This window comes from Actinokineospora spheciospongiae (assembly GCF_000564855.1).
GTDB lineage: Bacteria > Actinomycetota > Actinomycetes > Mycobacteriales > Pseudonocardiaceae > Actinokineospora > Actinokineospora spheciospongiae.
This window is the reverse complement of sequence record NZ_AYXG01000123.1, coordinates 1-52481: the sequence shown is the minus strand read 5'-3', so window position 1 is coordinate 52481 and position 52481 is coordinate 1. Positions and strand designations below refer to the sequence as shown.

The window sequence follows — 52481 nt, the reverse complement described above, 5'->3', positions numbered from 1 at the left end:
CACCCACACCCCACCGCACCCACACCCCACCGCACCCACACCCCACCGCACCCAGGGGGCCGTGCCCAGGTCCATTCTACCGGCGCGAGGTGTCGGACAGAGAGATGTGGATCTTGCCTGTGGACAACTCGGCAAACTGTGGACAACTCGGATCGGCCGTGGGTGGGAGCATGCCGGGCCAGGTCGTCGCAGGTCAGGCGGGTACCCAGTACCGGTAGCGGTGCGACTCCACGTACCCGAGCCCCCGGTAGAGCGCCAATGCCCCCTCGTTGTGCGTCGCCACCTGCAACACCCGCCGCCGCGCCCCGTGCGCCGTCGCCCACGCGTCCAACCCGGCCAGCAACCGCCGCGCGCACCCGCGCCGCCGGTGCCCGCTCCGCACCTCCAGCACCGCGATGTGCAGGTGGTCGTCGACGACGCACCCGCGCGCCACCCCGACCACCGCACCGCCCTCCCGCAGGCAGGCGAACCCCACGCGCGGCCCGGAGGTCAGCACGGCCCGCTGCGCCGCCGACGGCTCCCCGCCCACGGCCAACTCGAACCACCCCGGGGGAGGGGACCCGACCACCTCCACACCCGATCCGCTCACGCCCAACCCCTCCGCACCTGGCCTGGCCACCCCCGGCGCCCCCACGCCCGACCCCTCCACGCCTGGCCCGCCCACCCCCGGCGTGCCCACGCCCGCGCCGCCCACCTCCACACCCGTCCCGCCAACGGGCGCCCGCCCCGGTCCCGAACCCAGCACCGAGGTCAGGACGGCGGACTCAGCGCCTTTCGGGTGCGCCAGGTTCACCTCCCACCCCAACCCGGGCAGGGCCGCCTCCACCTCGTCGCCCACCACCGCCTGCACGTACGGCCGAATCCCGTGCTCCGCGGAGAACGAGACCACCGCCCGCAGCGCGGCGGGCAGCGGCACCCCGGGTGGGCCCACGGCCAGCGCGCTGTTCGCCCGCCCCGTGTACCCGCCCGACGCCCGCAGCAGCCACCGCCCGAGCGGTCGGGTCACCACGGCGGGCCAGGCCCGCGCGCACACGTCTTCGAGTTCGCCCACCGCACGCACCCGGGAAGTGTCGCCGGGCCGTGTGAGCTAGACGGCACCGGGTGCGTGCCCGGTCGGCCCGGAGGAGATACTGTCGGTCGTCGCGCATCCTCCCGAGTGCGCGCGCTACACCACGAAGGAGCAGGAGAGCGCAGTGACCTACGTGATCGCCGAGCCCTGCGTCGACATCCTCGACAAGGCGTGCATCGAGGAGTGCCCGGTCGACTGCATCTACGAGGGCGACCGGATGCTCTACATCCACCCCGACGAGTGCGTTGACTGCGGTGCCTGCGAGCCGGTCTGCCCGGTGGAGGCCATCTACTACGAGGACGACGTCCCCGACCAGTGGACGAACTACACCAAGGCCAACGTCGACTTCTTCAACGACCTCGGTTCCCCGGGCGGTGCCTCCAAGGCGGGCAAGACCTCCGCCGACCCGGACTGGATCAAGGCGTTGGACCCGCGGGGCGAGTGAACTTCCCCGACCTCCCGGACTTCCCCTGGGACACCCTGGCCGACCACGCCGCACGGGCACGGACGCACCCGGACGGCGTGGTCGACCTGTCAGTGGGCACCCCGGTGGACCCGGTCCCGGACCTGGTCCAGGCCGCCCTCGGCGCGGCCTCGGAGCTGCCGGGCTACCCCACGACGCACGGCCTGCCGGAGTTGCGGCAGGCCGCGGTGGACGCGCTGGCCCGCCGCCACGGCGTGCTCGGCGTGGACCCGGCGGCGGTGCTGCCCACCATCGGCTCCAAGGAGCTGGTGGCGTGGTTGCCGACGCTGCTGGGCGCGCGCGGCCGGGCGGTCGTGGTGCCGGAGCTGGCGTACCCCACCTACGACGTCGGTGCCCGGCTGGCCGGTGCCAGGGTGGTCCGCTCGGACGGCCTGACGGCGCTGGGCCCGGAGGCCCCGGCGATGGTCTGGCTGAACTCCCCGTCCAACCCCACCGGCCGGGTCCTGCCGGTGGAGCACCTGCGCAAGGTCGTGTCCTGGGCCCGGGAGCGCGGCACGGTCGTCGTCTCCGACGAGTGCTACCTGGCCCTGGGCTGGGAAGCCGAACCCGTCTCCCTGCTGCACCCCTCGGTCTGCGACGGCGACTTCACCGGCCTGCTGTCGGTGCACTCCCTGTCGAAGACCTCCAGCCTGGCCGGTTACCGGGCGGGTTTCGTCACCGGTGACCCCGCCCTGGTCAAGGGCCTGCTGGAGGTCCGCAAGCACGCGGGCATGATCGTCCCCCGCCCGGTGCAGTCCGCCATGACCGCCGCCCTCGCCGACGACGCCCACCTGGTCGCCCAGAAGGCCCGCTTCGCCGCCCGCCGCGCGGTCCTCAAGCCCGCCCTGGAGCGCGCGGGCTTCACCGTCGAGCACTCCGAGGCCGGTCTCTACCTGTGGTCCACCCGGGCCGAGTCCGCCTGGGACACCGTCTCCTGGCTGGCCGACCGGGGCATCCTGGTCGCCCCCGGCACCTTCTACGGCCCCACCGGCGACCGCCACGTCCGCATCGCCCTCACCGCCACGGACGAACGCATGGCCGCCGCCGCCGACCGCTTGGCGGCCTAGCCCCAATGACACGACGAGGCCCGCCCCGGTCGGGGGCGGGCCTCGTCGTGTCAGTGCCTCAGTTGGCGTGCAGGGCCGCGTTCAGTTCCACGCCGCCGCCGTCGCGCTTGACGACCTCGACCGCGCCCGTGGTGGAGTTGCGGCGGAACAGCAGGCCGGATTCGCCGGAGAGGTCCCTGGCCTTGACCGTGGTGCCGTCCGGCAGGGCGACCTTGGTGCCCGCGGTGACGTAGAGGCCCGCCTCGACCACGCAGTCGTCGCCGAGGGAGATGCCGATGCCCGCGTTGGCGCCGAGGAGGCAGCGCTCGCCCAGGGTGATGGTCTCCTTGCCGCCGCCGGAGAGGGTGCCCATGATGGAGGCGCCGCCGCCGACGTCGGAGCCGTCGCCGACGCTGACGCCCGCGGAGATGCGGCCCTCGACCATGGAGGCGCCGAGGGTGCCCGCGTTGTAGTTGACGAAGCCCTCGTGCATGACCGTGGTGCCGGTGGCCAGGTGGGCGCCGAGGCGGACGCGGTCGGCGTCGGCGACGCGGACGCCGCCGGGCAGGACGTAGTCGACCATGCGGGGGAACTTGTCGACGCTGTGCACCGTCACCTGGCCGCGGGCGCGCAGGGCGAGCCTGGTCTGCTCGAAGCCCTCGACCGCGCACGGCCCGTGGTTGGTCCACACGACGTTGCTGAGCAGGCCGAAGACGCCGTCGAGGTTCTGCCCGTGCGGGCGGACCAGGCGGTGCGAGAGCAGGTGCAGCCGCAGGTAGACGTCGTGCGCGTCGGCGGGCGGGGCGTCGAGGTCGTCGATGCCGGTGCGGACCGCGATGACCTCGACGCCGCGGGCGGGGTCGGGGCCCAGGAGGGCGGAGACGCCCGCGCCGAGGGCCTCGACGGCCTCGTGCTCGGACAGCCGCAGGGTGCCGGGGGTGGGGGCCCGGCCCAGCTTGGGGTTCGGGAACCACGTGTCGAGCACGGTCCCGCCGGTGGTCACGGTCGCCAGGCCGACGCCGTGGGCGGCCCTGTTGTCGATCGACTCTGCGCTGCTCACGGGCGCAACGGTAGCCAATGCCGGACCCCGGTAGCGTGGCCACCCGTGACCCCCGTGCTCGATCTCACCGCAGACCCCGTCGACCTCACCGCCGCGCTGGTGGACGTGCCCAGCGAGTCGGGGCGGGAGGGGGTGCTCGCCGACGCCGTGGAGGCCGCGCTGCGGGCGCAGGCCCCGCACCTGGAGCTGGTGCGCTCGGGCAACACCGTGCTGGCCAGGACCACCCTGGGCCGCCCGACGCGGGTGGTGTTCGCCGGGCACCTCGACACGGTGCCGGAGAACCGGAACCTGCCCTCGCGCCGGGAGGGCGGGGTGCTGCACGGGTTGGGCACCGTGGACATGAAGGGCGGCGACGCGGTGATGCTGCACCTGGCCGCCACCGTCGCCGAGCCGGTGCACGACCTGACGTTCCTGTTCTACGACTGCGAGGAGGTCGCCGCCGACCGCAACGGCCTCGGCCGGGTCGAGCGGGACCTGCCGGAGTGGATGCGCGGTGACCTGGTCGTGGTGTGCGAGCCGTCGAACGCGGTGATCGAGGCCGGGTGCCAGGGCACCATGCGGGTCGTGCTGCGCACCACCGGTGCCCGGGCGCACACCGCGCGGGGGTGGATGGGCGTCAACGCCGTGCACGCCCTCGGCGGCGCGCTGCGGACCCTGGCGGAGTACGAGGCGCGCGTGGTCGACATCGACGGGTGCACCTACCGCGAGGGCCTGCAGGCGGTGCACGTGTCCGGTGGGGTGGCGGGCAACGTGGTGCCGGACGAGGCGGTGCTCAAGGTGAACTTCCGGTTCGCCCCGGACCGGTCGCCGGAGCGGGCCGAGGCGCACGTGCGGGAGGTCTTCGCCGGGTACGACCTGACCGTGGAGGACATGTCGCCGGGTGCGCTGCCCGGATTGACCGCGCCCGCGGCCCAGGAGCTGATCGCGGCGGCGGGCGGGCGGCCGGTGGCCAAGCTGGGGTGGACCGACGTGTCCCGGTTCTCCGCCCTGGGCATCCCGGCGGTGAACTTCGGGCCGGGCGACCCGACGCTGGCCCACACCCAGCAGGAGAACGTGCCGGTGGAGCACATCAGCCGGTGCCTGGAGGTGCTGCGGCGGTTCGTCGCGGGCTGAAAGTCGGGAATTGTACCGAAATACCGCCGGGTAACCCAGAGCGGCTTTTGCTCACGCCCATCCAAGGCCGCCGGAATTTCCGTGCCGCGTATTGCCCTCGATCTGGGAACAGTAGTATTTCTCAAGGTATGAAACTCGTTCGGGCACTCGGCGGCATCGCGGCCGCCGCCGTCCTGGTGCTCACGCTGACCCCCGCGGGCGAGGCGGCGCCGCAGGCGGTGGCGTGCGCGCCGCTGCACGTCTACGCGGTGCGCGGCAGCGAGGAGGTGGGCCCGTTCGGCAACCAGATCGGCCCCGTCGTCGACGAGCTGGACCGGCTGCGGCCGGGCGGGGTCAGCGCCCAGGGCAACAGCTACCCGGCGGTGATCTGGGAGCTGAGCTGGGGCCGCCCCGACCTCGTGCACACCTACGCGGAGAGCGTCCGCGACGGCGTGCGCCGGATGCAGTCGGACCTGGCCGCGCTGCGCGCGAACTGCCCGGGCAGCGACGTCGCCGTCATCGGCTACTCCCAGGGCTCCGACGTCATCCGCCGCACCCTGGCGAGCCAGAAACCCGATCCGCGAATTCGGGTGCACCTGCTCGCCGACCCCAATTTCGACAGCGAAGATCCATTCCTGCCGATGGTCAACGACATCCGGGAAGCGATCACCAGCCGCACCGGCATCTCGCTGGGCATCAACCACTTCTTCTTCGACGACATTCCGGAGAACCCGTTCGCGCTCGGCCCGATCCCGCTGTTCCCGCCCGGGTGGAACGCGATCTCGCTGTGCTGGCGCAAGGACCCGGCCTGCGGCGGCGGCCTCGGCGGTCTGCCGTTCCGCTGGGGCGACGACGGGGCGCACGTGGACTACCACCTGATGGCCCCGCAGCTCGCCCGGGAGATCCTCGCCTGGTCGGACTCCCGCCACTGACGGCCACGCGGACCGGCTACCGGCGCTCCAGCACCTCGGCCATCGGCGGGCGGTCCGCGACCAGCACCGGCACCCGGTCGGGCACCCACTCCCCGCCCACCTGCACGAACTGGGTCAGGTCCGCGTCCGCCGCGGGCAGGCCGCAGCGGGAAAGGGCGGTGCCGAGGATCTGCCGGGACATGACCCCCAGTTGCAGCAGCGACCGGTTGCGGTGCTTGCGCACCCCCAGGTTCACCTGCGCCAGCCCCGCCAGCCCGTAGCGGGCGTGCGCGTCGAGCAGCAGCCCGATCTCCACCCCGTACCCGGCCGCGAACGGCACCGACGCCAGGAACTCGCGGGTCCCCGCGTACTCCCCGCCCAGCGGCTGGATGACCCCGGCCAGTTCCGGGCGCAGGGCCGAGAGCACCGGCCGGGCCAGCAGCTCGGTCACCCGCCCGCCGCCGGTGCTCTCCAGCCGCAGCGGGCGCCGGTAGAAGCCCTTCACCAGGTGGATGTCCGACAGGGTGAGCAGCGGTCCCAGCAGTGCCGGGACGAACGCGGGGTCTGGGTCGACCAGGTCGGAGTCCAGGAACACCAGCAGGTCGCCGGTGGTGGCGGCCAGGGAGCGCCACAGCACCTCGCCCTTGCCGGGGCGCGCGGGCAGCTCCGGTATCACCCGGTCGCGGTGGACCACCCGGGCGCCCGCGGCGGCGGCGACCTCGGCGGTGCGGTCGGTGGAGGCGGAGTCCAGCACCACCAGCTCGTCGACCAGGGTGCCCAGCAGGGGGCGGACGGACTCCACGACCGCGCCGACCGTGGCCTCCTCGTCCAGTGCGGGCAGCACCACGCTCACCGTGCGGGTGCCCTTAGCCCGGACCAGCGCCGAGACCGACCACTCCGGGCTCTGCCAGGTGCGGTCGGCCAGCATCCGCTCGACCGGGTTCACGCCAGCGCCCGCAGCGCGCGGCGCGGCGGGCGGGTGCCCGCGATCGCGGCCACCATGTCCACCACCCGGCGGGTCGCCCGGACCTGGTGGGCGCGGAACACCCGGGCGCCCGCCCCGGCGGCCAGCGCGGTCGCGGCCAGGGTGCCCTCGACCCGCTCCTCCACGCCCACGCCCAGGGTCTCGCCGATGAAGTCCTTGTTGGACAGCGCCATCAGCACCGGCCACCCGGTGCCGACCAGCTCGTCGAGCCTGCGCAGCAGCTCCAGGCCGTGCCAGGTGTTCTTGCCGAAGTCGTGCGTCGGGTCGATCAGCACCCCCGCCCTCGGCACCCCCAGGGCCACCATCCGCTCCGCGCGCCCGACCAGCTCCGCGGCGACCTCGGCGACCACGTCGGTGTAGCGGACCCGGTGCGGGTCGGTGCGCGGGGCGGCGCCGCCGGTGTGCGAGCAGACGATGCCCACGCCGAACTCGGCCGCCACCTCGGCCAGCGCCGGGTCCGCCCCCGCCCAGGTGTCGTTGATCAGGTCCGCGCCCGCCGCGCACACCGCCCGGCCGACCCGGGAGCGCCAGGTGTCCACGCTGATCACCAGGTCCGGGTGCCGCTCGCGGACCGCGGCCACGAACGGCACCACCCGCCGCGCCTCCTCGGCGGCGTCCACGGCCTCCCCGTGCGAGCCCGCCCGCACCCCGCCGATGTCGACGATGTCGGCGCCCTCGGTGACCGCCCGGTCGACCGCGGCCAGCGCGGCGGACTCGGCGAAGGTGGCGCCGCCGTCGTAGAACGAGTCCCTCGTCCGGTTCACGATCGCCATGACCAGCGCCCGGTCGCGCGGGACCGGGCGGGAACCGAACCGCAGTGCTGTGGTCACGACCCCCGATCGTGCCATGCGGTCGGTCACCCGGGTCGGTGACCGGCGTCTCCGGGCGCGGGGGCGGGACTACAGTGGGGTCGACCTAGGAGGGTTCGCCGTGTTCTACCGCGCGCTGCGTTCGGTGTTGTCGTTCCTCGCCAAGCTGTTCTTCCGCCCCACCGTCGTGGGCGCGAACCTGGTTCCGACGAAGGGGCCGGTGATCCTGGCCATCAACCACCTCGCGGTCATCGACAGCTTCGTGGTGCCGCTGATGCTCTCGCGCAAGGTGGCGTTCCTGGCCAAGGCCGAGTACTTCACCGCGACCTCGCTGCGCGGGCGGCTGGTGGGCACCCTGTTCCGCGCCCTGGGCGCGATCCCGGTCCAGCGCGACAACAGCCGGGCCGCCCTGCAGTCGCTGGAGGTCGCGGGCGCCGTCCTCGACCGCGGCGACGCGTTCGCCATCCACCCGGAGGGCACCCGCTCCCTCGACGGCAAGCTGCACCGCGGCCGCACCGGGGTGGCGCAGCTCGCCCTGGAGCACGGGGCGCCGGTGGTGCCGGTGGCCCTGGTCGGCACGGACCGGGTGCAGCCCGCGGGCACCCGCCTGCCCCGGCCGCGCCGGATCAAGGTGGTCTTCGGCGAGCCGCTGGACTTCTCCCGCTACGCGGGCCTGGGCAACTCGCTGCCGATCCGCCGCGCGGTGACCGACGAGGTCATGTACGCGCTGATGGAGCTGTCCGGCCAGGAGTACGTCGACAGCTACCACAAGCGCCCCGACGCCGCCTGAGCTACCGCGGCGCGACCGCGTCCAGGGCCTCGTCGACCGTCCTGGTCACCACCAGGAAGTCCAGGGACGCGGGGGAGACGAACCCCTTCGCGGCCAGCCCGCGGGTCCACTCCAGCAGCCCCGCGTAGTGGTCGTCCGGGTCCAGCACGACCACCGGTTTGCGGTGCATCCCCAGGTAGCCCGCGGTCCACACCTCGAACAGCTCCTCCAGCGTGCCCAGCCCGCCGGGCAGGGCCAGGAACGCGTCGGCGCGGTCGTCCATGATCCGCTTGCGCTCGCGCATGGTGTCCACCACGACCAGTTCGTCGGCCTCCGGGTCGGCCACCTCCAGGTCCACCAGGCCCTGCGGGATCACCCCCAGGGTGTGCCCGCCGCCGCGGCGGACCGCGCGGGCCACCGCGCCCATCATGGCCGCGCTGGACCCGCCCCAGACCAGCGACCAGCCTCGGTCGGCGATGCCCGCGCCCACCTCGTCGGCGAGGTCGAGGTGACCGCGGGGGACGTTCGAGTTCGACGCGCAGTAGACGCACACCCCGTGCCCGGCCATCAGTGCGCGTCGCTCCAGGCCTGGTAGGCGTTCTCCACGACCTGCACGGCGTCGTCGACGTCGTCGGTGAGGTGCAGCAGCGCCATGTCCTTCTCGCCGATCTTGCCGCTCTTGAGGACCGAGTCCCGCAGCCAGTCGTAGAGCCCGCCCCAGTACTCGGTTCCGAAGAGGACCACCGGGAACTTGGTGACCTTCTTGGTCTGCACCAGGGTCAGCGCCTCGAACAGCTCGTCGAGCGTGCCGAAGCCGCCGGGCAGGCAGATGAAGGCCTGCGAGTACTTGATGAACATGGTCTTGCGGGCGAAGAAGTAGCGGAAGTTCACGCCCAGGTCGACCCACTCGTTGAGGCCCTGCTCGAACGGCAGCTCGATGCCCAGGCCCACGGAGAACCCGCCGGCGTCGGACGCGCCGCGGTTGACCGCCTCCATCACCCCCGGCCCACCGCCGGTGATCGCGGCGAACCCGGCCTCGGCCAGCGCCGCGCCGATCCGCTGGCCCAGCTTGTACTCTTCGTGGTCGCGCGCGGTGCGCGCCGACCCGAACACGGTGACCGCCCGCGGCACCTCGGCCAGCGCGCCGAAGCCCTCGACGAACTCGGCCTGGATGCGCAGCACCCGCCACGGGTCGGTGTGCACCCAGTCGCTGGGCCCGCGCGAGTCCAGCAGCCGCTGGTCGGTGGTGGTCGCCTCGTCGCTGCGGTCGCGCCGCAGCGTCACCGGTCCGCGCTGGCGCTCGCGCGGCGGCTCGTCCTTCTTCGGCTCGCTTGTCACGGCCGCGAGTCTAGGGTGATCACCCCATGTCCGGCGGTCGGAAAACGCCCGCCCCGGCAAACAGCGGGCGAACGGGCCGGACCGACCGCCGGGTGATCACCGGGCGGGCCCGGGGACGGGGAGCGCGAGTTCGACCTCGAGCTGGTCCCGGTGGGCCGGGTTCGGCTCGCCGCGACCGGTGGGCGCGAAGCCGAGGCGGTCGTAGAAGCGGTGGGCCCGCGCGTTGTGCTCCCACACCCAGGCGGTGACCGTGTCGACGCCCAGCTCCCCGGCCCGCCCGACGACCGCCGCGACCAGTCCGTCGGCGAGCCCGCCGCCGCGGTGGCCGGGGGCCAGCCACAGGGAGACCAGTTCCAGCCCGGCCGGGTCCGGCGCACCCGCCGCCAACCCGACCGGGGTGCCGTCGACCAGGGCGGCGAACACGGCGTGCCGGGACGGCCAGGACCGCCAGTCGGCCTCGGTGAACGCCGTCTCCCTGGCCAGGGTGGAGGCGAAGGCGTGCGGGCTGTCGACGAGGGCGGCGAGGCGCACGGCCCGCAGGGCGGACCAGTCCTGCGGGGTGAGGCGGGTGACCTCGGGCATGGGGACATCGTCGGGGCGGGGTCGTGGTGTCGGCAACCGGGTTTCCGCCGGGCGTGACACGATCCCCCCGTGACCACCGCACTGATCTACCTCGTCGTCATGGTGCTCGTGGCGGGCGTGGTGTTCCTGCTGGCCTCGGTCGTGTTCGGCCGGGGCGAGGAGCTGCCGCCGCTGGCCCCCGGCGCGTCGCCCACCCGCCTGCCCGCCACCGACATCACCGGCGCCGACCTGGAGTCCGTCCGGTTCCAGCTCACCCTGCGCGGCTACAAGATGTCCGAGGTCGACTGGGTGCTGCGCAGGCTCGGCACCGAGATCGACACCCTGCGGGCCAGGGTGGCCGAGCTGGAGCGCGCCAGGGAGGCGGCTGAATGATCGAGGTCACCGAGCGGGTCCCGGTGGCCGCCCCCGCCGACACCACCTGGGCCGCGCTGACCGACTGGGCGCGCCAGGGCGAGTGGATGCTGGGCACGAAGGTCCGGATCACCGAGGGCGACGGGCGCGGTGTCGGGTCCGGCCTGTCGGCGTTCACCGGGGTGCTCGGGGTGGGGTTCACCGACACCATGCGCATCACCACCTGGGAGGCGCCCAAGCGCGTCGAGGTCCTGCACACCGGCGGGGTGGTGCGCGGCACCGGCCTGTTCCAGGTGCAGCCGCGCGGCGGCGGCGCGTCCACCTTCGTCTGGCACGAGCGGCTGGAACTGCCGCTGGGCCGGGCGGGCGAACTGGGCTGGCGCGTCGTCGGCCCCGGGTTCCGGTTGGGGGTCCGGTACTCGCTGCGCCGCTTCGCCCGCTTCGCGGAGACCTACCGGTGAACCGGGTCCGCTGCGCCTGGGGCGACTCCGCCCCCGACTACGCCGACTACCACGACACCGAGTGGGGCGTCCCCCTCCACGGCCGCGACGCCCTGTTCGAGCGGATCAGCCTGGAGGCGTTCCAGTCCGGGCTGTCCTGGATCACCATCCTGCGCAAGCGGGAGAACTTCCGCCGCGCCTTCGCCGGTTTCGTCCCGGACGCGGTCGCCGCCTTCGACACGACCGACGTCGAACGCCTGATGGCCGACACGGGCATCGTCCGCAACCGCGCCAAGGTCACCGCCACCATCACCAACGCCAGGGCCGTGCTCGCCATGGACACCGACCTCGACGACCTGCTGTGGTCGTTCGCCCCCGGGGTCAAGCCCGCCCGCCCGAAGACGATGGCCGACGTCCCCGCGATCACCCCCGAGTCCACGGCGATGTCGAAGGCGCTGAAGAAGCGCGGCTTCGCCTTCGTCGGCCCCACCACCTGCTACGCCCTCATGCAGGCCACCGGCATGGTCGACGACCACGTGCGGACCTGCTGGCGCGCGACCCCCGAGAACCCGGCCTAGCGGCCCTCGAACACCGGCTCCCGCTTCGCCACGAACGCCTCCACGGCCGCGCGGTGGTCAGCCGTCGCACCCGCCCTGGCCTGCGTCTCGCCCTCGGCGACCAGGCCATCGGCCAGCGGGGCGCCCGCCGAGCGCAGCATGGCCTCCTTGATCATCGCGTAGGCCGTGGTCGGGCCCGCCGCCATCCTGGTCGCCAGCGCCTGCGCGGCGGGGAGCACTTCCGCGGCCGGGAGCACCTGGCCGACCATGCCCAGCCGCAGCGCCTCCTCGGCGCTCACCGGCTTGGCCAGCAGCATCATCTCCATCGCCCGGCCGTAGCCGATGAGCCGCGGCAGCGTCCAGGCCGCGCCCGAGTCGGCGGTGAGGCCGACGTTGGCGAAGGCCATCAGGAACTTCGCCGAGTCGGCGGCGATGCGCAGGTCGCAGGCGTAGGCGAAGGAGGCGCCCGCGCCCGCGGCCATGCCGTTCACCGCGGCGATGATCGGTTTGGGCATCCCGGTGATGGCGGTGACGATCGGGTTGTAGTGCCTCTCCACCGTCGACAGAGGTGCCGGGTCGTCCGCGCGCAGCAGTTCGACGTGCTCCTTGAGGTCCTGGCCCGCGCAGAACGCCTTCCCGGCGCCGGTCAGCACCACCGCGCGCACCGACGCGTCGGCCGCGGCGGCGGTCAGCGCGTCGAGCAGGGCCTCCTTGAGCGCCACCGTGAGCGAGTTGTACGCCTCCGGCCGGTTCAGGGTCAGCGTGCGCACGCCGTCGCGGTCCTCGGTCAGCAGTGCCGTGTCGGACATCGGGCTCCCTTTCACGCGGTGTACCCCTGCTTACCACCCGGGCACCCCGCCAGGAAGCGGGCCGCCGCCGTGTGTCCACCGACACCACAGCGCGGCCGGGGCCGTCCCTCGGGGGCGCGGGCGGCGCACCATTTTGGACACCGCGGTCCGGATGGCGGGAATGCCGAGGTCGGCTCGGGAAGGCGGCGGCGACCCCGCCCCGGGTGCGCGGGTGTCCGCCGTGGGCGCGGAGGGGGTGCGGCGGAGCCGGGTCGGGAGGCCGCCGGGGGCGGGCCGCCCGCCCATCGTGGCCGGTCACCCGACACGCGATGATCGGTTCGATTTCACCCGCCGCGACCGGATGGGGGAGAATGTCATTCGACCCGGCCGTCCGACGCGTGCGGAGGCCAGCGCCGGGTGGGCAGGCTATGACGGAGGGAGCACGCTATGGCGGCCATGAAGCCCCGGACCGGTGACGGTCCCCTCGAAGTGACTAAGGAGGGCCGGGGCATCGTGATGCGCGTCCCGCTCGAGGGCGGTGGACGCCTCGTCGTGGAGATGACGCCGGAGGAGGCGGGCAACCTCGGGGACGCGCTCAAGTCCGCCTCCGGCTGAGCCGCGACCGCCCACCACCCCACCACCACCCGCTTCCCGAGCATCCCAGCCGGAGGAACCTTGTCCACGCCGGTGCCGACCCTGCCGACGACGCTGCCCGACGTGGAGGTGGCGGCCTCGGTGCGGGGCGGCCTGCCGCTCGTCGTGCTCAGCCGCAGTTCGGCGGACGGCCCCCCGCTGCTCGGGCCAGGCGGGAACGACCTCGGCGCCGACTGGGCGAGCGCGGTCGCGCTGTCCGGCCGGGCGGGCGAGGTGCAGCCCGGCCCCGCCGACTCGGCGGCGGCCTGGGTGCTCGGGGTGGGCGAGGGGACCGCGGCGGACTGGCGGGCGGCGGGCGCGGCACTGGTCTGCGCCGTGGACGCGCGGGCGGCGGCGGACACCGACAGCGGGCGCGGGACCGGGCGGCCGGGGGTGGCGCTCGTGCTGCCGCCGGACGCCGGACCGGAGGAGGCGGCCCAGTTCGCCAGGGGCCTGTCGCTTGGCGGCTACCGGTTCCGGGTCACCGGCGAGGAGCAGAAGCCGCGGCTGCGCACCGCGCGGCTGGTGGTGTCCGAACCGGACCGCCGCGCCGAGGTGGCGGCGGCGGTCAGCCGGGCCACCGCGCTGGCGGCGGCCACCGCCTTCGCCCGCGACCTGGCCAACACCCCGTCCAACGTCAAGGACCCGGCGTGGCTGGCCCGCACCGCGGCCAGGGCGGCGGGGAAGGTACCCGGCCTGGACGCGGTGGTCCGCGACGAGGAGTGGTTGGCCGAGCACGGCTTCGGCGGGGTCATCGCGGTCGGCGGCGGGTCCGAACGGCCGCCCCGGCTGCTGCACCTCACCTGGGCGCCCCCGGGCGCCGGGGGCCCGCACCTGGTCCTGGTCGGCAAGGGCATCACCTTCGACACCGGCGGCATCTCGATCAAGCCCGCCGACGGGATGCACCTGATGCGCACCGACATGTCCGGCGGTGCCGCCGTCATCGCGGCGATGATCGCGGTGGCCCGCCTGGGCCTGCCGGTCCGGGTGACCGCGCTGGTGCCTTGCGCGGAGAACCACGTCTCCGGTTCCGCCTACCGCCCCGGTGACGTCGTCCGCCACTACGGCGGCCGCACCACCGAGGTGACCAACACCGACGCCGAGGGCCGGATGGTCCTCGCCGACGCCCTGGCCTACGCCGCGGCCGAACTCGGCGCCGACGTCCTCCTCGACGTGGCCACCCTCACCGGCGCCATGAAGATCTCCCTGGGCCTGCGCACCGGCGGCCTGTTCGCCGACTCCGCGGCCCTGGCCGACCGGGTGGTCGAGGCGGGGGCGCGGGCGGGCGAGTCGTGGTGGCGGATGCCGCTGCTCGACGAGTGGGCCGAGCACGTCCCCAGCGACATCGCCGACGTCCGGCAGTGCCCGCCGGGGCCGGGCGGCATCACCGCGGCCCTGTTCCTGCGCGAGTTCACCGCGGGCCTGCCCTGGGCGCACCTGGACATCGCGGGCCCGGCCCGGGCGGACCGCCCCTACGACGACGTCGTCCCGGGCGCCACCGGCTTCGCCGCCCGCACCCTGGTCGAGTTCGTCGACTCCTACGCGGCGGGGGCCTGAGCGGCGTCAGGCCCGACCCGCCAGCGGCTCCGACGGCAGCGCGGCGGCCTCGGGGTCCTCAGCGGCCCCCGGCCCGGCGAACACCCGGTCCAACACCGCGTACTTCGCCAGGAACACCGGCAACCCGCTGAGCACGTACGTCACGTTCAGCACCAGCGTGCGCACCCCGCGGTCGGCGAGCAGCGGCTCCACCAGCCAGTCCACCCCCGCGGTCAGCACCACCGACACCAGCCCGCCGACCGCGGTCGTCACCAGGTAGCCGACGACCTGCCCGGTCAGCCGCGGCACCCCGCGCTGCCCCCACGCCCACCAGCGCACCAGCACGAAGTGCGGCACCGCCCCCACCGCGAACGCGATCACGCTCGCCGGGAGGGCACCCACCCCACCCCACGCGTACAGCCCGAACAGCACCAGTTGGCTGATCCCGGTGGCCAGCAGCGACGCCACCGAGTACCGGGAGAACGCCGGTTTGCCCAGGTGGACGTGCACGCCACCACCCTACGAGCCCGGTGCTGACCACGCTCTCAGCCCCGGTGTGACGTTGGGATCACCCCGGGCGCGGATCAGCCGCCGTGCACCGCCCGCGCCGCCTCGTACACGGCCACCGTCTGCTCGGCCACCGACGCCCAGGAGAAGTCCCGCACGGCCCGCTCCCGCCCCGCCGCGCCCATCGCCGCCGCGCGCTCCGGGTCGGCCAGCACCTCGTTGACCGCGTCCGCCAGCCCGCTGCGGAACGCCGACGGGTCCGCCTCGTCGTAGTGCACCAGCAGGCCCGTCTCCCCGTCCACGACGACCTCCGGGATGCCGCCGACGTCCGAGGCGACCACGGCGGTCGCGCACGCCATCGCCTCCAGGTTCACGATGCCCAGCGGCTCGTACACCGACGGGCACACGAACACCGCCGCCCGGCTCAGCAACTGGCGCACCTCGGCGGGCTGCAGCATCTTCTGAATCCAGAACACCCCGGGCCGCGCCGACGCCAGCTCCGCGACCGCCACCCGGGTCTCCTCGGCGATCTCCGGGGTGTCCGGGGCGCCCGCGCACAGCACGACCTGCGCGTCCGGGTCGATGTGGTGGGCGGCGGCCACCAGGTGCCCCACCCCCTTCTGCCGGGTGATCCTGCCCACGAACAGCACGATCGGCCTGCCCGGGTCGATGCCGTGCGCGCGCAGCGCGTCGGTCTCGGTGACCGGGCGGTAGGCGGTGGAGTCGATGCCGTTGCGCACCACGTGCACCCTGGCCGGGTCCAGCGCCGGGTAGCAGTCGAGCACGTCCGCGCGCATCCCGGCGCTGACGGCGATCACCGCGTCCGCCGACTCGTAGGCGGTCTTCTCCACCCACGAGGACAGCCGGTAGCCGCCGCCGAGCTGCTCGGCCTTCCACGGCCTGCGCGGCTCCAGCGAGTGGGCGGTCACCACGTGCGGGACGCCGTGCAGCACCTGGGCGAGCTGACCGGCCATGTTCGCGTACCAGGTGTGCGAGTGGACCAGGTCGACCTTGTCCACCGCCGCGGTGATCGACAGGTCCGCCGACAGCGTGCGCAGCGCCGCGTTCGCGTGCTCCAGCCCGGCGGCCGGGTTGTGCGCGGTCGCGTCGGAGCGCGGCCCGCCGAAGCAGTGCACGTCCACGTCGAGCAGTTCCCGCAGCCGCGGCACCAGGAACGCCACGTGCACGCCCGCCCCGCCGTAGACCTCCGGTGGGTATTCCCTCGTCAGCAGTCCTATGCGCACGCGGGACACGGTAGCCGCACGGCGCCGGGGGAACGCACTGCGGCGCACGGGTGAACGCGGGACCACACAAGCCGATCACGTGTGGCACACCACTGGGTGAGCCGGTTAGGGTCAGGACGTGAAGGGCCAGCCGCGGGTACTCGGGATCGTGTTGGCGGGCGGTGAGGGAAAGCGGCTCTGGCCCTTGACCGCCGACCGCGCCAAGCCCGCTGTGCCGTTCGCCGGGAACTACCGCCTCGTCGACTTCGTCCTGTCGAACCTGGTCAACGCCGGGTTCCACCGGCTGTGCGTGCTCACCCAGTACAAGTCGCACTCGCTGGACCGGCACATCTCCACCACCTGGCGGCTGTCGAACATCCTCGGCCAGTACGTCACCCCGGTGCCCGCGCAGCAGCGCCTGGGCCCGCGCTGGTACACCGGCAGCGCCGACGCGATCTTCCAGTCGCTGAACCTGGTGCACGACGAGCGGCCCGACTACATCGCGGTCTTCGGCGCCGACCACGTCTACCGGATGGACCCGGCGCAGATGCTGGAGCGCCACATCGCCACCGGCGCGGGCGTCACCGTCGCGGGCATCCGGGTGCCGCGCCAGGAGGCGCGCGCCTTCGGCTGCATCGACTCCGACGCCACCGGCCGCATCACCCGGTTCCTGGAGAAGCCCGCCGACCCGCCCGCGGTCCCCGACGACCCGGACGTGACGTTCGCCTCCATGGGCAACTACCTGTTCTCCACCGCGGCCCTGCTCGACGCGCTCAAGGCCGACGCCGCCGACAAGGACTCCCTGCACGACATGGGCGGCGACATCATCCCGATGCTGGTCGACCGGGGCTCGGCGTGGGTGTACGACTTCGCCGACAACGAGGTCCCCGGCGAGACCGAGCGCGACCGCGGCTACTGGCGCGACGTCGGCACCCTGGACGCCTACTACGACGCGCACATGGACCTGGTGTCGGTGCACCCGGTGTTCAACCTCTACAACCAGCAGTGGCCCATCCGCACCGCCACCCCGCCGCTGCCCCCGGCGAAGTTCGTCAACCAGGGCCTGGCCCAGGAGTCGATGATCGGCCCGGGCACCATCGTCTCCGGCGCCCGGGTGACCGGCTCGGTCATCAGCTCCGACGTGGTCATCGAGGACGGCGCGGTCGTGGAGGGCAGCGTCCTGCTCCCGGGGGTGCGGGTCGGCAAGGGCGCCGTCGTGCGCCGGGCCATCCTCGACAAGAACGTCACCGTCGGTGACGGCGTCCACATCGGTGTCGACCCGGAAGCGGACCGCGCCCGGTACACCGTGAGCGGCAGCGGCATCGTCGTCCTGGGCAAGGGCACCCACGCCGACTGACCCGCCCGGGTGATCCCGGGACCCGGGCGGACCCGCCTAGACCTTGGCCGCGACCAGCAGGCCCTCGCCCACCGGCAGCAGCATCGGCACCAGCCGGTCGTCCTCGCGGATCGCCCTGGCGGCCTCGCGCACCCCCTGGGTGTCCGGGTCGCGGCGGGTGGGGTCGGCCACCCGGCCCTGCCACAGGATGTTGTCGAACGCCAGCACGCCGCCGGGCCGCAGCAGGCGCACGCCCTGCTGGTGGTACTCGGGGTACTCGGGCTTGGACGCGTCGATGAACAGCAGGTCGTAGCCGCCGTCGGTCAGCCGGGGCAGCACGTCGAGGGCGCGGCCCATGATCAGCCGGGTGCGGCCGGGGGCGACGCCCGCCGCGGTGAAGGTGCGCTTGGCCAGGGCCTGGTGCTCGGGGTCGAGGTCGATCGAGGTGAGGACCCCGTCGGGGGCCATCCCGCGCAGCAGGTACAGGCCGCTGACCCCCAGGCCGGTGCCCACCTCGACAACGGCCTTCGCGCGCAGCACACTGGCCAGGAACCGCAGCGCCGCCCCGCTGCTCGGGCTGACCGGGACCGACCCCAGCCGCAGCGCGGTGGCCCGCGCCGACGCCAGCGCGTCGTCTTCGGCCAGGAAGCCGTCGACGTACCCGCTCAGGTCCGCCGGGTCCACGGCGGGCGATTCCCGTCCCACGGGAACGGAGGTTAGCGCCGCCGATGGGGAAAACGGGTGAACTCGACCGGAAGGTCACCCCCTGAACGTTTTCTCAGGCTCATCTCAGCAGGCTCTCACCATGGCCACATGGGGGTACCCCAGAGTGGACGGCATGGCTGGGACGGGTCTGACCCGGGAGCGGGGGAACACGATGGGACGCGCGGACGTTGTCAGGAAGACGGCGAAGGACCCTGTGCAGGAGGTGCGTATCCCCGCCACCCAGACCGCCGAGCCGAGGCCGGTGGAGATCGAGGAGACGGCCTGGACGCCGCCGTCGTGGGACGAGGTCGTGCGCGAGCACGCCGACCGCGTCTACCGGCTCGCCTACCGCCTGACCGGCAACGCCCACGACGCCGAGGACCTCACCCAGGAGACCTTCATCCGGGTGTTCCGCTCGCTGGCGTCCTACAAGCCCGGCACCTTCGAGGGCTGGCTGCACCGCATCACCACCAACCTGTTCCTGGACATGGCCCGCCGCCGCTCGCGGCTGCGGATGGAGGCCCTGCCCGAGGACACCGACCGCCTCGCCGGGGACGACCCGAGCCCGGAGCAGGTCTACGGCGAGACCCACCTCGACCCGGACCTGCAGGCCGCGCTGGACGAACTGCCCCCGGAGTTCCGCGCCGCCGTCGTGCTCTGCGACGTGGAGGGCCTGTCCTACGAGGAGATCGGCGCCACCCTCGGGGTGAAGCTGGGTACTGTCCGCAGCAGAATCCACCGGGGCCGCCAGGCCCTGCGCGCGTCGCTGGAGCGGCGCCGGGAACTCGCACGGGAGGCCGCGCTATGACGTTCGAGAGCCTGGGGCTGCCCGACCTGCACCTCATGCCCGACGCCGTGGTGGCCTTCGTCGACGGTGAACTCGGCCGCACCCCGCACGACCGCGCGACCGCGCACCTGGCCCGCTGCCCGTGGTGCGCCGCCGAGGTCACCGCCCAGCGGCAGGCCCGCTCGGCGGTCCGCGCGGCCGACGTGCCCAGCATGTCCGCCGGGTTCCTCGCCTCGCTGCGGGCCATCCCGCAGGAGGTCGACCTCCCCGGCGCCCCGGACAACCTCGCGGTCACCGACGACGGCCAACTGGTCGCCATCCAGCGCCCCGAGGCCACCGCCGCGTTCGGCACCGCCACCCCGCTGGGGTCCTCGCCGCGCCTGGGCGAGGGCAGCACGGTCCTGGGCCGCAGGTCCGGCCGCCGCGCCGCGCAGGGTGCCGGTGTGGTCGTCTCCGGCCTGGTGCTCGGCGCGCTCGCGCTGGTCAACACCGGTGGCGGCCCCGTCCCCGGTACCGCCGAGCCGTACCCGACCGCGGGCGACATCGAACCGGTCGGCTTCGTCGGCGCCCGCCCGACCGCGGCCGACCAGGCCCCCTCGTTCGGCCTCGTCGCCGCCCGCTGACCGCAAGACCACCGCAACCGCCCCCGCCCGGGGGCGGTTCTCTTCGTGCGCAACCGCTTCCCGCGCGGTTCCGCACGCCCATTTCACCGTCGTTGCGGCACCGTGGTGGACGATGACTCAGCAGAACCCCGACCCCGAGCAGCGGATCGGACCCAGGCCGCTGGAGCGGCCCGCGGTCGATCCCTCGTCGGCGGCCGCGTTCGGGCGACCCGCCGGGGTCGACGGCGCCTTCTCCCCCCACGCCGCGGCCCGCCCGCCGCTCGGGGGGCTGCCGAGCGCGCCGCCGACCCCGGACGCGCTCGCGAGCGCGTTCGGCCGCACGCCCGCCGACACCGGGGTGCGGTTGCAGCGACCCCCCGGCGCAGGCGGCGGGGACGCCGGTGACGAGGGCCACCTGTGGAGCGAGGACGCCGACCCGTGGCGCGACCCGGCCGCGGGTGCGGTCATCGGCCCGCCCGCGGTGCCCAAGGACGACGACGAGCCCGCCGCCGGGTCCACCCGGGGCACCGGCGCGCTGCTGAGCCTGCCCGACGTCCTCTTCGGCAGGCGGGTCAAGCCCGTCGCGCTCGCCCTGCTCGGTGTCGTCGCCTTGGTGATCGGGGCGGCGGGTGGGCTGGTCGGCTGGGTGGTCGCCCGCAGCGGCGACGCGCTCACCAGCGACGTCACCCTGGCCCAGGTCGAGCCCGGGGTGCAGCGCCCGGTCGGGTCCGTGTCCGACATCGCGACCAGGGTGCGGCCCGCGGTGGTGTCCATCGAGGTGCGCATGGAGCAGGGCGGCGGCACCGGCTCCGGGGTGTTCATCGACGGTTCCGGCTACATCCTCACCAACTGGCACGTGGTCACCCTGGAGGGCCGCGCCACCCCGGAGTCCACGATCACCACCGTGTTCACCGACGGCACCCGGGCCGAGGCGAAGGTCGTGGGCACCGACGCCAAGACCGACCTCGCCGTGATCAAGGTCGCGGTGACCAACCCGACCGTGCTGCAATTCGGCGACTCCGACAAGCTCCAGGTCGGCGACCCGGTGATCGCCGTCGGTTCCCCGCTCGGCCTGTCCGACACGGTCACCCAGGGCATCGTCAGCGCCCTGCACCGCCCGGTCGTCGCGGGTGGGGAGAACGGCGAGGCGCCCATCACCTACGACGCCATCCAGACCGACGCGGCGATCAACCAGGGCAACTCCGGCGGCCCGCTGGTCGACGCGACCGGGGCGCTGATCGGGATCAACTCCGCCATCCGCTCCAGCACCGGCAACACCGGCTCCATCGGCCTGGGCTTCGCCATCCCCGGCAACGACGCCAAGCGCATCGCCGAGACCATCATCCGCGACGGCCAGGTCAAGCACGCCGACATCGGCGCCAACGTCAAGTCGGTCTCCGCCGACACCGCCGAGGGCGCCCAGGTCGTCAACGTCGCCGACGGCGGCGCGGCGGCCGCGGCGGGCATCGCCGAGGGCGACGTGATCCGCAAGGTCGGCGACCGGCAGGTGCGCAACGCCGCCGAACTGACCGTCGCGGTCCGCGAGCACCGGCCAGGGGACACCGTTCCCGTCGTGTTGGCCCGGCAGGGGCGCGAACTCACCATTCAGGTCACCCTGCGGTCGGACTGACCGGATACTCTGGCGGTCAGGGCAGCAACGTCGGGCAGCAGACAGCGGGAGGTGAGCGGTGTTCGAGAGCGTCGGCTGGGCGGAAATCCTCGTGCTGGGGATCGCGGGCCTGTTCATCCTCGGCCCGGAACGCCTCCCCGCCGCGGCGGCCTGGGTGGGCCGCTCCATCCGCAAGGTCCGCGAGTACGCCACCGGCGCCCGCGACCAGCTCAAGAACGAACTCGGCCCCGACTTCGACGAGCTGCGCAAACCCCTGCAGGACCTCCAGCAACTGCGCAACTTCGACCCGAAGACCATCGTCACCCAAACCCTCTTCGGCGACGGCGACAACGGCGTCAAGCCCAACGGCTACGCCGACACCCAGCCCCAGCTACCCCCCCGCCCCCCGGCCGATCCGCCCAAGCCCGGCGACCGGCCCAAGATCGACCCCGATGCCACCTGAGCGTCCGCTCCGCTTCCCCGCCCCGCACCTCGACGAGTACCGGCTGGACTTCGCCCGGGAGCGCCGCGCCGCAGCAGGCAGGCTGCTCGAACACCGGGTGCGCCGGGTGGCGCGCGGGCTCCGCTCCCGCCGCCCGCACGCCCGGCTCGACGCGGTGCGGGCGCTGCGCCACCTCGCATTCCTGCGCGAGCCACTGCTCCGCGTCGTCGCGGCGATCGGCTGCGAGTACCTGCGGCGGCCACCCGTCGACGCGGACGAACCGGTGCGGGCGGCGGTGCAGCACCTGGTCGCCGACTGCTGCCGCACCCGCCCCGCCTCCCCGGTCCTCCTGGACCTGACCGGCGCGACCCTGCTCGACCTGGACCTCGCCGGGTGCGTGATCCGCGACCTGCACTGCCCCGGGGCGCGGTTCCTCGGCCGCACCGACCTGTCCTACGCCGAAGTGACCGGGACGACCGACCTCGGGGGCGCCCGGTTCACCGGCGACGCGGTGTTCTCCGACGTGCGCCTGCGCGGGACGCCCGGTTCACCGGGGCCGTCTTCGCCGCCGCGGCCAACTTCAGCCGGGCCCACTTCGCCGGTGCCGCCCGGTTCGACGGCGTGACGTTCACCGGGCCCGGCGCCTGGTTCCACAGGGCCCGCTTCGCTGCGGCGGTCGACTTCCGGGGCGCCGTTCCACTCGAGCGGGCCGACTTCGCCGGGGTGGAGTTCACCGGCGACCACGGTGACCGGTTCGCCGCCGCCGTCGTCCACGCGGTCGACTCCGCACTCGCCACCCATCTCGCGCGGCTGACCTCGACCGACCACGCCGTCCAGGGGGAGGCGCTGGCCGCCCTCAACCGGATCGGCATCGCGCACCCGCGCTGCCGCGGGGCCGTCGTGAGCGCGATCTGCGCGCACCTGCGCCGCACGACCGACCGCCGCGCGGTCGCCATCCTGCGCGACCACCTGCACTTCGCCACGCCCGACGGGTTCTGGTCCGACATCGACCTCGACCTGTCCGGCGGCACCTTCACCGACCTGGACCTGTCCGGCGTGGGCGTGAACCGCTTCCACGCCGCGGGCGCCACGTTCACCGGGCGCACCCGCCTGGACCACCTGGACACCGACACCCTCGACCTGCGCGGCGCGGTCTTCCACGGCACGGCGAGCCTGGTCCAGGTCATCGCGGAGGAGACCGCCGACCTGTCCGACACCGCGTTCCACGGCCCGGCCGACCTCAGCCGCCTGTCCGTCCTCGGCCCGGCCACGTTCGCCAGGGCCACCTTCGCGGCGGGAGCCGAGGCCGACGAGGTCTTCCTCGCCGAGGGGGCGGATTTCACCGGCACCGTGAACCCGCCCGCCGGGCTGATCACCGCCGCCGGGAGACCCGGCACCTGATCACGGCCGGGACACCGCCCACGACGGGTCGTGGGCGGTGCGCCGGATCAGCGACCGGCCGGGGAGACCGACAGCATCCGACCAGCCAGCCCGCGGGCGCGGACCGACAGCTTGCCCGCGACCTCGGTGAGGACCTTCGCCGCCGGGGCGTCCGGGGTGCTGGTCACCAGGGGCTTGCCGTCGTCGCCGCCCTCGCGCAGGCGCGGGTCCAGCGGGACTTGGCCCAGCAGCGGCACGGTGGAGCCGACGGCCTTCGACAGCGAGTCGGCCACGAGCTGACCGCCACCGGAGCCGAAGACGTCCATCCGGGTGCCGTCGGGCATCTCCAGCCAGGACATGTTCTCGATGACGCCCGCGATCCGCTGGCGGGTCTGCAGCGCGATCGAGCCCGCCCGCTCGGCGACCTCGGCCGCGGCCTGCTGCGGGGTGGTGACGACCAGGATCTCCGCGTTCGGGATGAGCTGCGCCACCGAGATGGCGATGTCGCCGGTGCCCGGGGGCAGGTCCAGCAGCAGCACGTCCAGGTCGCCCCAGAACACGTCGGCGAGGAACTGCTGCAACGCGCGGTGCAGCATCGGGCCGCGCCAGACGACCGGGGTGTTGCCCGGGGTGAACATGCCGATGGAGATGACCTTCACGCCGTTGGCCTCCGGCGGCAGGATCATCTTCTCGACCTTGGTGGGCTTCTCGCGGGAGCCGACCATGCGCGGGATCGAGTGGCCGTAGATGTCGGCGTCGACGATGCCGACCTTGATGCCCCTGGCGGCCATGGCGACGGCCAGGTTGACCGTGACGCTGGACTTGCCCACCCCGCCCTTGCCGGACGCGACGCAGTACACCCGCGTCAGCGAGCCGGGTTCGGCGAACGGGATGCGCGGCTCCTCGGCGTCGCCGCGCAGCGACTTGCGCAGCGCGGTCCGCTGCTCGTCGTTCATCACGTCCAGCTCGACCGCGACCGACCGCACCCCGCCCAGGGCGGTCACCGCCGCGGTGACGTCCTTGGTGATCTTGTCGCGGAGCGGGCAGCCCGCCACGGTGAGGTAGATGGCGACGTCGACCCGGCCGTCCGGGTGCACGGTCACGTCCTTGACCATGCCGAGGTCGGTGATCGGGCGGTGGATCTCGGGGTCCTGCACGCCCGCCAGAGCCTTCCGCACGGCCTCGACGCTGGGAACCTGCTCGGTTGTGGTCACCAGCCCATGCTACGGGCGGGTAGCCGGGGCGGTCCGCGCGGATGGCACGCGCCACAACCGTTGTCAAGGGCGCCGTGCGATGACCCGGGCGCGGTCCGTAACCTTGTCACCCCGCGCGCAGGATGAGGAGGGCCCGTGACCGCACCGGACAGGTCCGTGCGACCCACCCGGACCGAGTTGCACGCCTGGCGCACGTTCCTGCGCGCGCACGCCAGGGTGACCAGGGTCCTGGAGGCCGAACTGGTCGCCGAGCAGCAGCTTTCCCTGGGCGGCTACGACGTGCTGGTCCAGCTTGCCGAGGCCCCCGACCACCGGCTGCGGATGGCCGAACTGGCCGACGCGGTCCTGCTCTCGCGCTCCGGCGTCACCCGCCTGGTCGACCGCCTGGAGCGCGCGGGCATGGTCGCCCGCGAACGCGTCCCCGGCGACGGCCGCGGCGTGGTCGCCACCCTCACCGCCCACGGCCTCGACGTGCTGCGCACCGCCTCCCGCACCCACCTGGCCGGGGTCTCCGAGCACTTCGTGGCCCGCCTCAGCGCCGAGCAGCTCGCCTACCTGGGCGAACTCTGCGGCAAACTCGCCGACTGACCCACCCGCGACCGCACCGGCCGAGACCGGGGCTCGGACGCGCCCGCCCCGGCCCCGCGGTCAGTGCGAGATCTCGTTGCGCCGGGTCTCGTCCCGCGATTGCTCCGGCCGCTGCTTCTTGCGCTTGATGTCGCCGCTGAGGTCCGACCGCAGCTTCTCCAGCTCCCCGCGCAGGTAGTCGCGCGTGGCCACCTCGCCGACCGCGATCCGCAGCGCCGCCAGCTCGCGGGCGAGGAACTCGGTGTCGGCCTTGGTCTGCGCGGCCCGCGCCCGGTCCTCGTCCAGCGACACCCGGTCGCGGTCGTCCTGGCGGTTCTGCGCGAGCAGGATCAGCGGCGCGGCGTACGCGGCCTGGGTGGAGAAGGCCAGGTTGAGCAGGATGAACGGGTACGGGTCCCACCGCAGCGACACCGCCACCAGGTTCAGCACGATCCAGGTGATCACGATCAGCGTCTGCCAGAACAGGAACGTCCCGGTGCCCAGGAACCGGGCCAGGTTCTCCGACAGCCGCCCGAAGGTGTCCGGGTCGATCGTCAGCTTGAACCCGCGCGGGGCCCTGGGCTGGTCGAGGCGCCTGCGGGAGGTGGGCTCAGGCACGGGTGCCCACCCCGGTGTGCCGCGACTGCCGCTCCCGCCAGCCCTCGGGCAGCAGGTGGTCCAGCACGTCGTCGACGGTGATCGCGCCGAGCAGGTGCTCCTCGTCGTCGACGACCGGGGCGCAGACCAGGTTGTAGTTGGCGAAGTAGCGGGTGACCTCCAGCAGCGACGCGTCCGGCCGCAGGCTGGTCAGCTCCTTGTCCACCGCCCCCGCCACCAGGTCGAACGGGGGGTCGCGCAGCAGCCGCTGGATGTGCACGCAGCCCAGGTAGCGGCCGGTGGGGGTGGCGCTGGGCGGGCGGCAGACGAACACCATGCTGGCCAGCGCCGGGGTGATGTCCGGGTTGCGCACCCGCGCCAGCGCCTCGGCGATGGAGGAGTCCGGGGTGAGCACGATCGGCTCCGGGGTCATCAGCCCGCCCGCGGTGTCGGAGGAGTACTCCAGCAGTCGCTTGACCGGGGCGGACTCCGCGGGCTCCATGAGTTCGAGGAACCGCTCCTTGTCCCGGTCGGACAGCTCGGCGAGCAGGTCGGCGGCGTCGTCGGGGTCCATCGCCCCGAGCACGTCCGCGCCGCGCTCCTCGTCGAGGTGCTTGAGCAGGTCCATCTGGTCGTCCTCGGGCAGTTCGGCGAGCACGTCGGCGAGCCGTTCGTCGTCGAGGGCGTCGGCCACCTCGTAGCGCCGCTTCGACGGCAGGTCCTGCAGCGCGGTCGCCACGTCGGCGGCCCGCATCGAGTCGAACACCGCCAGAAGCTGGTGCGCGGCCTGCGGGTGCCCGGCCAGCTCCAGCACCCCCGGCGCGCGCACCTGCGACCAGTCGACCACCTGCACCGGCCCGCGCCGCACCAGCCTGCCGGTGCGCTCGCGGATCGCCACCCGGTCGATGACCCAGTCGCGGGTGCGGGTCGGCTCCATCGCCACGTCCACCACCACGGCCGGGCTGCCGGTCGCGGTCACGTGCACGCGCGCGTCCAGTAGCTGCCCCACCACCAGGGCCTCGTTGGGCCGCTGGGTGAAGTGCCGCATGTTCACCGAACCGGTGGACAGGGTGATGGCGCCCGCGTCGATCGAGGTCACCCGCAGCATGGGCACGAACACCCGCCGCCGGGTCGCCAGCTCCACCACCACGCCCAGCACGCGCGGGGGCTGCGCGTCCGTCCGCAGCCCGGCGACCAGGTCGCGGAGCTTGCCGATGGACTCCCCGTCCGGTCCGAAGACCGGCAGGCCCAGGAGCTGGGCCACGAATACCTTGCTCTTGCCGGCCACCCGGCCAGGCTAGTCGCCCGCGGCCGGTCACACCGCCCGGGCGCCGGTGCGGTGGCGGAGCCCACGGCGCCCGCGCGGGTCGGCGGGAGCCCCCGTCGGCTGCCGCGGCGCCGGGCGGCGCGGCGTTCCCGCGAACCCGGTGCGGTGCACCCGGTCCGCTGCTCACGCCAGGGCCCGGGCGATCGCCGGGGCGGTCAGGGTCGCGGGGTCCTCGGAGTCCGGATCGGACCAGTTCTCCACCGCCCGCACGAACGCCCAGCGGCGGGCCAGGTCGTGGTCGAGGCCCGCCGCGTCGACGACCGCGGCCAGCCGGTCGGGCACCGACGACTCCTCCCACCGGTTCCACAGCAGCGCGATCAGGCCGAACTCGGGGTCGCCCGCCAGCGGCTTCGGGTCGATCACCAGCCACGGTTCGCGCTCACCGCGCAGCACGTTCTCGAAGTGCAGGTCCTCGTTGACCAGCCGGTCCCCGGCGCGCGGGCCCAGTTCCGCGCAGTAGGCCACGGCCTGCTCGACCAGTTCGGCGGGCGCGTCCCCCTCGGGCAGCTCGCGCACCCACCGGGCGGCCACGTCGCGCAGCGCGCGCAGCCGCGGCGGGGCGGGGCGGTCCAGGCGGCGCAGCAGGGAGGTGATCACCCCCAGCGCCACCGGCAGCGGCTCGTCGTCGAGGGAGTGGGCCGGGTCGAGCCGTTCGAGCAGCAGCTCCCACGGCTCGGCGGCCAGCAGCCGGACCGCGCCGTCGCCGTCCCAGGTGGACAGGGCCAGCGCCTCGTGCTCGGCCTCGGGGTGCGGCCGGGTGATCTTCAACATGGCCGGGGTGCCGTCGGCGGCGCGCACCGGGAGCACGACCGCGCACCAGCCGTGCAGCGGCTCCCCGTCGGCGGTCAGGTCCCACCGGCGCATCGCCGCCGCGGCCTGCGCGGGCAGCCCCGCCACCCACTCGTGCTCACCTTCGGACACCCAGTGCCGGGCGAACGCGGGCGGGACGATCAAGGGATCACGTGTCATGGAAACCACAATGGCGGTCCGCCACCGGCCGTGGTCGACTACAACTCCCAGGCGGTTACCGGCTGGTTAACCACGTGATCGAACGGAGGCTCGATGCGTTCACCGAAGGACTTCTTCCGCCCGCTCGCGGTGGGTGCGCCCGAGCCGGTGCGGGAGATCCCGTTCCGGCCCTCGCGCATGATCCACTTCTTCGACCCGAGCAACGAGAAGATGGCCGCGAAGGTGCCGGACATGGCCGCGCAGGCCGACGTCGTCCTGGGCAACCTGGAGGACGCCATCCGGGCCGACCGCAAGGAGGCCGCCCGCGAGGGCCTGGTGCGGATCGCCAGGGACACCGACTTCGGCGAGACCCAGCTGTGGACGCGGATCAACAGCCTCGACTCCCCCTGGGTGCTCGACGACCTGATCACCCTGGTCACCAACATCGGCGACAAGCTCGACGTGATCATGGTGCCGAAGGTGGAGAGCGCCGCGGACATCCACTACGTCGACCGCCTGCTCGCCCAGCTCGAGGCCCGCGCGGACGTGTCCCGCCCGATCCTGGTGCACGCGCTGCTGGAGACCTCCTCGGGCGTGGCGAACGTCGAGGACATCGCCACCGCCAGCCCGCGGATGCAGGGCATCTCGCTGGGCCCGGCCGACCTCGCCGCCAGCCGCCGGATGAAGACCACCCGGGTCGGCGGCGGCCACCCCGGCTACCTGGTGCGCCAGGACCCCACCGGCGACGACCTGACCACCGGTCGCGCCACCTACCAGCAGGACCTGTGGCACTACACGGTGGCGCGGATGGTCGACGCCTGCGCCGCGGCCGGAATCCTGCCGTACTACGGCCCGTTCGGCGACATCGCCGACGTGGTCGCCTGCGAGGACCAGTTCCGCAACGCGTTCCTGCTCGGCTGCGTCGGCGCGTGGAGCCTGCACCCCAAGCAGATCGCCATCGCCAAGAAGGTCTTCTCCCCGTCGGCGGAGGACGTCGCCTGGGCCCGCCGGGTCATCGAGGCCATGGGCGACGGCACCGGCGCGGTCATGATCGACGGCAAGATGCAGGACGACGCCACCGTGAAGCAGTGCCGCGTGGTGGCCGAGCTGGCCGACGCCCTGTCGGCCCGCGACCCCGAGCTGGCCGCCGCGTACGAGGCCGCGACGAAGGAGGCCCTGGCCCAGTGACCGCTTACCGCCCCCGCCGCTCCGTCCTCTACATGCCCGGCGCCAACGAGCGCGCCCTGGAGAAGGCCAAGACCCTCGACGCCGACGCGCTGATCCTCGACCTGGAGGACTCGGTGTCCCCGGACGCCAAGGCCGACGGCCGCGCGCGCGTCTGCGCCGCCGCCGCCTCCGGCGAGTACGGCCGCCGCGAGGTGACCATCCGGGTCAACGGCCTGGACACCGAGTGGCACGCCGACGACATCCGCGCCGCCGCCGAGGCGGGCCCGGACGCCATCGTGGTGCCCAAGGTCAACTCCGCCGCCGAGGTGCACGAGATCGAGAAGTCCCTGGAGGCGGCGGGCGCCCCCGACCGCACCGCGATCTGGGCCATGGTCGAGACCCCCATCGCCATGCTGCGCGCCCACGACATCGCCGCGGCCAGCGACCGGCTCACGGTCCTGGTCATGGGCACCAACGACCTGGCCAAGGAGTTGCAGGCCGAGCATGTCCCCGGCCGAGCCCCCCTGCTCGGCGGCCTGTCCCTGGCGCTGCTCGCCGCCCGCGCCACCAGCAAGGTCATCCTCGACGGCGTCTACAACGACGTGAAGGACCTGGAGGGCTTCGCCGCGGAGTGCACCCAGGGCCGCCAGTTCGGCTTCGACGGCAAGACCCTGATCCACCCGGGCCAACTGGAGACCTGCAACCGCGTCTTCGCGCCGTCGGAAGAGGAGGTGGCCCGCTCGGAGAAGATCATCGAGGCGTTCGAGGCCGCCACCGCCGAGGGCAGGGGAGTGGTCACCGTCGACGGCCGCATGATCGAGAACCTGCACGTGGACCAGGCCCGCCGGGTCCTCTCCGTCGCCGCCGCCATCCGCGACCGCGGCTGATCCCCCCCCCCGAGTCCGAGCCGCTCCCGCCACCGCGGGGGCGGCTCGTCTTCTTCCCCACGTGGTCGGACCGCCCACGGCGCTCAGGGACCGCCCACGGCGCTCACGATCCCTTCATGGTGCTCACCGATCCGCCCACGGCGCTCGCGATCCGCTCGTGGCGTTCCCGCCGCACGAGCCCGCGGTGATCAGCCAAGACATCGCAGCGTCATCAAGCCGTTACCCCTTTCAAAAGTCACGCTTCGGTCACGGTGCAGGTCAAGGACGTAACGGGGCGCCAAAGGTTGCGGTGACATAACGCACAGGTCACGGGCAGGGGGTTGCCGTATGGGCGTCCTGTGATGTCTTCTGTGCGACATGGGTAGACACAGCCTCCCTTCGGAGTCCCGCGGCGTCCTCGGTGTGTTCGGCGGGCGGCGCAAGCAGCGCGACGACCTGTTCGACCGCAGCTTCCGCGAGTGCGTCGACTGCGGCGCCGACGTCTACGTGCTGGCCGAGGACTGCAAGGACTGCGGCACCGCGCTGGAGCTGCGCGCGAGCTGAGCGGTACCGCTGAGACCCCTCCCACTTCCATGGCGCGGACGGGCGTTGACCGGTGGATACTGGCCGGTAACCACGTCACCGCAGACAGGGAGCTCGCATGGCCCGCCTCGCCCAGACCGCAGGCTTGACCGACGTTCAGCAGGAGATCCTGTCCACCGTCAAGGACTTCGTGGACAAGGAGATCATCCCGAACGCCCAGGCGCTGGAGCACGCGGATGAGTACCCCAAGGACATCGTCGAGGGCATGAAGGAGATGGGCCTGTTCGGGCTCACCATCCCGGAGGAGTACGGCGGCCTCGGCGAGTCCCTGCTGACCTACGCCCTGGTCGTGGAGCAGATCGCCCGCGGCTGGATGAGCGTCTCCGGCGTGATCAACACCCACTTCATCGTGGCGCACATGGTCAAGCAGCACGGCACCGAGGCGCAGAAGCAGCACTACCTGCCCAAGATGGCCGCCGGTGAGATCCGCGGGTCGTTCTCCATGTCCGAGCCCGACCTGGGCTCCGACGTCGCCGCCATCAAGACGCGGGCGCGCAAGGACGGCGACGGGTACGTCATCGACGGCGCCAAGATGTGGCTGACCAACGGCGGCAGTTCCAACCTCATCGCCCTGCTGGCCAAGACCGACGAGGGCGCGGAGAAGCCGCACCAGAACCTCACCACCTTCCTGGTGGACAAGACCGAGGGCTTCGGCGAGGTCGCTCCCGGCCTCACCATCCCCGGCAAGATCGACAAGATGGGCTACAAGGGCGTCGACACCACCGAGGCCGTCTTCGACGGCTTCAAGATCGGTGCCGACAAGGTCCTGGGTGAAGCCCCGGGCAAGGGCTTCAGCTACATGATGGACGGCGTCGAGGTCGGCCGGGTCAACGTCGCCGCGCGCGCCTGCGGCATCGCGATCCGGGCGTTCGAGCTGGCCGTGGAGTACGCCCAGCAGCGCAAGACCTTCGGCAAGGCCATCGCCGAGCACCAGGCCATCGCCTTCAAGCTCGCCGAGATGGCCACCAAGGTCGAGGCCGCCCACCTGATGATGGTCAACGCGGCCCGGCTCAAGGACTCCGGCGCCCGCAACGACGTCGAGGCCGGCATGGCCAAGCTGATCGCCAGCGAGTACTGCGCCGAGGTCACCCAGGAGTCCTTCCGCATCCACGGCGGCTACGGCTACTCCAAGGAGTACGAGATCGAGCGCCTCATGCGCGAGGCCCCGTTCCTGCTCATCGGCGAGGGCACCAGCGAGATCCAGAAGACCATCATCTCCCGCGGTCTGCTGCGCGAGTACAAGTCGCGGAACTGATCACCTCTCCTCCTCTCCCGGGCGGGGCGACGGCGTTGGCCGTTGCCCCGTTTCCTGTTGTGGCCTGCCGCCGTCTGCTCCCGGGGTCCACTCTGCTGGTCGTGGGCGGCCTCCGCAAACGTCCATCCACAACCCCCTGAGTTGTCCACAGGCCAGCGAGCGGCCTTGTTTGCCCTGGTCAGGGGTCGATACGCTGGAAAGGGCGGTCAGCCCCCAGGGCGGGCGGGCTCCGACTGGTGGGGGTTCGGGCGCGGCGGCGGGGTGCATCGGGGGGCGGAGCGGCGGGGTGGATCGCGGGATCGGCGGGAGGGCGGGTCGGGGTGGGGGAGCGGGGCGGGTATCCGCTGAGAGCGCGGCTGTCGGGTTCGCACCGTTCATCCCGGCTTGGCAGACTGGGGGCATGACCGGTGCGTTCTCCGGCCCTGGACGAGCGAACCAGGGTCTTCCCAAGGTCCCGACCCCGCCGAGCGGGTGGCCGATCGGCTCCTACGACACCTACCAGGAGGCCCACCGCGCGGTGCAGCACCTGGCGACCAGTGAGTTCCCGGTCGAGGAGGTGACCATCGTGGGGGTCGACCTGATGCTCGTCGAGCGGGTCATCGGCAGGCTGAGCTGGCCCAAGGTGCTCGGCACCGGCGCGCTGTCCGGCGCCTGGTTCGGCCTGTTCGTCGGGCTGCTGCTGGGCCTGTTCAACCAGCAGCAGGCGTCCTTCGCGCCGATCCTCGTCGGCCTGGTGGCCGGGGTGGTGTTCGGCACCGTCTTCGCCGCCGTCGGGTTCGCCACCGCCCGCGGCCGCGGCGGGCGGGAGATCACCAGCGCCACCCAGCTCGTCGCGGGCCGCTACGACGTGCTCGCCCAGCCGCGCAACGCCGAGCGGGGCCGCGACCTGCTGGCCAAGCTGGCGATGGGGCCGGGCGGGGGCATCGGCTAGGCCGTTCGCCCACCGAATTGCGGGCGGTGATCACCGGGCCTACGTTCAGCACACCCGGTGCGCGGGGCGACGACCGCTGATCGCGTGCCGGTGGCACGGCGAGGTGCTGGGTCGCCCTGATCCGCGGCGCGGCCTCCCCCCGTCGTGCCCGTCGGAATGGAGGGGCACGGTGAATCGAATTCCCGGCCGCCGCGGACGACGCCTCATCGCGGTGCTCAGCGCCGCCTTGGTCGCGTCCCCGGCAGTGGCGGCGTGCGGGTCCGACGGCGGGGGCACCGTCGTGAACGTCTACTACTCGACCGAGGAGAACTTCGACCAGGTCGTCGCCATGTGCAACCAGGCGGCGGGCGGGCGCTACACGATCGCGCTCAACACCCTGCCGCGCGAGGCCGACGGCCAGCGCGAGCAGATGGTGCGCCGCCTCGCCGCGGGCGACACCGACATGGACGTGCTCGGCCTCGACGTCACCTGGGTGGCCGAGTTCGCCGAGGCGGGCTGGATCGCCGAGTGGACCGGCGCGGACAAGTCCGATGTGGAGCGGGGCACGCTCGCAGGCCCGCTGGAGACCGCGCGGTGGAAGGACAAGCTCTACGCCGCGCCGAAGAACACCAACGTGCAACTGCTGTGGTACCGCGACGACGTGGTGCCCACCCCGCCGAAGTCGTGGTCGGAGATGCTGTCCACCGCCGAGAAGCTCAAGGCGGAGGACAAGCCCAGCGCGGTCCTGCTGACCGGCGCCCAGTACGAGGGCCTGGTGGTCCAGTTCAACACCCTCGTCGGCGGCGCGGGCGGCAAGATCCTCTCCGACGACAGCACCAGGGCCGTCGTCGACGACGGCGCGGTCAAGGCGTTGCAGGCGCTCAAGGACCTGGCGACCTCCCCGGTGGCCAGCGCCTCGCTGTCCAACGCCAAGGAGGACCCGATCCGCCTGGAGTACGAGAAGGGCACCTCGGCGTTCATGCTCAACTGGCCCTACGTGTACGCGGCCATGGGCAAGGCGAACCCGGAACTGGCCAAGCACTTCAAGTGGGCCCCCTACCCCGCGGTCGACGCCGACAAGACCGGCACCGCCACCATCGGCGGGTTCAACCTGGCCGTCAGCGAGTACTCCCGGCACAAGCCGGAGGCCTTCGAGGCGGTCAAGTGCCTGCGCAGCGCCGAGCACCAGAAGTACTCCGCGATCAACTCCGGTGTCCCGCCCACCATCGAGTCGGTCTACGACGACCCGGAGATGGCCGAGCCGTACCCGATGCGCGACACCATCCTCGCCGAGCTGAAGAAGCCGTCGCCGCGGCCGATCACCCCGGCCTACCAGAACGTGTCCACGCTGATCTCCACCATCCTCTCCCCGCCCTCGTCCATCGACCCGCAGGCCACCGCGCAGCGGCTGCGCGAGGAACTGCAGGACGCCCTCGACTCCAAGGGAGTGCTGCCGTGAGCCACGCGATCGAGGAACCGGCCGCCCCGGCGAAGAAGGGCAAGAAGGCGCTCAGCGAGGGCAAGCGGGCCGAGCGCAAGCTCGGGCTGATGCTGTGCGCCCCCGCCGCGCTGGTGATGGTCGCCGTCACCGGCTACCCGGTGCTGTACTCGCTGTGGCTGTCGCTGCAGCGCTACGACCTGCGGTTCCCGGACCAGCGCGAGTTCATCTGGTTCGAGAACTACGCGACCGTGCTGGGCAACTCCTACTGGTGGACCGCGTTCGGCGTCACCGCGCTGATCACGGTCGTGTCGGTGGTCATCGAACTGGTCCTGGGCATGGCCCTGGCCCTGATCATGCACCGCACGCTGGTGGCCCGCGGCCTGGTCCGCACGGTCGCGCTGATCCCGTACGGCATCGTCACCGTCGTGGCCGCGTTCTCCTGGCGCTACGCCTGGACCAAGGACACCGGCTACCTGGCGCAGTTGTTCGCCTCCGACTCCGACCTGCTCACCCAGCGGGTGCCCGCGCTGGCCATCATCACCCTCGCCGAGGTGTGGAAGACGGTGCCGTTCATGGCGCTGCTGCTGATGGCCGGGCTGGCCCTGGTCCCGGACGACCTGCTCAAGGCCGCGTCGATGGACGGCGCGACCGCCTGGCAGCGGTTCACCAAGGTGATGCTGCCGGTCATGAAGCCCGCGATCCTGGTGGCGCTGCTGTTCCGCACCCTGGACGCGTTCCGCATCTTCGACAACATCTTCGTGCTCACCAACGGCGCGCAGCAGACCGGGTCGGTGTCCATGCAGACGTACAACAACCTCATCAAGGGGTTGAACCTGGGCATCGGCTCCACCATGTCGGTGCTGATCTTCATCGCGGTCGCCGTCATCGCGTTCGTGTTCATCAAGGTGTTCGGCACGTCCGCGCCGGGCAGCGACAACGGGGGGAAGCGCTGATGGCCCTCATCGGAGCCACCTCCAAGAACGGCGCCAGGGCCCGCTGGGCGCTGCTCGACTTCGTCGTGGTGGTCTACGCGCTGGTGCCGGTGCTGTGGATCGTGTCGCTGTCGCTGAAGTCGAAGGAGACCATCGCCGACGGGAACTTCATCCCCCGGTCGTGGACGCTGCAGAACTACGTCGACATCTTCCGCACCAGCGAGTTCCTGCGGGCGCTGGTCAACTCCATCGGCATCGCGATCATCGCCACGGTGATCGCGGTGGTGCTGGGCACCATGGCCGCCTACGCCATCGCCCGGCTCGACTTCCCCGGCAAGCAGGTCCTGGTCGGGGTGTCGCTGCTGATCGCCATGTTCCCGCAGGTGTCGCTGGTCTCGCCGCTGTTCGAGATGGAGCGCTCGCTGGGGCTGTTCGACACCTGGCCCGGCCTGATCCTGCCCTACATCACCTTCGCGCTGCCGCTGGCGATCTACACCCTGTCGGCGTTCTTCCGCGAGATCCCGTGGGAGCTGGAGAAGGCCGCGAAGATGGACGGCGCCACCCCGGCCCAGGCGTTCCGCCGGGTCATCGCCCCGCTGGCCGCGCCCGGCGTGTTCACCACGGCCATCCTGGTGTTCATCTTCTGCTGGAACGACTTCCTGTTCGCCATCTCGCTGACCTCGACGGAGGCGTCGCGCACCGTGCCAGCGGCACTGTCGTTCTTCACCGGGTCCTCGCAGTTCGAGGACCCCACCGGGACCATCTCGGCGGCCGCCGTCGTGATCACCGTCCCGATCATCCTGTTCGTGTTGTTCTTCCAGCGCCGCATCGTCGCGGGGCTCACCTCCGGCGCCGTGAAGGGCTGAGCTGATGGCAGAGATCGTTCTGGACAAGGTCACCAAGCGCTACCCGGACGGCGCCCTCGCGGTGTCCGACGTGGACATCACCATCGCCGACGGGGAGTTCATCATCCTCGTCGGCCCGTCCGGGTGCGGGAAGTCCACCACCCTCAACATGATCGCGGGCCTGGAGGACATCACCGAGGGCGAGCTGCGCATCGACGGGCAGCGGGTCAACGAACGCGCCCCCAAGGACCGCGACATCGCCATGGTGTTCCAGTCTTACGCGCTGTACCCGCACATGAGCGTCCGGGAGAACATGGCGTTCCCGCTGCGCCTGGCCAAGGTCGACAACGCCACGGTCACCAAGAAGGTCGAGGAGGCCGCCAAGGTCCTCGACCTGACCCAGCACCTCGACCGCAAGCCGGGCAACCTCTCCGGTGGCCAGCGCCAGCGGGTCGCGATGGGGCGGGCGATCGTGCGCAACCCCAAGGCGTTCCTGATGGACGAGCCGCTGTCCAACCTGGACGCCAAGCTCCGCGTGCAGATGCGCACCTCGGTGTCGAAGCTGCAGCGCCGCCTGGGCACCACCACGGTGTACGTCACCCACGACCAGACCGAGGCCATGACCCTCGGCGACCGGGTCGTGGTCATGCGCGGCGGGCTGGTGCAGCAGATCGGTTCCCCGCAGTCCCTCTACGAGCAGCCCAAGAACCTGTTCGTGGCGGGCTTCATCGGCTCCCCGTCGATGAACTTCCTGCCCGCCACCCTGGAGAACGGCGAGGTCAACACCCCGCTGGGCGCCTTCCCGCTGACCGACCGCGTCCGCGGCCTGGTCGAGGCGGCGAACGCCCCCCGCGAGGTGATCATCGGCCTGCGCCCGGAGCACTTCGAGGACGCCACCCTGCTCGACGACACCGAGCGCAGCAGGGGCGGCACCTTCACCGCCACGGTGGAGGTGCTGGAGTCGATGGGGTCGGACAAGTACGCCTACTTCACCCTGGAGGGCGACGCGGCGACCTCGGCGGAGCTGGACGAGTTGGCCGCCGACGCGGGCTCGCACGACACCGGCGACGCGGGCTCGCAGATCGTGACCCGCCTGTCGGCCGCGTCGGGCGCGGCCGAGGGCGCCGAGGCGCAGGTGTGGTTCGACGCCGACAAGCTGCAGGTGTTCGACCCCGGGGACGGCCGGAACCTGACCTACGCGGACTGAGTCAAGCCCCTGTGGACAACTTTTTGCCGGAAATCCGGAACTGACCGATCCTTGTCCCCGGAGCCGCCCCGACCAGCGGGGCGGCCCGGGGACAAGGGGTTTCAGCCATGCAGAACCGCATCCGCGCCGCCGTCATCGCCCTCCTGGCCGTCCTGACCGCGCTCGGCGGGGCCACCGTCGCCACCGCCGCCTCGGGAGTCGGGTGCGAACGCGGCGAGCTGTGCCTGTGGGTCGAGGCCGACCACGCGGGCGCGCTGCACCGCGCCACCCTCGCCGACACCACGGTCGGCCAGTGCACCCCGCTCCCGCCGGACGTGGCCGCCAGGTCCTTCGCCAACCTGCTCAGCAGGCAGGTCACGGTGTACCAGAGCCGGGAGTGCGCCACGGAGGGCGAGTTCGACACCTATCCGGGAGGGGGGACCTTCGTGCCGGAGGCCCCATACGTGGTGCGCGCCTTCCAGGTCTGGTGAGGCGGGCGGCCCAGCCTTCCCGCCCGGGCGCGGTTCGGCGGGGTGTGTCCACAGGAGACGCTGTCGGGTCGGGTCGCACCCGCGTGGTGATGCGCCACCGCGCGATCAGACCCGAGCCCGCAGGGAGGTGAGCACCTCGTCGTTCCACGTGTGCGAGCGGATCAGCCGGTACCGCTCGCAGATCACCCACAGGTAGGCCTCGGCCTCGGTCTGCGTGGTGATCAACCCGGCCTGCCGCACCATGGTCACCACCGGTACGAACTCCTCCTCGTACCACCGCCGCGCCACCGTCGCCCGGTCCAGGAACACCCGCTCGTCCTGCATCAGCCGGTACCCCCACGCCTCCACGGCCTCCGACAGCTCGGCGTAGTCCCAGCCGTCGGTCAGGTTGACGGCGGCCCGGGCTTCCCCGTCCAGCGGCACCCGGTCGAGGAAGATGCGCCGGTAGTCCTTGACGATCAGGTCGCCCCGGTACCGGATGCCCGCGGCGGAGACGCGGGTGACGATCTCGGTCACGTACGCGTCGATCGTGGTCAGGCCGAGGGCGTGCGCCACCGACACCCGGTGGTGCCCGTCGACCACGAAGTGCAGGTCGCCGACGCGGAAGACGTCGATCGGCGGGGTCGACTCGCCCCGGCGCCGGGCCAGGGCCAGCCGCTCCCACCGCTGCCGCGACGTGCCCGAGGTCGGCCGGAACCGGCGGTCGAAGTCCCGGGTGCGGTCCACCGAGCCGATGATCGAGTCGAGCCGGACGACCTGCAGGCCCAACCTGCGCTCGCCGACGCGGCCGAGCGCGGCCACCACCTCCTCGAAGGGAAGCATGATGTTCACGTCGTCGGGCTCCCGGCGCAGCCAGGCGCCCAAGCGGGAGAGCACCTGGCGCCTGCGCATGCGCAGGAAGTCGTTCTCCGCGTCGGCGGTCGGGAAGCCGGTGTCACGCGGCATGTCGGCCCTCCGGGATGTCCAGTATCCGGTACCCCACGGTGTTGACGACGCGGGTGCCGCCCAGGTCCCGGTCCGGCACCGGCTCACCGTGCGGGTGGATGTGCCCGTGCACCAGCAGCCCCGGCCGCAGCACCCGCACCGCGTCGTGCAGGCACGCGAACCCCCGGTGCGGCGGATCGTCGCGGTCGCCGCAGCCGCGGGGCGGGGAGTGGGTGAGCAGGACGTCGACCGGTCGGCCGTCGCGCAGCCCGCGCAGCCGGGCCCGCCTGCGCACCCGGCGGGAGCGGCGTGCCATCTGCCGCTCGGTCCACTGGTTGGGTCCGCCGTTGTAGCGGATGGACCCGCCGAGCCCGGCGATGCGCAGCCCGGCGACGTCCACCACCCGGCCGTCGGCGTTCACCGCGCCCTCCGGACCGGGGTAGCGGGCGGGCAGCCCGTCGCGCGTCCACAGGCCCGAGGAGTGGACGTAGCCGCCCAGGTCGGCGTCGTGGTTGCCCGGGACGAACACGCACGGCCGGTCCAGCGCGTCGGAGAGGAACTCCAGGTAGTCGAACGGCAGGTCGCCCGCGGCGAGCACGAGGTCGACGTCGTGCCTGCGGACCTCGGCGGTCCACAGCCCTGCGACGATCTCGTCGGACACCGCGAGCACCCTGGGCACTTCCCGAGGGTACGTCCGATCGGGTATCGATGGCGGCGCGGCGGGCAGCGCGTGCGCGGAAGGGAACGGTTTGTGCCCGGAGTCCGTCCAACCCGCTAGTTTGATGGTCGGAAACGAGCGTTCGGGGGCGCCCCAGGGGTGTCCGCGCGTCATGAGGTCCACGGGGAGCGGCGGTGCGGCCACACCGCCGAGGGGAGTTCGTGCGATGGCAACAGGGCAGGCCGACGACGCCGCGAAGGGCGCGGCAGGCACCACCGACAGCACACCCGACACCACCGGCGGTGTTCCCGCGGGGACGCTGCCGCCCACCGACGACGTCTACGTCACCGGCGGCACGCCCTGGGAGAGCTTCAGCCTGGCCGAGCTGGTGGCGATGGTCGCCGACAAGGCGAGCGTCCCGCAGCTCGAACGCCTCGCCGACGACTGGCGGGCCGCGGGCAACGAGGTCGTCGACGCCTCCGACGTGCTCAGCACCGCCCTCGAGGACCTGATGCAGTACTGGTCCGGCGCCGCCGCCGAGCAGGCCCGCGCCGACGTCGCCCTCAACGCCCAGTGGGTGTCGGACCTCGGTGAGACCGCCTACCGGATCGGCGACCCGGTGCAGGAGGCCGCGGGCGCGCTCAAGGCCGCCCAGGACGCCATGCCGCAGCTACCGCAGACCCCGGCCGTGCCGCCCGCCCTGGCCGCCGACAGCGCCGCGCTGGCCGAGCAGGCGGGGGGTCCGCTCGCCGCCGCCGTCAGCGGGGTCGCCTCCGGCACCGAGAGCGCGTTCACCGCCGAGCAGGAGCAGGCGAACCTCAAGGCCGTGGCGGTGGAGGCGATGCGCCGGTTCGAGGGCGCGGCCATCGGCATCGACCAGGCCACCCCGCAGTTCGAGGAGCGCGGCAGCGCACTGCGCCCACGCACCGAATCCGTTCCCCAGGAGCAGGTGCCGATCGGGCCGACGGTCCCGCCCGCCATCCCCACCGACCCGACCGCCCGCTGGAACGACCTCACCGGCGGACCGTCGAGCACCTCCGCCGCGGGCTACACCGACACCTGCACGCCGGGCACCAGCACCAACGACCGCACTCCCGCCCACAGCGGCGGCGGGGGTGGCGGCGGCGGTGGATCGTTCGGCGGTCACCCCGGCCCGGTCGGGCAGGACAGCGACGGCCCGGGGACGCCGCGCCCCCCGGTGGCCCCGTCCCCCGGCGTCGGGGCGACGGAGGCGGTGCCGTCCGGCGGTTTCCGCAACGGTGGGGTCGTCGGCGCCCCCGCCGCCGCGAACGCCGGTGCGGGCGCGCACGCGGGCGGTGCCCTGGGCGGGATGGGTGGGATGCCCATGGGCGGCGGCGTGGTGGGAGGGCAGGGCGGTGGTGAGGGCGAGCACCGCAGGCGCTACCCGTTCGGTGACGACGACTCGTTCTTGCTCACCGACAAGAAGGCCTCACCGCCGGTAATCGGACTCTAGAGGGCAGGGGACAGCACCACCATGCAGGAGCAGAACGCGTTCCCGGCCGCCGACGGGGTCGTGACCGACGGCGCTTTCACCGGTGACCTGGCGACCCCGGCGGCGGCCCAGGGCGGGGACGGCACCCCGCCGCCGATGCCGGTGCCCGATGCGGGCCCGCCCACCACGCCCGCGCCGGAACCGGGTCCGCCCGCCATGCCGGTGCCGGAACCGGGTCCACCCGCCACACAGGTGCCGGGGCCGGGTCCAGCGGCACCGGCCCCGGCGGACTCGATCACACCGGCCCCGGTCGACGCCACCACGCCCGGCCTGGTCGGCCCGGGCACGCCGGTTCCGGTCGACTCCGCCACGCCTGGCCCGGTTGGCCCGGGCACGCCGGTCCCGGTCGATTCCGCCACACCTGCTCCGGTTGGCCCGGGCACGCCGGTCCCGGTCGGCTCCGCCACGCCCGGCCCGGTCGACCCGGGCACGCCCGTGCCGGGGCCTGTTCCCGCCCAACCCGTTCCCGGGCAGCCCACTGCGCCGGTGTCCGCGCCGCCCGCGTCGTCGGCGCCCGCGGTCGCGGTTCCGCCACCCGCCGCGGGTGGTCCCGCACCCGAGCAGGGGCAGCCCGCCGGGCCCCCGGCCGAGGGCACCGGCGCCCCGGCCCCGGACGTGCAGAAGCCCGACCCGACCGGTCCCGGCTCCGCCGCCGGTGATCCCGACCCCGGTACCGGCGCCCCCGCCGCGGGCAGCCCCGGCAGCGGCAACCCGAACAGCGGTTCCGACAACACCGACGCCACCCACCCCGGGGACGGCACCGCCGGAGATGGCGCTGCCGGAGATGGCGCTGCCGGGGACGGCGCTGCCGCAGGCGGCGGCCCCGGCCACCCCGGCAGGCCCGACGACGCCCCCACCACCTACATCGGCGCCCCGGATGGCACTTCCGGCACCCCGGCCGACCAGCCGCCGCCGCAGTCCAAGGGCTACTGGGACGTCGACCCGGCCAAGCTGGCCGGGTTCAGCGTGGCCTGCACCGCGGCCCGGTTCGGCCTGGCCGCGGTGCAGACCCGGGTCGAGCGGATGCAGGGCGAGGACTACACCCCGCAGTTGGGCACCAGCCCGGTCGGCAGGCAGTTGGCCCGCAAGTTCGACGACCGGCTCAACGGCGACACCGGCCTGCGCGGCCTGCTCGCCGAGGCCATGCGCCGGATGGACCGGTTCATCGAGAGCGCGGAGAAGGTCCGCGACGGCTACCGCGAGTCCGAGGAGATCGCCCGGGACGCCATCGGGCAGGCCGAGCAGCGGACGGCGGGCTGATGGATTCCGGGCTGAACCTGGGCATCGACCCCGACGCGCACTGGAGCACCGACGACGGGCCGGGCGGCGCCTGGCTGGAGGCGACCGAGGTCGACCTGCTGTGCACCTTCGCCGAGGTCACCCCGCCGTTCCCGCTGAAGCTCACCCCGCGCGGCACCACCGCCGCGCAGCGCCGGGAGCTGTTCGCCTCGGCCAGGGCGCGGCTGGCCGGGCAGGGCCTGGCCGACCACCGCGGCCCGCGCGGGGTGGCCGCCGACCTGGTGCACCTGCTGCGCGAGGGCGTCGGCGCGTTCGACCTGCTCGTCGCCCGCCGCGGTGGGGCGCTCGGGGTGCTGGTGCTCGCCCAGCGCGAGGAAGCGCTGCTGGTCACCCAGGACGTGCGCGGCCCCGGCGGTCGGGTGCACCTGCTGGCGCTGCCCACCCGTGAGGTCGTCGACCACGTGCCGGACCTGGTCCCCGCGCACCCGGCCGCCCTGGCGGCGCCGTTCACCCTGTCCCGGCGGGCGCTCGACGCCGCGCACCGGGCCATCCAGGCGGCCGCCGCGCCGCCCGGGGGCGGTCGGCCGCGGCAGCTCGGCGCCGACGGGCTGGACCGCCTGCTGGCCGAGCACGGCATCGACGAGCAGTCCGCGCGCAGGCTCACCACCCACCTGCAACCGGTGCTGGGCAACGGCCAGGCCGGGGTGGCCTTCCGCGGCGGCTACGCCGACACCTGGGAGCGCTCGGGCCCGGAGCTGCGCTGGCTCGACACCGCCCGCGGCCGGTTCCGCCTCGGCGGCGACCCGGGGTCGGACTGGATGAGCGTCAACCCGTTCTCCGGCGACGAGCTGGTGGCCGCGCTGCGCGACCTGGCCGGGGAGCTGTGGTACCGGTGACCGCCCACCGTCCGCTCGGCGCGGTAGGGGTGTGCGGATCTCCCGGATCGTCGGTCCCATCCGATACCGTGACAGTCGGAAACGAGCATGTACAGCACCTGGGTAATCGCTACCCGGTCCGGGGACCCCGGGCCGAGGGAGGGGCGCGGGGATGATCGCCAACCTTGAGCAGCTCGCCGGGCGGATGTCCGAGCTGGTCGCCGCGGCCGCCGCCGCGCGCCGCTCCGCCGAGGACGAGCGCAGGCGCCGCCGCGAGGACGACGACCAGTACGTCACCGGCGGCGTCGACTGGAACGGTTACTCCCTCAAGTCGTTGCAGCGCATGGTCGGCGACAACGCCAACGCCGCCCAGCTCGAGATGCTGGCCGACCAGTGGACCCAGCACGGCACCAAGGTCGCCACCGCCTCCCAGGACCTGTCGCGGTCGCTGGGCAGGCTGATGCAGTTCTGGTCCGGCGGCGCCTCCGAACAGGCCGCGCACACCGTCGTCCGCAACGCCGCCTGGGTCGCCGAGCTGGGCGCCACCGCCCAGCAGATCGCCAAGCCGGTCGAGGACGCGGGCGGCGCGCTGCGCTCGGCGCAGAGCACCATGCCCGGCGGCAACCCGTCGAGCCCGTGGCTGGCCACCGCGGGCGGCGGCGCCGCGGCGGGCATGGCCATCGGCGGCCCGATCGGCGCCGCGTTCGGCGCGGCCATCGGCGGCATCGCCAGCGCGTTCGGCTTCGGCAGCAACAAGAAGAAGATGAAGCGCAAGGCCGTGCAGACGATGCAGCGGTTCGAGACCGCCGTCCTCGGCATCGACGGCACCACCCCGCGCTTCGGCACCCCGACCACCGGCATCAACCCGGGCACCACCCCCGCGTGGACCGCGCCCCCGGTCACCGGCGTCCCCGGCCCGGGCGTCACCGTCCCCGGCAACCCGTCGTACACCCCGCCCGCGGCCGGTCCGGCCCCCGTCTACGGCGGTGGCCCCGGCTTCAACACCACCCCCTCATTCGTGCCGAGCTTCAACAGCGGCTGGGAAGGCCGCTGGAAGGGCCTCACCGGCGTCGGGAACGGCACCGGCGCCCCCGGCGGCGCGGGCTCCGGTCCGGGCGTCGGCGGGATCGGCGGGATCGGCGGCATCGGTGGCCTGCGCCCCGGCGGCGTCCCCGTCGGCGGGCTCCCGCGCGGCACCGGTGGCGCCAAGGGCGGTGGCGTCGGCGTCGGCCGCGGCACCCCGGGCACGGGCACCGGCCGGGGTGGGCGCCCGGTCACCGGCGCCCCCGGTGCGGGCGGCGGCGGCCGGGCGGGCGCGACCACCGGTCGCGGCGGCCGGGGTGGCGTCGGCGCGGGCCGGGGCACCGGTCGCGGCGGCGGCCTGTTCGACGACGACGAGGAGACCCGCCGCAAGAACCGCGCGGGCCTGCGCGGCGGCACCCTGCTGCCCGACGAGGAGGAGCGCCGCCGCACCGGCCGGGTCGGCGCCCGCGGCGGGTCGCTGCTCCCCGAGGACGAGGAGAACCGCCGGGGCGGCCGCGGCGGTGCCCGCGGCGCCACCGTGCTCCCGGAGGACGAGGCGCACCGCAACGGCAGGCCCGGCCGCTTCGGGCGGGCCACCGGGTTCGCCGAGGAGCACGGCCGCGCCGGGTCCGGCTACGGCACCGGAGCGGGCGGGTCCGCCCGCGACCGCGAGGAGGACGGGGAGCACCGCAGGCGCGTCCCGATCGAGGAAGACCCGTTCACCACGTCCGACATGAAGTCCGCGCCGCCGGTCATCGGCCTGTAGGGAAAGGGAGGGCCCCGTGTACGTCGACGACCCCAACGCCGTCACCGGAGCCGACGGGTGGCAGGTGGAACCCGCGCAGATCCGCGAGTTCGCCGCCGCCGTCGAGGAGGTGCGCGCCGACCTCGACGCCATCTTCGCCGACGTGGCCGAGCTGGCCACCCCCGCGTACCTGCCGATGCTGGGCACCAGCCCGGTCGGGCAGGAACTGGCGGAGAAGTTCACCGAGCGCCTCGGTGGCGAGACCGGCCTGCGCGGGCAGCTCGAGGGCGCCCTCAAGCGGATGGAGGAGTTCGTGGCCAGCGCGGAGAAGTCGGCCGCCAACTACGCCCAGAGCGACGACAGCTCCGCCACCCGCTTCCGCAACGGGTCCTGACCACCCGATGGAGCTGCACACGCGGGCGGGCGTCGCCCTGCACCCGGTCGAGGTCGACCTGCTGTGCGCCTTCGCCGAGGTGGCCGCGCCGTTCCCGCTGGAACTGCCCAGCGCCGCCGCCTCGCGCGAGGAGCGCGACGTGCTGTTCCACGGCGCCGCGGTCACCCTGATCGAGCGGGACCTCGCCGACGAGCGGGGCCCGCTCGGCGTGGCCGAGGAGTTCGTCTACCTGCTGCGCGCCTGCACCGGGGTCCTGGACCTGGTGGTCGACCGGGAGGACCTGGGCAGGCTCGGGGTGGCCGTGCTCGTCGCCAAGGACGAGGCGCTGCTGGTCACCCAGGACGAGGCCGAACCGTTCGGCGTGGTGCGGATGCACGCCGCCTCCGTCGACGAGGCGGTCAGCCGGGTCGCGCACCTGGTGCCGCGCGCGGAAGCCCCCCGCACGGCGCCGTTCACCCTGCCCAAGCGCGCCCTGCGGTCGGCGTTCGAGGTGATGCTCACCCGCCTGCCCGACGACCCGGACGACCCGGACGGCGATGTCGAACCCCGCCCGATGACCCAGGACGAACTCGACACCCTCCTGCGCGAGCACGGCATCGACGAGACCGTCGCCCGCCGCATGGTCGCCTCCCTGCAACCCGTCGTCGGCAGCGGCCAAGCCGGTCTCGCCTCCCGCGACGAGACCGAGGACCAGTGGCACCGCACCGGCGAGGAGCTGCGCTGGGTCGACACCCCGCGCGGCCGCTACCGCCTGGCGACTGAGGACCCCGACTGGATGAGCGTCAACCCGCTCGGCGTCGACGAACTGCGCGCCGAACTGCGCTCCCTCGCCGCCCGCGCCCGCTGACGCGCCTGCCGCAGCAGCGCGAGCGACACGCGGTCCGACACCGCCGCGGTGAGCGCGTCCGCGGGCCGAGCAGCCATAGAGTCCTGAGTGGACAGAGCAGCCGTGGACCAGCGCTCCTGCTCCAGCCGGGCCACGCGCTCCACGTCGACGGGGTCCACCGACTCAGCCGCCGACGGGGCTCTCCGAGATCAGCACGGTCACCACCGTGATCCAGGTGATGATCACCGCGAGGAGCCAGAACTTCGCACTGCTCAGGTACCGGGTCATTGGGGGCAACCTCCCATCGAGGGGTGAACGGGGTCCGGGTGCGCGGGGAAGACCCCGCTAGAGCCATCGGTTCTTGCGGAAGATGCGGTACAGCACCAGGCAGCCCAGGAAGATGATCCCCATGATCATCGGGTAGCCGAAGCGCCAGTGCAGCTCCGGCATGTAGTCGAAGTTCATGCCGTAGACCCCGACCCCCATGGTGGGGATGGCGATGATCGCCGCCCACGACGTGATCTTGCGCATGTCGCCGTTCTGCTGCAGCGAGATCTTCGCCAGCGTCGCGTCCACCAGGGTCGTCAGCAGCTCGTCGAAGCTGGTCACCCGCTCCGACACCGTCGTCAGGTGATCGTCCACGTCGCGGAAGTAGGACCGAACCTGCTCCGGGACCAGCGGCGAACACCCCTCCGCCAAGCGCCGCAACGGGTTCGCCAGCGGCATCACCGCCCGGCGCAGCTCCAGGATCTCCCGCTTCATCAGGTACATCTGCTCGGCGCTGACCGGGCTGCTCGGCGCGAACACCGCCTTCTCGATCTCGTCGATGTCGTTCTCGAACGCCTCGGTCACCGCCAGGTACGTGTCCACCACGTGGTCGGCGATGCCGTGCAGCACCGCGGCGGGCCCACCGCGCATCCGCTCCGCCGAGGCCTCCAGCTCCTCGCGCAGCGTGTGCAGCGCCGAGTGCTTCCCGTGCCGCACCGTCACGACGTAGTCGGCCCCGAGGAAAACCATGATCTCCCCGGTCTCCACGATCTCGTTCGCCGACGTCGGCGACTCGTGCTCCACGTACCGCACCGTCTTGAGCACCATGAACAGGTTGTCGTCGTAGCGCTCCAGCTTCGGCCGCTGGTGCGCGTGCACCGCGTCCTCCACCGCCAGCTCGTGCAACCCGAACGTCTCCGCCACGCCCTGGATCTGCCGCTCGTCCGGCTCGTGCAACCCGATCCAGACGAACCCCTCGCCCCGCCTGCGCACCTCGGCCACGGCCGCCACGTGCGTCCACCGCCCGGGCAGCCGCTCCCCGTCGACGTACACCGCGCAGTCGACCACGTACGCCGACAGCGGCACCGCGACCGGCGCGGCCGGGCGGGCGGGCGACTTCGAACCACGGCCCCGCAGGCCGCTGAACGAGGGAATGGAAGGCATCGACGGGACCTCCAGCCAACACCACCCGGTCAACCGCTGGGTGGTGTCCGACGCTACGGAAACCGAGGAGCCCGGACAGGCGCCCCGGAGCGGAGCGTCCCTGCCGAAACGGCGGTGGAGTCCTTAGCGGAGCACACCTTCGGAGGGGACGCGGGTACTACTGCAACCGGTCGCGTTGTCATGACCATGCGGGTCGCTCATGCGTCCTCACCTCCCCTGGCCGAGGCAGCCGCCACCGCATGTGGGGCCCACCGGGGTGCCAGAGTACTCCACGGCGGGCCGGAACCGAGGTCGGGCCGGGAAAACGGTGCACCGGCGGCCGCCGAATGCGCTCCCTCACACACCGGTTGCGCGCCGGGCGAGGTGCGGTCACAGTGCGGTTACCCGCCGGTCACTTGTGGCCCGGCCACCCCAAGTTGGAGGAACAGTGCAGTTCGGGCGGTACTACGAGGAGTTCGAGGTCGGCGCGGTCTACAAGCACTGGCCGGGCAAGACGGTCACCGAGTACGACGACCACCTGTTCTGCCTGATCACCATGAACCACCACCCGCTGCACATGGACGTCAACTACGCGGAGAACACCACCGACTTCGGCAAGAACGTCGTCGTGGGCAACTACATCTACTCGCTGCTGCTGGGCATGTCCGTGCCCGACGTCTCCGGCAAGGCCATCGCCAACCTGGAGATCGAGTCCCTCCGGCACGTGAAGCCCACCTTCCACGGCGACACCATCTACGGTGAGACCGAGGTCCTCGACAAGACCCCGTCCAAGTCCAAGGACGACCGCGGCGTGGTCTACGTCGAGACCCGCGGGTACAAGCAGGACGGCACGGTAGTTTGCATCTTCCGCCGCAAGGTGATGGTGCCCAAGCAGTCCTACGGCGAGGCCCGCGGCGGCGAACAGCCGGGCCGCCCCGAACCGAAGGCGTAGCAGACGGAGGAAGCGCCGTGACCGATCCCCTGGACGACATCAGGACCCGGTTGCGGCGCTTCGCCCGGCACGAGGCCGCGGGGGAGTCCCCGCTCTACGAACACCTCGCCACCCGGGCCGCCGACGACCCCGACGTCGCCGCCCTGCTCACCGCCGCCACCGGACCCCACCCGCACCCCACGCTGCTGCTGGCCGCCGCGCACCGCGCCCTGCAGGCCGAGCCCTTCCACGAGCTGGTGAACTACTACCCCTCCCTGGGCGGCAGCTACGGCCTCGACGCCGGCACCTGGCCGCTGTGGCGCTCGTTCGTGCTCGACCGCGCCGACAAGGTCCGCGCCCTCGTCGCCGGGCACACCACCCAGACCAACGAGGTCCGCCGCGCCGCCCTGCTCTACCCGGCCGTCGCCCTCGCCGCCAAGCGCGCCAAGGCCCCGCTGGGGCTGCTGGAGGTCGGGTGCAGCGGCGGCCTGCTGCTCAACCTCGACCGGTACGCCTACCGCTACCAGACCGCCACCGCGGGCCAGATCGCCGCCGGACCGCCCAAGGCCGCCCTCGGCCTGCACTGCGCCCTCGAACTCGCCCCCGGCGCCACCATGCCGGTCATCCCCAAGAAGATCGCCGTCGCCGCCAGGGTCGGCCTCGACCGGGCCCCGGTCGACCTCGCCGACGAGGACGCCGCCGCCTGGCTCGAAGCCTGCATCTGGGCCGACCAACCCGAGCGCAGGCGGCTGTTCAGCACCGCCGCCGCCGTGCAGCACAAGAACCCCCCGGAGTTCGTCACCGGCGACGCCGTCGCCGACCTCGCCACCGCCGCCGCCCGCATCCCCGAGGACACCCCGCTGGTCGTCCTCACCAGCCACGTCCTCACCCACCTGCCCGCCGCCGACCGCACCGCCTTCGTCGACGCCCTGGCCCGGCTGGCCGCCACCCGCCCGCTCTGGTGGATCAGCCAGGAGCCCTACGCGGCGGGCCTCGCCGAGGTCCTGCCCGACCGCGACGACCTCGTGCCCGCCCCCGACACCCCCGCGTTCGGCGTCCTCGGCCTCACCACGTGGGAGGCCGGTCGCCCGAATGCCGTCGCCCTCGCCCGAACCGCCATGCACGGCGAACGGATGACCTGGCTCGCCTGACCGGCGGCTTCCGATCAACGCGGCAACACGTTCCAGCCACGCAGCGTGTCCGCCAACTGCTCCACAAGCAGGTTGTCCCAATCCAATGTGGTGAAGATCGCAAGGTTCACCCACTGGACGTCGTCGGCGTCGTCACCGGCCCGAAGATCACCGCCAGTCACCACGCAGGCGTAGTCGTGGATGTGGAAGACGCCGTTCGGGGCTTCTCGCAGCACCGACCCCACGAGCCGCCCCGGCACCACCTCGAGCCCCGTCTCCTCCCGGGTCTCGCGAACCACCGCCTCCGCGTCCGATTCCCCCGGCTCCACCTTCCCACCTGGTACCGACCACAGGCCGCGCCCGGGCTCGCGACCCCGGCGCACCAGCAGCAGCCTACCCCGGTCATCTCCGATCAGTGCGCCCACACACCTGATCCGTGGAACGTGAAATGCCGTCACCGCCACGGAGCGTAGCTGCACCCCGGGTGTGACGCTGCGCGTTGCCCCAAGCGCCTGACTAGGCTCCCGATCCGCCGCCGTATGCGGTACAACGGTTTTCAACAGGGGCGCCATCCGGCGTGCGTACACGGAACGGGGTAGATCGCAGTGAACGTCAAGAAGGTTCTGATCTTGACTGGGGCAGCGTTGCTCATCTTCTTCCTCGTCACGCAGCCGGTCCAGTCGGCGGGGATCGTCAACTCCATCATCCAGACACTGCGCGAGGGTGCCGAAGCAGTGATCACCTTCGTCCGCACCGTTTTCCAGGGCTAGAGCGGTAAAGTCGACGTATGTTCGCACCCAGGGACCCAGACGAGTACCTGCTCGACTCCGAACGCCGGGTCATCCGGGTGCGCAGGCACTGGGCCAGCCTGGCCTGGGAGGTGTTCGAGGCCGTCGCGCTGCTCGCGGTGTGCGTGATGATCTCCTACATCCTGCCCCCGTCCATGTGGCTGGTGCAGAACATCCTCTGGTACGTCGCACTGGCGGTGCTGCTGCGCTTCACCTACCAGGTCATCTCCTGGTGGGTGGAGCGCATCGTGGTGACGGACAAACGCTTCATGATGACCACGGGAGTCTTCACCACCCGGGTGCTGATGATGCCCATCGGCAAGGTCACCGACCTCACCTTCAAGCGCACCGTCCCCGGCCGCGTCCTCGGCTACGGCACGATCGTGGTCGAGTCCGCTGGCCAGATCCAGGCCCTCAACCAGATCGACTACCTCCCCCGCCCGGAACAGGTCAACGACGCCATCTCCGAACTGGTGTTCGGCGACAAGAAGGCCCAGGCCGAGCGCTTCTCCATGATCAAGGCCCAGCGCCTGGCCCGGGTCGGCCGAAAGAAGAACCCGGTCGCCTGACCCCACCCGACCCCCGGTCGCCCGCGACCGGGGTCGCGGTGGTTCCGCGAGCGTCCTCGACCCGCCTCCGGCCGGTTCCCGGCGCTCACGGCCAAGACCCTGGATCATTCGGGACGGCGCCCACGGTTCCCGCATCGGGAACCGTGCCGGTCTGATCGCTCCGGCCTCCCAGGCGCGGACACATCCAGCCTGCCGAAGCGCGCACCAGCGCGCCGCCTTGCTGCTGCTCGCTCCCCGAAATCCTCCCGGGCCACCGGCACGCGGGCCCGCACGTGCCCTGCCCTGGGTGGTGGTTACCAGCGGGGGCTTCTGCCCTGTTCCCGGTGCTCAGCCTGCCCTCGGTGATGAGGGCTCCCACACTTTCTTCGCCTTCTGCGGTGGCAGCGGTTGCGGGGCGGCGGACATGTTCCTTGTCAGCTGCTCTGCCCTCTGCGGTGGTCGTGGTCAGGGTTTTGCGAGCGTGCTGCCGGTGTCCGGTTTGCCCTTGGCGGTGGCGGGATGGCAGGCGTGCTCCCCGCGTTTGTCCTGCCTCTCAGCGCTGGTCGCAGACGGGGCCGGGGCCTCGCGGGTCTGCTCCCAGCGCCAGGCCTGCCCTCGGCGGTGGCTGCGGCGTGATCCCAGCACCCGGCTTGTTTTCGGTGGTGACCGTGGTGGGGCTCGCAGGCTTTCGCACTCGCCCTGCTCTCGGTGGCGGTTGCGGGGGCGGCGGGTGTGCTCCCCGTGTCTGCCCTGCCCCTCAGCGGTGGTCGCGGGTGTGGCTCTGCGGGCGCACTGCCCGCGTCCGGCTCGTTCCCGACATTCTGCGGGCGTGTTCCCGCGCCCGACCCGCCCCGGCGGTGGTCGTCGGCGCCGGCCCGTGGTGCGTGTTCCGACCGCGGCCGCGTCGTCGCCGTGAGCGCGAACACGGTCCCCGGCGCATGTGCTCGGTCACCGGTTTCTCCACAGGACGCCCCATCGGCGAGACTGGCCCCGTGCGGATCGACCTCCACTGCCACTCCACCGCGTCCGACGGCACGGACAGCCCTGCCGAACTCGTCGCCGCCGCCGCGCGGGCGGGTTTGGACGCGGTCGCCATCACCGACCACGACACCACCGCGGGTTGGGCCGACGCCGAAGCCGCCCTCCCACCCGGCCTCACCCTCGTCCGCGGCGCTGAACTGACCTGCGTATCCCCGGACGGCCGCGGCGGTCGCTGCACGGTGCACCTGCTCGCCTACCTGTTCGACCCCGAGGCCGAAACCGTGGTCGCCGAGTACGCCCGCACCAGGGCCGAACGCCGCTCCCGCCTGCACACCATCGCCGACCGCATGGCCGCCGACGGCTACCCGGTCGACGGCGACACCCTCCTGGCCGACCTCCCCGACGACGTCCCGGCGGGCCGCCCGCACCTGGCCCAGGCCCTGGTCCGCGCGGGCGTCGTCTCCTCGGTCACCGAGGCCTTCGCGTCCCTGCTGCACGGCCGCAACGGGTACTACGTGCCCAGCCGCAGGACCCCGGTGCTCGAAGCCATCGAGATGATCAAATCGGCGGGCGGCGTCACCGTCCTGGCCCACGGCTTCGCCCACCGCCGCGGCCCCACCGTCAACGGCACGGTCATCGCCGAACTGGCCGAAGCGGGCATGGACGGCCTCGAGGTCGACCACCCCGACCACGACCGGAGAGCCCGCGCCGCCCTGCGCACCCTCGCCACCCGCCACAACCTCCTCACCACCGGCTCCAGCGACTACCACGGCACCAACAAGACCACCCCCATCGGCGCCGAGACCACCGCCCCCGAGATGCTCACCGAAATCGCCGCCCGAGCCACCGGCGCCACCCTGGTCCACGGCCGCTGATGCCCACCGCACTCCCTCCACCGCCACCCCCGTGCACCACAGACACCCCTCCTGGGCCACGATCCTCGGTGCCTGCGGTGCCTGCGGTGCCTGCGGTGCCTGCGGTGCCTGCGGTGCCTGCGGTGCCTGCGGTGCCTGCGGTGCCTGCGGTGCCTGCGGTGCCTGCGGTGCCTGCGGTGCCTGCGGTGCCTGCGGTGCCTGCGGTGCCTGCGGTGCCTGCGGTGCCTGCGGTGCCTGCGGTGCCTGCGGTGC

58 protein-coding genes are annotated in these 52481 nt (G+C 73.1%); 38 read left to right on the top strand and 20 right to left on the bottom strand.

Annotated features, from left to right (window positions below):
* Positions 1-193: 193 nt before the first annotated feature.
* The gene (locus UO65_RS17180) at positions 194-1060 is read right to left on the bottom strand and encodes a GNAT family N-acetyltransferase (RefSeq protein WP_035283711.1); all 867 of its coding nucleotides are present in this window, start codon (positions 1058-1060) and stop codon (positions 194-196) included.
* A 133-nt stretch (positions 1061-1193) separates the two neighbouring features.
* Between UO65_RS17180 and fdxA the strand changes: the two genes are divergently transcribed.
* Both fdxA and dapC read left to right on the top strand, forming a co-directional pair.
* The gene (gene fdxA / locus UO65_RS17175) at positions 1194-1514 is read left to right on the top strand and encodes a ferredoxin (RefSeq protein ID WP_035283709.1); all 321 of its coding nucleotides are present in this window, start codon (positions 1194-1196) and stop codon (positions 1512-1514) included.
* Complete coding sequence (gene dapC / locus UO65_RS17170) at positions 1511-2599, top strand: succinyldiaminopimelate transaminase (protein ID WP_035283707.1); 1089 nt, start codon at positions 1511-1513, stop codon at positions 2597-2599. The genes fdxA and dapC overlap by 4 nt, the downstream gene beginning before the upstream one ends.
* A 58-nt stretch (positions 2600-2657) precedes the next feature.
* Here the strand turns inward: dapC and dapD are convergent, their stop codons facing one another.
* On the bottom strand, positions 2658-3638 hold the full coding sequence (dapD, locus tag UO65_RS17165) for a 2,3,4,5-tetrahydropyridine-2,6-dicarboxylate N-succinyltransferase (RefSeq protein ID WP_035283706.1): 981 nt from the start codon (positions 3636-3638) through the stop codon (positions 2658-2660).
* A 45-nt stretch (positions 3639-3683) separates the two neighbouring features.
* Between dapD and dapE the strand changes: the two genes are divergently transcribed.
* The gene (gene dapE / locus UO65_RS17160; RefSeq protein ID WP_084175730.1) at positions 3684-4751 is read left to right on the top strand and encodes a succinyl-diaminopimelate desuccinylase; all 1068 of its coding nucleotides are present in this window, start codon (positions 3684-3686) and stop codon (positions 4749-4751) included.
* A 128-nt stretch (positions 4752-4879) separates the two neighbouring features.
* Positions 4880-5662: a cutinase family protein gene (locus tag UO65_RS17155; RefSeq protein WP_035283705.1), complete on the top strand. Its 783-nt coding sequence runs from the start codon at positions 4880-4882 to the stop codon at positions 5660-5662.
* 16 nt (positions 5663-5678) lie between these two features.
* Here UO65_RS17155 and UO65_RS17150 read toward each other — a convergent pair whose 3' ends face one another.
* Positions 5679-6569: a glucosyl-3-phosphoglycerate synthase gene (locus tag UO65_RS17150; protein WP_035283702.1), complete on the bottom strand. Its 891-nt coding sequence runs from the start codon at positions 6567-6569 to the stop codon at positions 5679-5681.
* A gap of 14 nt (positions 6570-6583) precedes the next feature.
* Entirely contained in the window at positions 6584-7399 is an 816-nt protein-coding gene (gene folP / locus UO65_RS17145) for a dihydropteroate synthase (protein ID WP_233427662.1), read from the bottom strand.
* A 157-nt stretch (positions 7400-7556) separates the two neighbouring features.
* Here folP and UO65_RS17140 point away from each other — a divergent pair, with 157 nt between their 5' ends.
* Positions 7557-8225 (top strand): lysophospholipid acyltransferase family protein, encoded by a 669-nt coding sequence (locus UO65_RS17140; protein ID WP_035283700.1) that lies wholly within the window; start codon positions 7557-7559, stop codon positions 8223-8225.
* Between the two features lies 1 nt (position 8226).
* Here UO65_RS17140 and UO65_RS17135 read toward each other — a convergent pair whose 3' ends face one another.
* The 3 genes from UO65_RS17135 to UO65_RS17125 form a co-directional block, all read right to left on the bottom strand.
* A complete protein-coding gene (locus UO65_RS17135) occupies positions 8227-8772 on the bottom strand; it encodes an LOG family protein (RefSeq protein WP_035283698.1) in 546 nt (181 codons plus the stop codon).
* Positions 8772-9542 (bottom strand): LOG family protein, encoded by a 771-nt coding sequence (locus UO65_RS17130; protein WP_035283697.1) that lies wholly within the window; start codon positions 9540-9542, stop codon positions 8772-8774. The genes UO65_RS17135 and UO65_RS17130 overlap by 1 nt, the downstream gene beginning before the upstream one ends.
* A 96-nt stretch (positions 9543-9638) precedes the next feature.
* The gene (locus UO65_RS17125) at positions 9639-10124 is read right to left on the bottom strand and encodes a GNAT family N-acetyltransferase (protein WP_052021272.1); all 486 of its coding nucleotides are present in this window, start codon (positions 10122-10124) and stop codon (positions 9639-9641) included.
* 69 nt (positions 10125-10193) lie between these two features.
* On the opposite strand from UO65_RS17125, the gene UO65_RS17120 reads away from it, so the two are divergent.
* Genes UO65_RS17120 through UO65_RS17110 form a run of 3 tightly spaced genes read left to right on the top strand, consistent with a single transcriptional unit; the run spans position 10194 to position 11493 of the window.
* Entirely contained in the window at positions 10194-10496 is a 303-nt protein-coding gene (locus tag UO65_RS17120; protein WP_035283694.1) for a DivIVA domain-containing protein, read from the top strand.
* Entirely contained in the window at positions 10493-10936 is a 444-nt protein-coding gene (locus tag UO65_RS17115) for an SRPBCC family protein (RefSeq protein ID WP_035283692.1), read from the top strand. Before UO65_RS17120 ends, UO65_RS17115 begins: the two co-directional genes overlap by 4 nt.
* Positions 10933-11493, top strand: coding sequence for a DNA-3-methyladenine glycosylase I (locus UO65_RS17110; RefSeq protein WP_035283689.1), 561 nt, complete (start codon positions 10933-10935; stop codon positions 11491-11493). The genes UO65_RS17115 and UO65_RS17110 overlap by 4 nt, the downstream gene beginning before the upstream one ends.
* Here UO65_RS17110 and UO65_RS17105 read toward each other — a convergent pair.
* A complete protein-coding gene (locus UO65_RS17105) occupies positions 11490-12281 on the bottom strand; it encodes an enoyl-CoA hydratase-related protein (RefSeq protein WP_035283686.1) in 792 nt (263 codons plus the stop codon). The genes UO65_RS17110 and UO65_RS17105 overlap by 4 nt on opposite strands.
* 426 nt (positions 12282-12707) lie before the next feature.
* Between UO65_RS17105 and UO65_RS34700 the strand changes: the two genes are divergently transcribed.
* Entirely contained in the window at positions 12708-12875 is a 168-nt protein-coding gene (locus UO65_RS34700) for a DUF3117 domain-containing protein (RefSeq protein WP_084175727.1), read from the top strand.
* A gap of 60 nt (positions 12876-12935) precedes the next feature.
* Complete coding sequence (locus tag UO65_RS17100) at positions 12936-14450, top strand: leucyl aminopeptidase (RefSeq protein ID WP_035283684.1); 1515 nt, start codon at positions 12936-12938, stop codon at positions 14448-14450.
* A 6-nt stretch (positions 14451-14456) separates the two neighbouring features.
* On the opposite strand, the gene UO65_RS17095 is transcribed toward UO65_RS17100, so the two are convergent.
* Entirely contained in the window at positions 14457-14939 is a 483-nt protein-coding gene (locus tag UO65_RS17095; RefSeq protein ID WP_052021271.1) for a GtrA family protein, read from the bottom strand.
* 74 nt (positions 14940-15013) lie between these two features.
* Entirely contained in the window at positions 15014-16180 is a 1167-nt protein-coding gene (glgA, locus tag UO65_RS17090; protein ID WP_035283682.1) for a glycogen synthase, read from the bottom strand.
* 118 nt (positions 16181-16298) lie between these two features.
* Here glgA and glgC point away from each other — a divergent pair, with 118 nt between their 5' ends.
* A complete protein-coding gene (gene glgC, locus UO65_RS17085) occupies positions 16299-17516 on the top strand; it encodes a glucose-1-phosphate adenylyltransferase (RefSeq protein WP_035283679.1) in 1218 nt (405 codons plus the stop codon).
* Positions 17517-17552: 36 nt separating this feature from the next.
* Here the strand turns inward: glgC and UO65_RS17080 are convergent, their stop codons facing one another.
* Positions 17553-18200 (bottom strand): O-methyltransferase, encoded by a 648-nt coding sequence (locus UO65_RS17080; RefSeq protein WP_035283678.1) that lies wholly within the window; start codon positions 18198-18200, stop codon positions 17553-17555.
* A 214-nt stretch (positions 18201-18414) separates the two neighbouring features.
* Between UO65_RS17080 and sigE the strand changes: the two genes are divergently transcribed.
* The 5 genes from sigE to UO65_RS17050 all read left to right on the top strand — a co-directional run bounded on the left by sigE (position 18415) and on the right by UO65_RS17050 (position 23041).
* Complete coding sequence (gene sigE, locus UO65_RS17075; RefSeq protein WP_035283677.1) at positions 18415-19008, top strand: RNA polymerase sigma factor SigE; 594 nt, start codon at positions 18415-18417, stop codon at positions 19006-19008.
* Positions 19005-19610, top strand: coding sequence for an anti-sigma factor family protein (locus UO65_RS17070; RefSeq protein WP_035283675.1), 606 nt, complete (start codon positions 19005-19007; stop codon positions 19608-19610). Before sigE ends, UO65_RS17070 begins: the two co-directional genes overlap by 4 nt.
* A gap of 112 nt (positions 19611-19722) precedes the next feature.
* Positions 19723-21219, top strand: a complete 1497-nt coding sequence (locus UO65_RS17065) for a S1C family serine protease (protein ID WP_035283674.1) — start codon at positions 19723-19725, stop codon at positions 21217-21219.
* A gap of 58 nt (positions 21220-21277) precedes the next feature.
* Positions 21278-21661 carry a Sec-independent protein translocase protein TatB gene (gene tatB, locus UO65_RS17060; RefSeq protein WP_035283672.1) on the top strand — a complete coding sequence of 128 codons (384 nt, stop codon included), beginning with the start codon at positions 21278-21280 and terminating at the stop codon, positions 21659-21661.
* Positions 21662-22033: 372 nt separating this feature from the next.
* Positions 22034-23041 carry a pentapeptide repeat-containing protein gene (locus UO65_RS17050; protein WP_324608972.1) on the top strand — a complete coding sequence of 336 codons (1008 nt, stop codon included), beginning with the start codon at positions 22034-22036 and terminating at the stop codon, positions 23039-23041.
* A 47-nt stretch (positions 23042-23088) separates the two neighbouring features.
* Here the strand turns inward: UO65_RS17050 and UO65_RS17045 are convergent, their stop codons facing one another.
* Positions 23089-24234: an Mrp/NBP35 family ATP-binding protein gene (locus UO65_RS17045; RefSeq protein ID WP_035283669.1), complete on the bottom strand. Its 1146-nt coding sequence runs from the start codon at positions 24232-24234 to the stop codon at positions 23089-23091.
* A 135-nt stretch (positions 24235-24369) separates the two neighbouring features.
* On the opposite strand from UO65_RS17045, the gene UO65_RS17040 reads away from it, so the two are divergent.
* Complete coding sequence (locus tag UO65_RS17040) at positions 24370-24822, top strand: MarR family winged helix-turn-helix transcriptional regulator (protein ID WP_035283667.1); 453 nt, start codon at positions 24370-24372, stop codon at positions 24820-24822.
* A gap of 60 nt (positions 24823-24882) precedes the next feature.
* Here UO65_RS17040 and UO65_RS17035 read toward each other — a convergent pair whose 3' ends face one another.
* The 3 genes from UO65_RS17035 to UO65_RS17025 form a co-directional block, all read right to left on the bottom strand.
* Positions 24883-25419, bottom strand: a complete 537-nt coding sequence (locus tag UO65_RS17035) for a DUF1003 domain-containing protein (protein WP_035283666.1) — start codon at positions 25417-25419, stop codon at positions 24883-24885.
* Positions 25412-26686: a magnesium transporter MgtE N-terminal domain-containing protein gene (locus UO65_RS17030; protein WP_035283664.1), complete on the bottom strand. Its 1275-nt coding sequence runs from the start codon at positions 26684-26686 to the stop codon at positions 25412-25414. The genes UO65_RS17035 and UO65_RS17030 overlap by 8 nt, the downstream gene beginning before the upstream one ends.
* A 162-nt stretch (positions 26687-26848) precedes the next feature.
* The gene (locus tag UO65_RS17025) at positions 26849-27694 is read right to left on the bottom strand and encodes an aminoglycoside phosphotransferase family protein (RefSeq protein ID WP_035283662.1); all 846 of its coding nucleotides are present in this window, start codon (positions 27692-27694) and stop codon (positions 26849-26851) included.
* 93 nt (positions 27695-27787) lie between these two features.
* Between UO65_RS17025 and UO65_RS17020 the strand changes: the two genes are divergently transcribed.
* The 10 genes from UO65_RS17020 (at position 27788) to UO65_RS16980 (ending at position 37369) form a co-directional block, all read left to right on the top strand.
* Positions 27788-28861 carry an HpcH/HpaI aldolase/citrate lyase family protein gene (locus UO65_RS17020; RefSeq protein WP_035283660.1) on the top strand — a complete coding sequence of 358 codons (1074 nt, stop codon included), beginning with the start codon at positions 27788-27790 and terminating at the stop codon, positions 28859-28861.
* Positions 28858-29727 carry an HpcH/HpaI aldolase/citrate lyase family protein gene (locus UO65_RS17015; RefSeq protein ID WP_035283657.1) on the top strand — a complete coding sequence of 290 codons (870 nt, stop codon included), beginning with the start codon at positions 28858-28860 and terminating at the stop codon, positions 29725-29727. Before UO65_RS17020 ends, UO65_RS17015 begins: the two co-directional genes overlap by 4 nt.
* Positions 29728-30084: 357 nt before the next feature.
* Complete coding sequence (locus UO65_RS35910; protein WP_146241092.1) at positions 30085-30270, top strand: hypothetical protein; 186 nt, start codon at positions 30085-30087, stop codon at positions 30268-30270.
* A gap of 97 nt (positions 30271-30367) precedes the next feature.
* Complete coding sequence (locus tag UO65_RS17010; RefSeq protein ID WP_035283654.1) at positions 30368-31564, top strand: acyl-CoA dehydrogenase family protein; 1197 nt, start codon at positions 30368-30370, stop codon at positions 31562-31564.
* A gap of 400 nt (positions 31565-31964) precedes the next feature.
* Positions 31965-32495, top strand: coding sequence for a YflT domain-containing protein (locus tag UO65_RS17005; protein WP_035283651.1), 531 nt, complete (start codon positions 31965-31967; stop codon positions 32493-32495).
* 169 nt (positions 32496-32664) lie between these two features.
* Positions 32665-33933 carry an ABC transporter substrate-binding protein gene (locus tag UO65_RS17000; protein WP_035283648.1) on the top strand — a complete coding sequence of 423 codons (1269 nt, stop codon included), beginning with the start codon at positions 32665-32667 and terminating at the stop codon, positions 33931-33933.
* Complete coding sequence (locus tag UO65_RS16995) at positions 33930-34868, top strand: carbohydrate ABC transporter permease (RefSeq protein WP_035283644.1); 939 nt, start codon at positions 33930-33932, stop codon at positions 34866-34868. The genes UO65_RS17000 and UO65_RS16995 overlap by 4 nt, the downstream gene beginning before the upstream one ends.
* Positions 34868-35713 (top strand): carbohydrate ABC transporter permease, encoded by an 846-nt coding sequence (locus tag UO65_RS16990; RefSeq protein WP_035283641.1) that lies wholly within the window; start codon positions 34868-34870, stop codon positions 35711-35713. Before UO65_RS16995 ends, UO65_RS16990 begins: the two co-directional genes overlap by 1 nt.
* Before the next feature lie 4 nt (positions 35714-35717).
* On the top strand, positions 35718-36899 hold the full coding sequence (locus UO65_RS16985) for an ABC transporter ATP-binding protein (protein WP_035283639.1): 1182 nt from the start codon (positions 35718-35720) through the stop codon (positions 36897-36899).
* 107 nt (positions 36900-37006) lie between these two features.
* Positions 37007-37369, top strand: coding sequence for a peptidase inhibitor family I36 protein (locus UO65_RS16980; protein WP_035283637.1), 363 nt, complete (start codon positions 37007-37009; stop codon positions 37367-37369).
* 105 nt (positions 37370-37474) lie between these two features.
* Here the strand turns inward: UO65_RS16980 and UO65_RS16975 are convergent, their stop codons facing one another.
* Entirely contained in the window at positions 37475-38314 is an 840-nt protein-coding gene (locus UO65_RS16975) for a ParB N-terminal domain-containing protein (RefSeq protein WP_035283634.1), read from the bottom strand.
* Positions 38304-38972, bottom strand: a complete 669-nt coding sequence (locus tag UO65_RS16970) for a metallophosphoesterase family protein (protein WP_035283631.1) — start codon at positions 38970-38972, stop codon at positions 38304-38306. The genes UO65_RS16975 and UO65_RS16970 overlap by 11 nt, the downstream gene beginning before the upstream one ends.
* 205 nt (positions 38973-39177) lie before the next feature.
* Between UO65_RS16970 and UO65_RS16965 the strand changes: the two genes are divergently transcribed.
* Positions 39178-40425 (top strand): WXG100 family type VII secretion target, encoded by a 1248-nt coding sequence (locus UO65_RS16965; RefSeq protein WP_035283628.1) that lies wholly within the window; start codon positions 39178-39180, stop codon positions 40423-40425.
* Here the strand turns inward: UO65_RS16965 and UO65_RS35905 are convergent.
* The gene (locus UO65_RS35905) at positions 40422-40751 is read right to left on the bottom strand and encodes a hypothetical protein (RefSeq protein ID WP_152552129.1); all 330 of its coding nucleotides are present in this window, start codon (positions 40749-40751) and stop codon (positions 40422-40424) included. The two genes, UO65_RS16965 and UO65_RS35905, sit on opposite strands and share 4 nt — an antisense overlap.
* A gap of 199 nt (positions 40752-40950) precedes the next feature.
* Between UO65_RS35905 and UO65_RS35900 the strand changes: the two genes are divergently transcribed.
* The 5 genes from UO65_RS35900 (at position 40951) to UO65_RS16940 (ending at position 45587) form a co-directional block, all read left to right on the top strand.
* On the top strand, positions 40951-41724 hold the full coding sequence (locus UO65_RS35900; RefSeq protein WP_152552128.1) for a peroxidase family protein: 774 nt from the start codon (positions 40951-40953) through the stop codon (positions 41722-41724).
* A complete protein-coding gene (locus UO65_RS16955) occupies positions 41724-42599 on the top strand; it encodes an ESX secretion-associated protein EspG (RefSeq protein ID WP_035283623.1) in 876 nt (291 codons plus the stop codon). Before UO65_RS35900 ends, UO65_RS16955 begins: the two co-directional genes overlap by 1 nt.
* Positions 42600-42750: 151 nt before the next feature.
* The gene (locus UO65_RS16950) at positions 42751-44367 is read left to right on the top strand and encodes a WXG100 family type VII secretion target (RefSeq protein WP_035283621.1); all 1617 of its coding nucleotides are present in this window, start codon (positions 42751-42753) and stop codon (positions 44365-44367) included.
* A gap of 16 nt (positions 44368-44383) precedes the next feature.
* Complete coding sequence (locus UO65_RS16945; RefSeq protein WP_035283618.1) at positions 44384-44740, top strand: hypothetical protein; 357 nt, start codon at positions 44384-44386, stop codon at positions 44738-44740.
* A 7-nt stretch (positions 44741-44747) separates the two neighbouring features.
* The gene (locus UO65_RS16940) at positions 44748-45587 is read left to right on the top strand and encodes an ESX secretion-associated protein EspG (RefSeq protein ID WP_035283616.1); all 840 of its coding nucleotides are present in this window, start codon (positions 44748-44750) and stop codon (positions 45585-45587) included.
* Between the two features lie 324 nt (positions 45588-45911).
* Here UO65_RS16940 and corA read toward each other — a convergent pair whose 3' ends face one another.
* Complete coding sequence (gene corA, locus UO65_RS16935) at positions 45912-46997, bottom strand: magnesium/cobalt transporter CorA (protein WP_035283614.1); 1086 nt, start codon at positions 46995-46997, stop codon at positions 45912-45914.
* A gap of 427 nt (positions 46998-47424) precedes the next feature.
* Between corA and UO65_RS16930 the strand changes: the two genes are divergently transcribed.
* Entirely contained in the window at positions 47425-47928 is a 504-nt protein-coding gene (locus tag UO65_RS16930) for a MaoC family dehydratase (RefSeq protein ID WP_035283613.1), read from the top strand.
* A 17-nt stretch (positions 47929-47945) separates the two neighbouring features.
* A complete protein-coding gene (locus UO65_RS16925; protein WP_035283611.1) occupies positions 47946-49058 on the top strand; it encodes a DUF2332 domain-containing protein in 1113 nt (370 codons plus the stop codon).
* 14 nt (positions 49059-49072) lie between these two features.
* On the opposite strand, the gene UO65_RS16920 is transcribed toward UO65_RS16925, so the two are convergent.
* Positions 49073-49495, bottom strand: a complete 423-nt coding sequence (locus UO65_RS16920; protein WP_035283714.1) for an NUDIX hydrolase — start codon at positions 49493-49495, stop codon at positions 49073-49075.
* A 147-nt stretch (positions 49496-49642) separates the two neighbouring features.
* On the opposite strand from UO65_RS16920, the gene UO65_RS37445 reads away from it, so the two are divergent.
* From UO65_RS37445 to UO65_RS16910, 3 genes are all read left to right on the top strand, one after another.
* Positions 49643-49807 carry a hypothetical protein gene (locus UO65_RS37445; protein WP_181399842.1) on the top strand — a complete coding sequence of 55 codons (165 nt, stop codon included), beginning with the start codon at positions 49643-49645 and terminating at the stop codon, positions 49805-49807.
* Between the two features lie 17 nt (positions 49808-49824).
* Positions 49825-50394, top strand: a complete 570-nt coding sequence (locus UO65_RS16915; RefSeq protein ID WP_035283610.1) for a PH domain-containing protein — start codon at positions 49825-49827, stop codon at positions 50392-50394.
* A 971-nt stretch (positions 50395-51365) separates the two neighbouring features.
* On the top strand, positions 51366-52229 hold the full coding sequence (locus UO65_RS16910; RefSeq protein ID WP_035283608.1) for a PHP domain-containing protein: 864 nt from the start codon (positions 51366-51368) through the stop codon (positions 52227-52229).
* Positions 52230-52481: the final 252 nt, after the last annotated feature.

Coding starts and splice junctions, on each gene's coding strand:
- UO65_RS16950 (WP_035283621.1), top strand. CDS start 42,751: ATGATCGCCAACCTTGAGCAGCTCGCCGGGCGGATGTCCGAGCTGGTC.
- UO65_RS17020 (WP_035283660.1), top strand. CDS start 27,788: ATGCGTTCACCGAAGGACTTCTTCCGCCCGCTCGCGGTGGGTGCGCCC.
- UO65_RS17105 (WP_035283686.1), bottom strand. CDS start 12,281: ATGTCCGACACGGCACTGCTGACCGAGGACCGCGACGGCGTGCGCACG.
- UO65_RS17005 (WP_035283651.1), top strand. CDS start 31,965: ATGACCGGTGCGTTCTCCGGCCCTGGACGAGCGAACCAGGGTCTTCCC.
- UO65_RS17150 (WP_035283702.1), bottom strand. CDS start 6,569: ATGCTGGCCGACCGCACCTGGCAGAGCCCGGAGTGGTCGGTCTCGGCG.
- UO65_RS17010 (WP_035283654.1), top strand. CDS start 30,368: ATGGCCCGCCTCGCCCAGACCGCAGGCTTGACCGACGTTCAGCAGGAG.
- UO65_RS34700 (WP_084175727.1), top strand. CDS start 12,708: ATGGCGGCCATGAAGCCCCGGACCGGTGACGGTCCCCTCGAAGTGACT.
- folP (WP_233427662.1), bottom strand. CDS start 7,399: ATGGCGATCGTGAACCGGACGAGGGACTCGTTCTACGACGGCGGCGCC.
- UO65_RS17070 (WP_035283675.1), top strand. CDS start 19,005: ATGACGTTCGAGAGCCTGGGGCTGCCCGACCTGCACCTCATGCCCGAC.
- UO65_RS17025 (WP_035283662.1), bottom strand. CDS start 27,694: ATGACACGTGATCCCTTGATCGTCCCGCCCGCGTTCGCCCGGCACTGG.
- UO65_RS16975 (WP_035283634.1), bottom strand. CDS start 38,314: ATGCCGCGTGACACCGGCTTCCCGACCGCCGACGCGGAGAACGACTTC.
- UO65_RS16955 (WP_035283623.1), top strand. CDS start 41,724: ATGGATTCCGGGCTGAACCTGGGCATCGACCCCGACGCGCACTGGAGC.
- UO65_RS17135 (WP_035283698.1), bottom strand. CDS start 8,772: ATGGCCGGGCACGGGGTGTGCGTCTACTGCGCGTCGAACTCGAACGTC.
- UO65_RS17125 (WP_052021272.1), bottom strand. CDS start 10,124: ATGCCCGAGGTCACCCGCCTCACCCCGCAGGACTGGTCCGCCCTGCGG.
- UO65_RS17065 (WP_035283674.1), top strand. CDS start 19,723: ATGACTCAGCAGAACCCCGACCCCGAGCAGCGGATCGGACCCAGGCCG.
- UO65_RS35910 (WP_146241092.1), top strand. CDS start 30,085: ATGGGTAGACACAGCCTCCCTTCGGAGTCCCGCGGCGTCCTCGGTGTG.
- UO65_RS16990 (WP_035283641.1), top strand. CDS start 34,868: ATGGCCCTCATCGGAGCCACCTCCAAGAACGGCGCCAGGGCCCGCTGG.
- UO65_RS17115 (WP_035283692.1), top strand. CDS start 10,493: ATGATCGAGGTCACCGAGCGGGTCCCGGTGGCCGCCCCCGCCGACACC.
- UO65_RS16940 (WP_035283616.1), top strand. CDS start 44,748: ATGGAGCTGCACACGCGGGCGGGCGTCGCCCTGCACCCGGTCGAGGTC.
- UO65_RS16985 (WP_035283639.1), top strand. CDS start 35,718: ATGGCAGAGATCGTTCTGGACAAGGTCACCAAGCGCTACCCGGACGGC.
- UO65_RS16915 (WP_035283610.1), top strand. CDS start 49,825: ATGTTCGCACCCAGGGACCCAGACGAGTACCTGCTCGACTCCGAACGC.
- UO65_RS17155 (WP_035283705.1), top strand. CDS start 4,880: ATGAAACTCGTTCGGGCACTCGGCGGCATCGCGGCCGCCGCCGTCCTG.
- corA (WP_035283614.1), bottom strand. CDS start 46,997: ATGCCTTCCATTCCCTCGTTCAGCGGCCTGCGGGGCCGTGGTTCGAAG.
- UO65_RS16980 (WP_035283637.1), top strand. CDS start 37,007: ATGCAGAACCGCATCCGCGCCGCCGTCATCGCCCTCCTGGCCGTCCTG.
- UO65_RS16965 (WP_035283628.1), top strand. CDS start 39,178: ATGGCAACAGGGCAGGCCGACGACGCCGCGAAGGGCGCGGCAGGCACC.